The 57,671-nt window shown below is 75.6% G+C and carries 36 protein-coding genes and 1 pseudogene (1 of these 37 only partly in view); 14 read left to right on the top strand and 23 right to left on the bottom strand.

Features of this window, described 5'->3' with window-relative positions; genetic code table 11:
- Positions 1–420: 420 nt before the first annotated feature.
- Positions 421–858 (top strand): annotated as a pseudogene (locus tag ACFWP2_RS13985) (RrF2 family transcriptional regulator); the annotation flags it as partial.
- Between the two features lie 141 nt (positions 859–999).
- Entirely contained in the window at positions 1,000–2,181 is a 1,182-nt protein-coding gene (locus ACFWP2_RS13990) for a globin domain-containing protein (RefSeq protein WP_380450837.1), read from the top strand.
- A gap of 238 nt (positions 2,182–2,419) precedes the next feature.
- On the opposite strand, the gene ddaH is transcribed toward ACFWP2_RS13990, so the two are convergent.
- Positions 2,420–3,247, bottom strand: a complete 828-nt coding sequence (ddaH, locus tag ACFWP2_RS13995) for a dimethylargininase (RefSeq protein ID WP_380450635.1) — start codon at positions 3,245–3,247, stop codon at positions 2,420–2,422.
- Between the two features lie 232 nt (positions 3,248–3,479).
- Positions 3,480–4,373, bottom strand: coding sequence for an MBL fold metallo-hydrolase (locus ACFWP2_RS14000; RefSeq protein WP_380450637.1), 894 nt, complete (start codon positions 4,371–4,373; stop codon positions 3,480–3,482).
- Between the two features lie 239 nt (positions 4,374–4,612).
- Here ACFWP2_RS14000 and ACFWP2_RS14005 point away from each other — a divergent pair, with 239 nt between their 5' ends.
- Positions 4,613–5,395, top strand: a complete 783-nt coding sequence (locus ACFWP2_RS14005) for an SGNH/GDSL hydrolase family protein (protein WP_380450638.1) — start codon at positions 4,613–4,615, stop codon at positions 5,393–5,395.
- 40 nt (positions 5,396–5,435) lie between these two features.
- Here ACFWP2_RS14005 and ACFWP2_RS14010 read toward each other — a convergent pair whose 3' ends face one another.
- Both ACFWP2_RS14010 and ACFWP2_RS14015 read right to left on the bottom strand, forming a co-directional pair.
- The gene (locus ACFWP2_RS14010) at positions 5,436–5,849 is read right to left on the bottom strand and encodes a DUF2809 domain-containing protein (RefSeq protein ID WP_380450639.1); all 414 of its coding nucleotides are present in this window, start codon (positions 5,847–5,849) and stop codon (positions 5,436–5,438) included.
- A gap of 108 nt (positions 5,850–5,957) precedes the next feature.
- Entirely contained in the window at positions 5,958–8,771 is a 2,814-nt protein-coding gene (locus ACFWP2_RS14015; protein ID WP_380450641.1) for a hypothetical protein, read from the bottom strand.
- Positions 8,772–9,283: 512 nt separating this feature from the next.
- Here ACFWP2_RS14015 and ACFWP2_RS14020 point away from each other — a divergent pair.
- Positions 9,284–10,732, top strand: coding sequence for a DUF2252 domain-containing protein (locus tag ACFWP2_RS14020; protein ID WP_380450642.1), 1,449 nt, complete (start codon positions 9,284–9,286; stop codon positions 10,730–10,732).
- 138 nt (positions 10,733–10,870) lie between these two features.
- On the opposite strand, the gene ACFWP2_RS14025 is transcribed toward ACFWP2_RS14020, so the two are convergent.
- From ACFWP2_RS14025 to ACFWP2_RS14035, 3 genes are read right to left on the bottom strand one after another with little or no spacing between them, the layout of a single operon-like run.
- Positions 10,871–11,632: an alpha/beta fold hydrolase gene (locus ACFWP2_RS14025; protein ID WP_380450643.1), complete on the bottom strand. Its 762-nt coding sequence runs from the start codon at positions 11,630–11,632 to the stop codon at positions 10,871–10,873.
- Between the two features lie 28 nt (positions 11,633–11,660).
- Entirely contained in the window at positions 11,661–13,160 is a 1,500-nt protein-coding gene (locus tag ACFWP2_RS14030) for an MFS transporter (RefSeq protein WP_380450645.1), read from the bottom strand.
- The gene (locus ACFWP2_RS14035) at positions 13,157–13,720 is read right to left on the bottom strand and encodes a helix-turn-helix domain-containing protein (RefSeq protein WP_380450647.1); all 564 of its coding nucleotides are present in this window, start codon (positions 13,718–13,720) and stop codon (positions 13,157–13,159) included. The genes ACFWP2_RS14030 and ACFWP2_RS14035 overlap by 4 nt, the downstream gene beginning before the upstream one ends.
- Before the next feature lie 211 nt (positions 13,721–13,931).
- On the opposite strand from ACFWP2_RS14035, the gene ACFWP2_RS14040 reads away from it, so the two are divergent.
- On the top strand, positions 13,932–15,173 hold the full coding sequence (locus tag ACFWP2_RS14040; RefSeq protein ID WP_380450648.1) for a DUF5685 family protein: 1,242 nt from the start codon (positions 13,932–13,934) through the stop codon (positions 15,171–15,173).
- Between the two features lie 4 nt (positions 15,174–15,177).
- Here the strand turns inward: ACFWP2_RS14040 and ACFWP2_RS14045 are convergent, their stop codons facing one another.
- Positions 15,178–15,357 carry a hypothetical protein gene (locus ACFWP2_RS14045; protein WP_380450650.1) on the bottom strand — a complete coding sequence of 60 codons (180 nt, stop codon included), beginning with the start codon at positions 15,355–15,357 and terminating at the stop codon, positions 15,178–15,180.
- Entirely contained in the window at positions 15,350–15,493 is a 144-nt protein-coding gene (locus ACFWP2_RS14050; protein ID WP_380450651.1) for a hypothetical protein, read from the bottom strand. Before ACFWP2_RS14050 ends, ACFWP2_RS14045 begins: the two co-directional genes overlap by 8 nt.
- 98 nt (positions 15,494–15,591) lie before the next feature.
- On the opposite strand from ACFWP2_RS14050, the gene ACFWP2_RS14055 reads away from it, so the two are divergent.
- Positions 15,592–16,377: an SDR family oxidoreductase gene (locus tag ACFWP2_RS14055; RefSeq protein WP_380450653.1), complete on the top strand. Its 786-nt coding sequence runs from the start codon at positions 15,592–15,594 to the stop codon at positions 16,375–16,377.
- Positions 16,378–16,420: 43 nt separating this feature from the next.
- Here ACFWP2_RS14055 and ACFWP2_RS14060 read toward each other — a convergent pair whose 3' ends face one another.
- On the bottom strand, positions 16,421–16,984 hold the full coding sequence (locus ACFWP2_RS14060) for a TetR/AcrR family transcriptional regulator (RefSeq protein WP_380450654.1): 564 nt from the start codon (positions 16,982–16,984) through the stop codon (positions 16,421–16,423).
- 100 nt (positions 16,985–17,084) lie between these two features.
- On the opposite strand from ACFWP2_RS14060, the gene ACFWP2_RS14065 reads away from it, so the two are divergent.
- On the top strand, positions 17,085–17,567 hold the full coding sequence (locus ACFWP2_RS14065) for a DUF1348 family protein (protein ID WP_380450655.1): 483 nt from the start codon (positions 17,085–17,087) through the stop codon (positions 17,565–17,567).
- A 213-nt stretch (positions 17,568–17,780) separates the two neighbouring features.
- A complete protein-coding gene (locus ACFWP2_RS14070) occupies positions 17,781–18,848 on the top strand; it encodes a trypsin-like serine peptidase (protein ID WP_380450657.1) in 1,068 nt (355 codons plus the stop codon).
- A gap of 160 nt (positions 18,849–19,008) precedes the next feature.
- Here the strand turns inward: ACFWP2_RS14070 and ACFWP2_RS14075 are convergent, their stop codons facing one another.
- Complete coding sequence (locus tag ACFWP2_RS14075; protein WP_380450658.1) at positions 19,009–19,545, bottom strand: MarR family winged helix-turn-helix transcriptional regulator; 537 nt, start codon at positions 19,543–19,545, stop codon at positions 19,009–19,011.
- A gap of 81 nt (positions 19,546–19,626) precedes the next feature.
- Here ACFWP2_RS14075 and ACFWP2_RS14080 point away from each other — a divergent pair, with 81 nt between their 5' ends.
- On the top strand, positions 19,627–20,940 hold the full coding sequence (locus tag ACFWP2_RS14080; RefSeq protein WP_380450659.1) for an MFS transporter: 1,314 nt from the start codon (positions 19,627–19,629) through the stop codon (positions 20,938–20,940).
- Between the two features lie 10 nt (positions 20,941–20,950).
- Here the strand turns inward: ACFWP2_RS14080 and ACFWP2_RS14085 are convergent, their stop codons facing one another.
- Positions 20,951–21,847: an alkaline phosphatase family protein gene (locus ACFWP2_RS14085; protein WP_380450661.1), complete on the bottom strand. Its 897-nt coding sequence runs from the start codon at positions 21,845–21,847 to the stop codon at positions 20,951–20,953.
- Positions 21,848–22,196: 349 nt separating this feature from the next.
- On the opposite strand from ACFWP2_RS14085, the gene ACFWP2_RS14090 reads away from it, so the two are divergent.
- Positions 22,197–23,459, top strand: a complete 1,263-nt coding sequence (locus ACFWP2_RS14090) for a serine hydrolase domain-containing protein (protein ID WP_380450663.1) — start codon at positions 22,197–22,199, stop codon at positions 23,457–23,459.
- 118 nt (positions 23,460–23,577) lie between these two features.
- Here the strand turns inward: ACFWP2_RS14090 and ACFWP2_RS14095 are convergent, their stop codons facing one another.
- Positions 23,578–25,965 (bottom strand): ATP-binding protein, encoded by a 2,388-nt coding sequence (locus ACFWP2_RS14095; RefSeq protein ID WP_380450665.1) that lies wholly within the window; start codon positions 25,963–25,965, stop codon positions 23,578–23,580.
- Positions 25,966–26,302: 337 nt separating this feature from the next.
- Complete coding sequence (locus ACFWP2_RS14100) at positions 26,303–28,969, bottom strand: BTAD domain-containing putative transcriptional regulator (RefSeq protein ID WP_380450666.1); 2,667 nt, start codon at positions 28,967–28,969, stop codon at positions 26,303–26,305.
- A gap of 360 nt (positions 28,970–29,329) precedes the next feature.
- Here ACFWP2_RS14100 and ACFWP2_RS14105 point away from each other — a divergent pair, with 360 nt between their 5' ends.
- Positions 29,330–32,242 (top strand): BTAD domain-containing putative transcriptional regulator, encoded by a 2,913-nt coding sequence (locus tag ACFWP2_RS14105; protein WP_380450668.1) that lies wholly within the window; start codon positions 29,330–29,332, stop codon positions 32,240–32,242.
- An 87-nt stretch (positions 32,243–32,329) separates the two neighbouring features.
- Here the strand turns inward: ACFWP2_RS14105 and ACFWP2_RS14110 are convergent, their stop codons facing one another.
- Both ACFWP2_RS14110 and ACFWP2_RS14115 read right to left on the bottom strand, forming a co-directional pair.
- Positions 32,330–32,968, bottom strand: a complete 639-nt coding sequence (locus tag ACFWP2_RS14110) for a sigma-70 family RNA polymerase sigma factor (protein WP_380450670.1) — start codon at positions 32,966–32,968, stop codon at positions 32,330–32,332.
- A 314-nt stretch (positions 32,969–33,282) separates the two neighbouring features.
- Positions 33,283–33,660: a hypothetical protein gene (locus tag ACFWP2_RS14115; RefSeq protein WP_380450672.1), complete on the bottom strand. Its 378-nt coding sequence runs from the start codon at positions 33,658–33,660 to the stop codon at positions 33,283–33,285.
- 288 nt (positions 33,661–33,948) lie between these two features.
- Here ACFWP2_RS14115 and ACFWP2_RS14120 point away from each other — a divergent pair, with 288 nt between their 5' ends.
- Positions 33,949–34,929, top strand: a complete 981-nt coding sequence (locus tag ACFWP2_RS14120; protein WP_380450674.1) for a hypothetical protein — start codon at positions 33,949–33,951, stop codon at positions 34,927–34,929.
- A 437-nt stretch (positions 34,930–35,366) separates the two neighbouring features.
- Here ACFWP2_RS14120 and ACFWP2_RS14125 read toward each other — a convergent pair whose 3' ends face one another.
- The 4 genes from ACFWP2_RS14125 to ACFWP2_RS14140 form a co-directional block, all read right to left on the bottom strand.
- Positions 35,367–36,656 (bottom strand): S8 family serine peptidase, encoded by a 1,290-nt coding sequence (locus ACFWP2_RS14125; RefSeq protein WP_380450676.1) that lies wholly within the window; start codon positions 36,654–36,656, stop codon positions 35,367–35,369.
- Positions 36,653–40,012, bottom strand: a complete 3,360-nt coding sequence (locus ACFWP2_RS14130) for a right-handed parallel beta-helix repeat-containing protein (RefSeq protein WP_380450677.1) — start codon at positions 40,010–40,012, stop codon at positions 36,653–36,655. The genes ACFWP2_RS14125 and ACFWP2_RS14130 overlap by 4 nt, the downstream gene beginning before the upstream one ends.
- Positions 40,013–40,105: 93 nt before the next feature.
- Positions 40,106–41,587: a hypothetical protein gene (locus ACFWP2_RS14135; RefSeq protein ID WP_380450678.1), complete on the bottom strand. Its 1,482-nt coding sequence runs from the start codon at positions 41,585–41,587 to the stop codon at positions 40,106–40,108.
- Positions 41,588–41,666: 79 nt separating this feature from the next.
- A complete protein-coding gene (locus ACFWP2_RS14140; RefSeq protein WP_380450679.1) occupies positions 41,667–42,104 on the bottom strand; it encodes a hypothetical protein in 438 nt (145 codons plus the stop codon).
- Positions 42,105–42,246: 142 nt separating this feature from the next.
- Here ACFWP2_RS14140 and ACFWP2_RS14145 point away from each other — a divergent pair, with 142 nt between their 5' ends.
- Entirely contained in the window at positions 42,247–42,690 is a 444-nt protein-coding gene (locus ACFWP2_RS14145) for a DUF4259 domain-containing protein (RefSeq protein ID WP_380450681.1), read from the top strand.
- Positions 42,691–42,708: 18 nt separating this feature from the next.
- Here ACFWP2_RS14145 and ACFWP2_RS14150 read toward each other — a convergent pair whose 3' ends face one another.
- Both ACFWP2_RS14150 and eccCa read right to left on the bottom strand, forming a co-directional pair.
- Positions 42,709–45,153 carry a hypothetical protein gene (locus tag ACFWP2_RS14150; protein WP_380450682.1) on the bottom strand — a complete coding sequence of 815 codons (2,445 nt, stop codon included), beginning with the start codon at positions 45,151–45,153 and terminating at the stop codon, positions 42,709–42,711.
- Positions 45,153–49,064, bottom strand: a complete 3,912-nt coding sequence (gene eccCa, locus ACFWP2_RS14155; RefSeq protein ID WP_380450840.1) for a type VII secretion protein EccCa — start codon at positions 49,062–49,064, stop codon at positions 45,153–45,155. Before eccCa ends, ACFWP2_RS14150 begins: the two co-directional genes overlap by 1 nt.
- 247 nt (positions 49,065–49,311) lie before the next feature.
- Between eccCa and eccD the strand changes: the two genes are divergently transcribed.
- The gene (eccD, locus tag ACFWP2_RS14160) at positions 49,312–50,694 is read left to right on the top strand and encodes a type VII secretion integral membrane protein EccD (RefSeq protein ID WP_380450683.1); all 1,383 of its coding nucleotides are present in this window, start codon (positions 49,312–49,314) and stop codon (positions 50,692–50,694) included.
- 68 nt (positions 50,695–50,762) lie between these two features.
- Here eccD and ACFWP2_RS14165 read toward each other — a convergent pair whose 3' ends face one another.
- Positions 50,763–57,671 carry the final stretch of a hypothetical protein gene (locus ACFWP2_RS14165; RefSeq protein WP_380450685.1) on the bottom strand. The gene runs 11,937 nt beyond the window's last position, so only the last 6,909 of its 18,846 coding nucleotides appear in the window; the start codon falls outside the window, past its right edge — the gene reads right to left on this strand; its stop codon occupies positions 50,763–50,765.

Genomic DNA, 57,671 nt, shown 5'->3' on the forward strand with positions numbered 1-57,671 from the left:
GGGCGGCCGCGGCGTCGGCGCCGGGCGCTGCGCGGGGGGGGGGGTGGGGGGCGGCGCCGTGGGGCCTGGTCTAGGCTTCCGGGGGGGGCGGGGGGGGGGGGTCCCCCCCCCCCCCCCCGTCCGGGTACGGGGTATGCGGGGTGTACGGAGTGTTCTCACGGATCTCTCCAGCTGCTCGGCACGTACGGGTGGTGCGCGTGGTGGTGTTCGGAGCAGGGGGAAGCGTAAGAGCGCCTCTGACTTTCCGTCAGGGAGTGACTACTAATGTCGCCAACTGTTCAGATTCGATCGGTACGCGACCGCAACCCTCACCCCTGGTTCCCGGACCCCGGACCCTCGGCGGGGCGACGTGACCGGGGTCTCGATCGAGGTCGTGCAGAAAATTGGAGTTGGAGAGTCGCATTCGATAGCGTTCCCCACGTGAGGCTGACCAAGAGCACCGACATCGCCCTGCGGATCGCCATGCGACTGGCCGTCCTGGGCGAGGGCGACAACCCGACCACCCGCGAGGTGGCCGAGTCGGTCGGCGTGCCGTACACCCACGCGGCGAAGGTGGTCAGCCGACTGCAGCACCTGGGGGTGGTGGAGGCCCGGCGCGGTCGCGGCGGCGGGCTGATGCTCACCTTCGCCGGGCGCACCGGTTCGATCGGACTGCTGCTGCGGGAGCTGGAGGGAGTCGGCGACGTGGTCGGCTGCGAGGACGACCCGCCGTGCCCACTGCGGGCCGCGTGCCGGCTGCGCGGGGCGCTGCGGGGCGCCCAGGAGGCGTTCTTCGCGGCGCTCGACCACCTCTCCGTCGGCGACCTGGTGGCCTCCCCCACCGGGCCGGTCCTGCTCAGCCTGACCACCGGACCGGCCGACACCGCACCACCTGCAGAACCCACCGAACCCGCCGAACCCGCCGAACCCGCCGGATCCACCGGCCGATCAGCCCACCCGGGGCCGCACCCCACCTGCGGCCTTAAATGCGAATCTCAGATACCATTTAGGAGTCGTCTGATGCTGTCCGCGAAGTCCGCCGAGGTCATCGAAGCCACCCTGCCCGTCGTGGGCGCCGCCATCGGGGACATCACCCCGCGCTTCTACGACCGGATGTTCGCCGCGCACCCGGAGCTGCTGCGCGACCTCTTCAACCGGGGCAACCAGGCCAACGGCAGCCAGCGCGAGGCCCTGGCCGGCTCGATAGCCGCCTTCGCCACCGCCCTGATCGCCAACCCGGACCAGCGGCCGGACGCGATGCTCGCCCGCATCGCCCACAAGCACGTCTCCGTCGGCATCAGCAACGACCAGTACAAGATCGTCCACGAGCACCTGTTCGCCGCCATCGTCGAGGTGCTCGGCGAGGCCGTCACCCCCGAGGTCGCCGCCGCCTGGGACGAGGTCTACTGGCTGATGGCCAACGCGCTGATCGCCATCGAGGACCGGCTGCGCGCCGAGGTCGCCGCCGGCGGCGACCCGGCCGACCTGTGGCGCCCCTACACCGTGATCGCCCGGGTCCAGGAGACCGAGACCGTCACCACCTACCTCGTCCGCCCGACCGACGGCCGCCCGGTGCCCGCCTTCCGCCCCGGCCAGTACGTCTCGGTGCGCACCGAACTCGCCGACGGCGCCCACCAGATCCGCCAGTACAGCCTCTCCGGCGGCGCCGACGGCGCGCTGCGCTTCAGCGTCAAGCGCGAGGACGGCGGCGAGGTCTCCGGCCACCTGCACGACCACCTGAAGGCCGGCGACCCGGTCGAGCTGGCGCCCCCGCTGGGCGACATCGCCCTGGCCGACGGCGACGGCCCGGTGCTGCTCGCCTCCGCCGGCATCGGCAACACCCCGATGACCGCCATGCTCGACCACCTGGCCGCCACCGGCTCCACCCGGCGGATCGTCTCCGTCCACGGCGACCGCGACCAGCTGAGCCACGCCTTCCGGGCCGAGCTGGCGCAGCTCACCACCACGCTGCCGAACGCCACCTCGCACGTCTTCTACGAGCAGCCGCTCGGCGCGTGGCCGGCCGAGCGCACCGGCCTGGTGGACCTGTCCACCGTCGAGGTCCCGGCCGGCACCACCGCCTACCTCTGCGGCCCGCTCCCCTTCCTGCGCGCCGTCCGCGAGCAGCTGCTGACCGCGGGCGTCCCGGCGGCGGACATCCACTACGAGGTGTTCGGCCCGGACCTCTGGCTCGGCGCCTGACACCCTGAGGTCCTGACACCCTGAGGGCCCTGACGCCCTGAGCCCCGGCTCGGGGGCCGAGGTCCCGCCGCGGCACCGGTCCGCTCGGTACGATCACGAGCGGCCCGGTGCCGTTCGGCTTCCGGCACCGCCCGCGCGTCCGAACCGCCCGCACCTCCGGACCGCCCGTACGTCCGCAATGCCCTGACGCCCGGCGGGAGTTCGGACTCCGGTCCCGGGGGCGCCGCCGGGAGGCCCGTCACCGCGGCCTGAGCTCCAGGGTGCAGCACTTCGCCCCGCCGCCGCCCTTCAGCAGCTCCGAGACGTCCACCGGGACCGGCTGGTAGCCGTGCTCGGCCAGGCGGCCGGCCAGGTTCTTGGCGGCCTCCGGCAGCAGCACCCGGCGGCCGTCCGAGACCGCGTTGAGCCCGAACACCTCGGCGTCGGCCCGGTCGGCGAGGATCGCGTCCGGGTACAGGGCACGCAGCACCGAGCGGCTGTCGGCGTCGAACGCCTCCGGGTAGTACATGACGTGGTCGTCGGCGAGCACCGCCAGCGCGGTGTCCAGGTGGTAGAAGCGCGGGTCGACCAGGGTCAGGCTGACCACCGGGACGCCGAACAGCTCCCCCGCCTCGGCGTGCGCGGCGCGCGAGGAGCGGAAGCCCGTCCCGGCGAGCACCCGGCGGCCCACCACCAGGTGGTCGCCCTCGCCCTCGTTGACGTGCCCGGCCCGGCGCACCTCGCGGTAGCCGTGCTCGCGGAACCAGGCCAGGTAGGCGTCCGACTCGGCGGCCCGCTCGGGGTGGCGGAAGGTGGCGACCAGGGCCCGCCCGTCCAGCACGGTGGCCCCGTTGGCGGCGTACACCATGTCCGGCAGGCCGGGCACCGGGTCGATCAGCTCGACGGTGTGGCCGAGCCGGCGGTACGTCCAGTAGAGCCGCTCCCACTGGCGCAGGGCGAGCGCGGTGTCGGTGGGCTGGGAGGGGTCCATCCACGGGTTGATCGCGTAGTCCACGGTGAAGTGCGTCGGCCGGCACATCAGGTAGCGCCGCGGCCGGGCGTGGCGCTCCGGTGTCTGCGTGAGCATGACTCAACCATCCTTGGATCGCGGGGAGTTCGTCGCACGGAGTTCGGGGTTCGCGGGGCCGGAAACCTTCGTTCCCAAGGCGGCTGCCCCGGCCGAACCGTTCGCACACCCGGGCGGGCGCTCCCGGCGGTCGCACGCCCCCGCGCACCCGGCGCAGGCACCGGCGCACCGGCGGCCCACGGCGCTCGGTGCCCGGCGCCCGCGCGCGGACCGCCCTGTCCGCGACCCCCGGTCACCAGCGGTGCGCGCCGAAGTCCACCGGCCGGGGCCGCAGTTCCCGGCACCGCTCGGCCAGCGCCCGAAGCCGGCGGTCCGCCTCCTCGGCGGACATCCGGCGCCGGTCGCCGTGGCCGGGCAGCAGCCATTCGAAGCGCAGCACCCCGAGGCCACGCCGCAGCGAGGCGGCGAGCTCCTCGATCGAGTACCAGGTCACCGACTCCGCCACCTCGATGTCCCCCGTGGTGCGGGACCAGTACAGGCTGTCGCCGCTGAAGCAGTACCGCTCGTCCGCGAGGAAGAGCACGCTGCCCCGGGTGTGGCCGGGGAACGGGTGGGCGACCAGGCCGGGCGAGACCTCCGTCGGCCCGGTGCCGCGCAGCACCCGGTCGGCGTCGGGGGCGGCCGCCAGATCGCCCTCGTGGATCCAGAGCCGGGCGCCGAACCGGTCGGCGTACGCCCGGCCGTGCGCGGCGTGGTCGCGGTGGGTGAGCAGGACGTCGGTGACCGGGCCGAGCGCGGCGTACCGGGCGGCCAGGGCCTCGCTGTAGCGCGGCGTGTCGACCATCACCCAGCCGGTCGGGCGGCGGCAGAGGTAGGAGTTGGCGCCCGCGGTGCGGCGGGAGTTGTGGCCGAGCAGCAGCACGTCGTCGGCGAGGGCCAGCGGGAACGGGTCCTCGGCCGGGTCCAGCGGCCTGGCGCCGGAGCGGACGGAGCGGGTCGGGCAGGCGTGGGCGGCGGCGAGCAGCTGCCGGCGCTCGGCCGCGTCGCGCGGCTGGCGGAGCAGCTCGGAGCGGCCCCCGTGCTCGCGGACCAGGCCCGGCGCGAGCTGCCGGGCGACGTCGCAGTTGGTGCAGCGGTCGTCGATGAACCAGTTCTCGGAGGGGTCGTCGCGCAGGTCGGTGGTCATGGATGCCTTCCCCTGGCAGGGCGGCGGCCCGAGCCGGCCGCTCCCTTCGAGGATCCGCCGGACGGAGCGGAAAGCGGAAGGGGGCGCCGATCTTGTGCTTTCCGGGGCCCCGGTCTCTGCGAACCCGCCGGGAACCCGCTGCGAACGCGGCGGCCCGCGAGGGTACGTGGCCCATCTCACGTTCCACCAGGGTCACCTACGGTGGCGTAGGTCACTTGATTGGGTGAACTATCTCCTTCATGCCGAATCTCCAGGAGACCCTTGACCTCGATTCGTACGCCGCCCTCGGGGACAGCTTCACCGAGGGCCTGAACGACCCCGGCATCGACGGCAGGTTCGCCGGATGGGCCGACCGCCTCGCCGGAATCCTCGCCGACGGACGCCCCCCGGGCACCTTCCGCTACGCCAACCTCGCGGTGCGCGGCCGACTGCTCGACCAGATCGCCGCCGAGCAGGTGCCGGAGGTCCAGCGCCTCCAGCCCGACCTGGTCACCTTCTGCGCGGGCGGCAACGACATCCTCCGGCCGGGCGCCGACCCGGACGAGGTGGCCGAGCGCTTCGAGGCCGCCGTCGTCCGACTCGCCGAGAACGCCGGGACGGTGCTGATCTGCACCGGCTTCGACACCAAGGACGTGCCGCTGCTGAAGCACCTGCGCGGCAAGATCGCCACGTACAACGGCCACATGCGCGCCGTCGCCGACCGCAACGGCTGCAAGGTGGCCGACCTGTGGTCGCTGCGCGCCGTGCAGGACCGCCGCGCGTGGAGCGAGGACCGCCTGCACCTGTCGCCCGAGGGCCACCAGCGGGTCGCCCTGCTGGCCGCCCGCTCGCTGGGCCTGCGCACCGCGCAGGACCCGGAGGGCGCGTGGCCGGACGCCCGCGTGCTCACCCCCGCCGACCAGCGGCGGGAGAACATCCAGTGGGCCCGCGAGCACCTGCTGCCCTGGGTCGGCCGGCGCCTGCGCGGCGAGTCCTCGGGCGACCACGTGGAGCCCAAGCGGCCGGAGCTGCTTCCGCTCTGACGATCCGTCAGATTGGTTCGACCGGTACGGACGGCGCCGTTCAGGCTGCTCCACCGGCTGCTGCGACCCGGGAGGTCCGCAGCACCCGGTGGAGCGCTCCGGCACAGCCCGCGCCGACCAGGTACCAGAACAGGTCCGGCGGGTTGAAGGTCGAGCCCAGCACCAGGTGGACCAGTCCGCTGCGCCGCCCCCACTCCTCCGGCAGCCCGGTGGCCTGGAACAGCTCCACCAGCCAGCTCACCCCGGCCGCCACCACCGCGGCCCGCACCGGCCGCACGCGCGGCGCGACCAGCACCACCAGCGCGTACACCAGGACGGTGTAGAGCGCGTCCCCGGCGTACTTGGCGAGATCCCCGCCTGCCGCGGCCCTCACCGCCAGGCCCGCCACCACCGCCAGCACCCCGCCCGCGGCGGCTGGGAGCCGCACGACCGTTCCCCTCCGAAGCCCGTCCATCCGCCCCACGCTACGCCCCGGCCCCGGGGCGGTCCGGGCCCGGCCCCTCGGACTCGGCCCGGCCCCTCGGACTCGGCCCGGCCCCTCAGACTCGGGCCGGTCCCGGTGTCACGCCTGCTCCCCCGCCCGCAGCTCGGTCGCGATCTGGCGCCGGCCGGCGACCAGCGTCTCCAGCACCACCCCGAGGCCGACCAGCAGGGCCAGACCCGCGGTCGGCAGCAGCACCGGCAGCAGCACGGGGGTGATGGCGTCCCCGACCTCGGCGCCGACCAGCGTCGAGATGTCGAAGGCACCGCCCAGCAGGGCGACCGCCGTCAGCGCGACCAGGCCGCCGCCGACGGCCGCCGCCAGGGTCTGCGGCAGCGCCTCGGTCAGGATCAGGGTCAGCCCCTGCCGGGGCCGCAGGCCCATGGTGCGCAGCCGGGCGAGCACGGCCGTACGGTCGGGTGCGGCCCGGAGGAGCGTCAACAGGACGGCGAGCAGGGCGAATCCGGCTCCGGCGGCGGCCGCGTACCAGAACAGTCGCCCGGCGGCGTGCTGCAGGGGGTCGTCACCGAGCGCGGTGGCGCTCTCCCGGCTGCTGTGCACCGTGTATCCGGCGGGCAGGCCGTGGGTGTCCTTGCCGACGGCCGTGGCGCCGTCCGCGATCAGTTGGGCCAGACCGACCGGCCGGGCCCCGCCGTTGTCCCGCAGGGCCGTTCTGACCCGGTTGGGGTCGACGTCGCCGACGGCGAACCAGTGGTTCTCCCGCTTGGCGCCCGGCAGCCGTTCCCAGGTGGGGCCGGCGGGAACGACGACGAACGGCTTGCCCGGGTCGGGCAGCGCGGGGGTGGCGCCGACGATGCCGGCGACGGTGAGGTGCAGGTCGTTGCCGTTGGGCGTGCGCACCCGGGACGTTCCCGCGGCCAGGCGTTCGGCCAGGTCGCGGCTGACCAGGGCGGGCACCGGGGTGTCCCGGCCGCCGGACGTCCCGGCCAGCTTCGCCGGGTCGAACTCGCCGGCCCCGAGGACTCGGGCGATCTCGGCGTACGCCGTCGGATCGGTCACCGCCACCAGGTAGGCCTCGGTGTCGTGCCGGTCGGCGCCGAGGAGGCGGGCCCTGGGCTCGATCCAGGCCCCGGTCGAGGCCCGGACGCCGGGCAGGGCGGCGGCGGCCTCGGTGAACGGCTCGGTGAGGGTGGCGTAGTCCGGGAGGGAGACGCCGATGTCCCCGCCGGTGGCGATGCGCGCGGCGCGTGTCCGCACGTGGTCGACGGTGTCGAGCACGGTGGCGCCGAAGCCGGTCGTGGTGACGGCGATCAGCAGCGCGAGCAGCGGCAGCACGGAGGGCCGGCGACGGCCGGAGGCGTCGCGGGCGGCCTGGGCCAGGCCGAGGAAACCGACCAGGCCGCGGCCCCGGCCGACCAGGGCGGCCAGCCGGCCGACCACCACCGGCTCGATCCTCGCCAGCAGCAGCCCGCCGGTGACGGCGAGCAGCAGCGGGGCGGCGACCAGCAGCGGGTCCACCCCGGCGCCGGAGTGGCCGACACCCCGGCGCCGGACCTCCGCCACCGCGGCGACGGCGGCGGCCAGCAGGGCGAGTTCGCCGACCAGTCGGCGTCGACCGCCGGCCGGCCGGCGACGGGAGAACAGCAGGGCCGCGCGAACCGGAAAGGCCAGCAGGGCGAGCAGGGTCGTGACCAGGGCCGCCGACACGGCGCCGTCCCAGCGGGCCGTGGGCAGCAGCACCAGGGCGAGGGCCGTGGCGAGCGCGGCGGCGGGCAGGACGGTGACCGCCCCCTCGCCGAGCAGCCGCCGCAGCACCCCGCCGAGGGAACCGCCGCGGGCCCGGAGCAGCCGGATCTCGGTGGCCCGCCGGTCGGTGGTGAGCGCGGCGGCCAGGAACAGCACCACGGTGGCGACGCCCGCGACGCCGGCCGGGCCGATCGTGCTGAGCGGCAGCGAGGCCCGGTAGCGCTCGTCCGCCCGGGTCAGGACGTCGGGCAGGCCGGAGACGGTGTGCAGGTCGGCGCGCCCGGTGCCGTCGACCAGGGCGGTGGCGTCGCGCCCGGTCAGGAAGGAGCGGACGACGTCGCGGGTGCGGTCGATCCGGTCGGCGCGCAGCGAGGCGGGGTCGACGGGCAGCCGCCAGAAGTTCTCGGCCGTCGAACCCCAGCGGACCATCGCGGGGAGGCTGCCGCCGTCGACGAACCCGCTGGTCGTCCAGTGCTCGCGCTCGGGCTCGGTGTTCAGGCAGGCGCGGGCCGGGCAGCCGAGGTCGTCCCAGAACGGGTCCTGGGGATCGTTGACCCGGTAGAGGCCGACCACCACGGTGGTCCGCTTGGCGCCCGAGCTCTCGACGCCGTTGTCGATGACGTCACCGAGCTTGATGCGGATGGTCTCGGCGGCCTTCTCGCTGACCACGATCGGCAGCGGAGCGCCGACGGCGCCGGGGGTGGGCCAGGTGCCGTCGGTGAGGGTGGCCCGGGCGGCCAGGTCGTGCAGGTGGAGCAGACTGAGGACCGGGTAGGGCGACTTGTCCGAGAGGTGGGCGTACCCCGGATTGGCCATGGTGTGGTCGCCCAGGGCGCGGGCACCGTAGGCCTGACCGGCCTGGGCCAGCGTCAGCCGCCCGCCGACCTGCTCGGTGAGCTGCCGCTGCACCCGGTCGAGTCCGTCCGCGGTGTCGTCCTCCCGCGTCCTGGAAGTGGTCTGCAGGCTGGTCGGGTTGGGGCCCTTCTGACGGACGAACTCCTGGAGCGCCGTGTCCGCGCCCCGGTCCGTGACGCGCGGGAAGGCCGCCGCCAGGAAGACGGTGACGAACGCGAGGGCCGCCATGAGCAGCGCGGCCGGCGGATTCGCCCGCAGTCTGGTGCGGACCCAGGGCGCGGGCCGGTGGGCGGAGTCGGGGGCGGGCACGCGGGTGCCGGCCTGGGTGGTCACATCTCCTCCACGTGGCGTGGCCGGTCGGCCGCATCCCGACGGCGGCGGCCGAAGGTCGTCTCCCGACTCCACCCGGGGATCCGATCCGGGGGCCTCTCGGTCACGGACGGACACGTCACGGGTACACCGGCGCAGTGATCACCGGCGATCGGTCGCCGGATAGCGGACGATGCTGTCAGATTCGATCCGGGAACGGAAGGGACTTGAGCGAATCGAACAAGTAGTGGGCGAATTCCTTGCATTGCTGGGATTCCCGCCGAGAGAAAGGCCGTTGAGATGCCATGCGCACTTCACAACTCCCGCTTCACCGCAGGCCCTTGACCAGCGGACTTCCCTTTCCGGGAATTCTCCGCCCGGATCGGTGAACCCGCGAACCCACCTCGGCCGTTGACCCGGACGGAACCGGACCGCCTCCCCCCGGAACCACCGCGCCACGCCGTACGTCACTCCCCCCGACGAACGTCCGCGCAGGTCGCGCGCGGGATGAGGACCGGAAGGGACAGGCGGGAAAAGTGGCGCACGTGGGTGGGGCCGAGGTGGCCGAGGCTCAGTCGGGGCCGACGGCGGAAGCGGACGGGCGGACCCGGCGCGGGTTCGCGGTGGCCGGGTTCGCCTCGGCGCAGGACGGAAAGGCACGGGAGCGCGGCAAGGACCTGCGGACCCGGGTGCCCCGGGAGCGGCACGCGGAGTTCACGCCCGCACCCGACCGGCCGACCGCCGTGTCCGCCCTGGAGGCCTCCAACACCGGCCGAATAGCCCGTCTGGTGCCGATCCGCGTCGGCCGGATGGCCGCGAGCCCGTTCGCGTTCCTGCGCGGGTCGGCCGGGCTGATGGCCGCCGACCTCGCGGGCACCCCGGTGACCGGGGTCGGCGCCCAGCTGTGCGGGGACGCGCACGCCGCCAACTTCGGCCTGTACGGCGATGCCCGCGGCCAGATCGTGCTGGACATCAACGACTTCGACGAGACCGTCCGCGGCCCCTGGGAGTGGGACCTCAAGCGGCTCGCCGCCAGCCTGGTGCTGGCCGCCCGGGAGACCGGCGCGAGCGACACCACCGCGCGCGAGGCCGCCCAGCACGTGGCCGGCTCCTACCGCCGGACCGTCCGCACGCTCGCCAAGCTCCCCGGGCTGGACGCCTGGAACGCCATCGCGGACGAGCAACTGGTCTCCTTCGCCGAGGCGCACGACCTCGCCGAGGTGCTGCGCAAGGTCGGCGCGAAGGCGCTCGGCAACACCAGCGCGCGGTTCGCCGCCCGCAGCACCGCCCGCACCGCGGACGGCGGTTGGCGTTTCACGGCCGCTCCCCCGGTGCTCACCGAGGTGACCGACGAGACCGCCCGCTCCGTCGCGCACGCGCTCGGCCCGTACGTCGACACGGTGCCCGCCGAGGTGCGCACCCTGCTGTCCCGCTACCGGGTGCAGGACGTGGCCTTCCGGGTGGTGGGCACCGGCAGCGTGGGCACCCGCTCGTACGTGGTGCTGCTCACCGACCACCGGGACCAGCCGCTGGTGCTCCAGGTGAAGGAGGCGCGCCCGTCCGCGCTGCTGCCGTACCTGCCGGCCGGCGCCCAGTCCGTGCCGGACGGGCACGAGGGCCGCCGGGTGGTGCTCGGGCAGAAGCACATGCAGGTGGTCAGCGACACCCTGCTGGGCTGGACCACCGTCGACGGACTCCCCTACCAGGTACGGCAGTTCCGCAACCGCAAGGGCAGCGTCGACCCGGCCGCCCTGCAGCCGTCCCAGCTGGACGACTACGCCCGGATCACCGGCGCCCTGCTGGCCCGGGCGCACTCGCACACCGCCGACCCGGGCCTGCTGGCCGGGTACTGCGGCAAGGGCGAGGCGCTGGACGAGGCGGTCGCCGCCTTCGCGGTGGCCTACGCGGACCGCACCGAGGCCGACCACGCCGACCTGCTGACGGCGGTGCGCAACGGGCGGCTGCCCGTCGAACACGGCGTCTGAACAGCCTGCTGACAGGCCAGGCCCGCCGGAAGGCTTTCGGCGGGCCGGGCGGGTCAGCGGGCCGGGCGGGTCAGCGGGCCGGACGGGTCAGCGGCCCGGACGGGTCAGCGGCCCGGACGGGTCAGCGGCCCGGGCCGGTCAGCGGGCCAGGAACGGCGCCACCGCGGCGACGAACTCGGCGGGCCGGGCACCGTGCACCAGGTGCCCGGCCTCGACGGTGACCAGGCGGCAGTCCGGGATCAGCCGGGCGAGTTCGGCGATCCGCTCCTGCGGGATGTGGCTGGCCGGGCCGCCGGCCACCGCCAGGGTGCGGGCGGTGATCCTCGCCAGCCCCGCCCGCCAGGCCGGGTCGGGGTCGTCGAGCTGGGCCCGGACCGCCCGGACCATCGCCCAGTCGAAGTGCGCGTCCGGGTCCGGGTCCTCGGGCAGCGCGCTCGCCGGGCGCGGGTACAGCGCGGGAACGTCCTCCAGGACCAGCCGGTCGATCCGCTCCGGCGCGGCCTGGGCGAGCAGGCAGGCGACGGCGCCGCCCATCGAGTGGCCGGCCAGGTCGACGCGGGCGAGGCCGAGGGCGTCGAGGAAGGCCAGCACGTCGTCCCGCATCGCCTCCAGCGAGTAGCCGGCGGTGCGGCCGCTGCCGCCGTGGCCGCGCAGGTCGAGCGCGTACACGTGGTGACCGGGGGCGAGGTCGGGCAGCACGGTGTCCCAGTCGGCGGCGCGCTCGCCGAGGGCGTGCAGCAGGACCAGGGGCGGGCCGCCGGGCCGTCCGCTCTCGCGGTAGGCGAGCGTCACCTCGGGCAGGTCCGCGGTCCGGTGGTCCACGGTCCGGTGGTCCGCGGTCCGGTGGTCCGCGGTCTGGTGGTCCGCGGTCTGGTCAAGGGGCCGTACGGCGTCGGTCATGCCCGTCACGGTACGCACGGATCACCGCCTAACGGACCGGCGTTCGCCCTCGGCGCAGCGCGACCGGCTCGCCCTCCTGCTGCTCGCGGGCGGTGGCACGGCCGGCGAACACCGAGGCCAGGACGGCGAGTCCGGCCACCGCGGCGCACACCACGCTCGCCGTCAGGTACGCGGAACGGTGCCCGCCGCCGGCGGCCGTCTCCCGCAGGTAGACCCCGGACAGGGCCGAGATCGCGACGGCCGCCGCGATCCGCTGGGCCATCTGCAGGATCGCCCCGCTCACCCCGGCCGCCTCGGCGGGCGCGTGACGCAGCACGTACGCCTGGTTGGTGGAGCCCATCAACCCGACCGAGGCGCCGGCGAGCAGTTGCAGCAGCGCCAGCAGCCAGGGCAGGACGGCGTCGGGCGCCCAGGGCGCGAGCAGTCCGCTGAGCAGCATGCTGAGCGTGGAGCCGACCAGACCGGCGGTGACGGTGCGTCGGCCGAAGCGCTGGACGACCCGCCAGGCGAGCGCGGAGGCCACGCCCATCGCCACGGCCGAGGGCAGCGCGACCAGCGCGGCACCCATCGGGGAGAGGCCGAGGCCGTCCTGGAGGAACATGGTCAGGACCAGCGAGGCGGCGAGCGAGGAGCCGAACTGGGCCATCGCGGTGGCCGTCCCGAGCGCGTACGGCGCGGAGCGGGTGAGCGCCGGGTGGACCAGCGGCTGGCCGCCGGCCCGGGCGTAGCGGCGCTGCCACCAGACGAGCGCGCCGAGCAGCAGCAGGGCGGCGGCCGCGAAGGCGAACCAGCCGGTCCAGCCGGGCGGCCGGACGAAGGGCAGCATCAGGACGAGGGTGAGCGCCCCGACCAGCAGCAGGCCGAGGAGGTCGAGGTTGGCGTTCCGCGCGCTGGGGCGGGGCTTCGGCAGGTGACGGGCCGCCAGGACCACGGTGGCCAGGCCGAAGGGGACGTTGAGCAGGAAGGTCAGCCGCCAGCCGGTCTCGGGGCCGGCCAGGGCCAGCACGGCGCCGCCGATCGGCGGGCCGAGCGCGAAGGCGAGGCCGCCGGTGACGGCGTACATGCCGAGGGCGCGGGCCCGCAGCTGGCCGTCGAAGACGTCCTGGAGGGTGCCGATCATCTGGGAGTTGACCAGGCCGGCACCCACGCCCTGGAGCAGCCGGGCGGCGATCAGCACCCCGGGCTCGGTGGCGGTCGCGGAGACCAGGCTGAGCAGGGTGAACAGGGCGAGGCCGGTGACGAAGAACCACTTGCGGCCCTTGACGTCGCCCAGCCGCCCGCCGGGGATCAGCGCGAGACCGAAGGCGAGCGAGAAGCCGGCGACGATCCACTGGAGGTCGGCGGGCCCGGCGTGCAGGGTCTCGCGCATGGCGGGGATGGAGGTGTTGAGGACGGACTGGTCGAGCAGCGTGGTGAAGCCGCCCGCGACGCAGACCAGCAGGACCCGGCGGCCGGCGGCGTCGAAGCGCTCCTTCGGTTCCTTGGGCTCCTCGGGCTGCCCGGCTATCGGGCCGGTGGCGGCGCTCACGGCTCGATCACCACCAGCGCGTACCGGGCCTCGCCCGGACCGAGGCTGCGGAAGCGGCTGACGCCGCCGACGTGGCGCAGGCAGTCGCCGGGGCCGAGCGGCTGCGGCTCGCCGTCCACGGTCAGCTCCAGGTGCCCCTCGAACAGCCACAGGTGGTGCTCCCGGCCGGCCGTACAGGCGCGGCCGTAGGTGATGTCCGCGCCGGCCGGCAGCCGGCCCTCGATGATCTCCGCCCGCAACGAGCCGTGCGGCGGCGAGACCGAGCGGCGGACGAAGCCGGTCGTCACGTCCCGCCACACCTGCTGCTCCCCGGCCCGCACCAGCCGGGCCGGACCGGACTCCACCTCGGCGAGCAGCCGCGACATCGTCCGCCCGTACACGGCGCACAGCCGACCGAGCAGCGCGGCCGTCGGGCTGACCTCCGCCCGCTCCACCCGGGACAGCGTCGACCGGCTGACATCCGCCTGCCGCGCCAACTCCTCCAGCGTCCACCCGCGTTCCAGCCTCAGCTCGGCGAGCCGTTGCGCCAGCCGCTCGTCGGCGGCCATGTCGATTCCCATATTCGCGATGGTATCCCGAATATGAGATCCACTCACCGGGCTTCACGGCTCCGCGAGCACCGGGGCGCGGGCCGGTTCACCAGGAAGGGGAGGGGAGGGAAGAAGGGGAGGGGAGGGGACTTGACGGGGCCTCGGCCGGGAAGGGCCGCTGATCATATGATGTGCCGCGAATCGTGGCCGGTTGGCGGCCCGTGAGGCTAGGGGGACCAGCGTGTTCGGCATCATCAGACCGTGCAGGCATCGATTGTCCGAGCGCTTGCAGACCTCCTGGATGGCCCACCTGTGCGGGCTCTGCCTCGCGCTGCGGGACGACCACGGACAGCTCGCCCGGACGGCGACCAACTACGACGGTCTGATCATCTCCGTGCTGGTCGAGGCCCAGGCCGCCCGGGAGGACTCCTCCTGGCGCCGCACCGCCGGGCCCTGCCCGTTGCGCGGCATGCGGACCGCCTCCGTCGCCAAGGGCGAGGGCGCCCGGCTCGCCGCCGCCGTCTCGCTGGCGCTCGCCTCGGTCAAGATCCGCGACCACGTCGAGGACCGCGACGGCGTCTTCGCCCGCCGCCCGGTCGCCGCCGGGGCCCGGGCCGTCACCCGGCGCTGGGACCGGCAGAGCGCGGGCAGCGCCTCGACGGTCGGCTTCGACACCGCCGTACTGCTCGACGCGGCCTCCCGGCAGGGCGAGTTGGAGCGCTCACTGCGGCCCGGCGGGTCCGTCCTGCTGGTCACCGAGCCCACCGAGACCGCCACCTCGGCCGCCTTCGCCCACACCGCCGTGATCGCCGGGCGCCCCGGCAACGCCGCCCCGCTCGCCGAGGCCGGACGGCTGTTCGGCCGGCTCGCCCACCTCCTCGACGCCGCCGAGGACCAGGCCGCCGACGCGGCCTCGGGCGCCTGGAACCCGCTGACCGCCACCGGCACCGACCGTGCCGAGGCCGAACGGCTCTGCCGCGACGCCGTCCACGGCATCCGGCTCGCACTGCGCGAGGTCGAACTCGCCGACCGCACCCTGGTGCACGTACTGCTCGCGCACGAGACCGAGCGGGCGGTGGACCGGGTCTTCGGTCCGGCCCGGCACGGAGCGAGCTGCCGGCGGCCGGACGCGGCGGGCAGCACCACCGGCGAGCACCCGCACCAGGCGCCGCCGCAGGAGGCTCCGCCCGGCCAGGCGCCCGTCCCCCCGTGGGTGCCGCAGGGCCCGGGCTTCACGCCGCCCGGCGAGAAGCCGCCGAACCCGCGCAACCTGCTCGCCGGGTGCGCGGTGTGGGCGCTGATGGCCTGCACCTGCCAGCTGCTCTGCTGCGAACACAACGACCCGTTCAGCCGCGAGCGCCGCAAGGGCTTCTGCGAGCGGCACGACTGCGACTGCCCCGACTGCTGCGACGGCTGCGACTGCGGCTGCGACTGCTGTGACGGGTGCGACTGCTGCGACGGGTGCTGCTGCGACTGCGGCTGAACCGTCAGCCCTCCCGGTCGGCGCCGGCCTCCCGGTCCCGACCGCCCGCCACCGGCCCGGGGTGCCCCCGCAGCACCCCGGGCCGGTCCGCGTGCCGGCCCGGCCCGGCCTCGTCCCGCCGCCAGAGCGGCAGCACCGCCACCGGCATGACCGCCGGCGGGCACAGCTCGGCGCACTCAGACATCGCGCCCCGCCGCCTTCCGGTCCACCGCCAGCGAGTCCTCCAGCCGCGCCAGCAACTGCCGGAACCGCTCGGTGTCCTGCTCCGTCATCCGCCCCTCGGGCAACGCCCCCGGCCGCTCGGCCGCTCTCTCGTCCATGGGCCCGAGGCTAGGCGGTGGCGATCAATGGGCGATAAACGCCCGTTCGGGCGAAAACCGCTCGCCCGCCGCGGCCCGGCCCGGAACGATCGCGGCCCATGACATCCGGTCAGCACCACCCGACGCCCCGACTCCCCCGCCCGGTGGCCCTGCTGACGGGGGTGGGCCGGACGGTCGGCCTCGGCGCCGGCATCGCCGGGCGGCTCGCGGCCTCCGGATGGGACCTCGCCTTCACCTACTGGACGGACTACGACCGGCGGATGGCCTGGGGCGCCGAGGAGGACGCGGCGGCGGAGATCGCCCTGGATCTGCGCGAGCGCGGCGCCCGCGCGCTCCCGGTCGAGGCCGACCTGGCGGATCCGCGGGCGCCCGCACGGGTCTTCGCCGAGGCCGAGCAGCGGCTCGGCCCGGTCACCGCCCTGGTGCTGTGCCACTGCGAGTCGGTCGACTCCGGCCTGCTGGACACCACGGTCGAGAGCTTCGACCGGCACTTCGCGGTCAACGCGCGCGCCACCTGGCTGCTGGTCCGGGAGTTCGGCCGCCGTTTCGCCGGCGAGCCGGGCAGTGGCCGGATCGTCGCGCTGACCAGCGACCACACCGTGGGCAACCTCCCGTACGGCGCCAGCACGGGTGCCCTCGACCGGATCGTGCTCGCCGCCGCCCGGGAGTTCGCCCACCTCGGGGTCACCGCCAACGTCGTCAACCCGGGCCCGGTGGACACCGGTTGGATGGACGAGGCGACCAGGACGGAGCTGCGCGGCCGGACCCCGCTCGGCCGGCTCGGCACCCCGCGCGACACCGCGCACCTGGTCGACTTCCTCTGCTCGCCGCAGGGGCAGTGGGTCAACGGGCAGCTGCTGCTGAGCAACGGCGGCCTGGCGTAGGGCCCGTCCGGGCACCCCGGGCACCCCGGGCAGCGACCGGGGGCTACCGGCCCGGCGCCGCCTCCAGCAGCAGCCGGGCGGCCTCGCGGGCGTCGGCGGCGGCCGTCGGATCGCCGTGGACGGCCGCGCTGGTGATCGCCCCCTCGGCCAGCAGGGTCAGGTGGACGGCCGTGGCGGGCGGGGCTCCGGCGGCCTCGGCCAGACCCGCGAGGTAGCCGCCGAACTCCGCCTTGTGGTGCCGGGCGGCGGCCACCACCGCGGGGCTGACCGCACCCAGTTCGCCGAGCGAGTTGACGAAGGCGCAGCCCCGGAAGCCGGGTTCGGCGAACCACCGGCCGAGCCAGTCGAAGACCGCGAGCAGCTGCTCCCGCGGGGAGCCCCCGGTGCGCGAGACGTACACGGCGAGGCTCGCCCGCCAGCGGCCGTCGCGGCGCAGCAGATAGGCCTCGACCAGCTCGCCCTTGGACGGGAAGTGCTGGTAGACGCGGCGCATGGTCATGCCCGAGGCGGCCCGGACGGCGTCCATGCCGACCGCCTGGATGCCCTGCCCGTAGAACAGCTCCTCGGCCGCGTCGAGGATCCGGGTCCGCGGGTCCGTCTGCTCCATCTGCCGTGCCCTTTGCGTGAGAACGATGGTTCTCCTATCGTAGCCACAGCAGCGAGAACGATCGTTCTCACCAGCGGAACGCCCATTCCGAGGAGCATCCATGCCCGAGACCGGCACCGAGCAGCGCCCGCCCCTGCCCCCGTTCACCGAGGAGACCGCCCGCCGGAAGGTCCGGGCCGCCGAGGACGCCTGGAACACCCGCGACCCCCGGCGGGTCGCCCTCGCCTACACACCGGACAGCCGCTGGCGCAACCGCTCCGAGTTCCTCACCGGCCGCGAGCGGATCGCCGACTTCCTCACCCGCAAGTGGCGGCGCGAGCTCGACTACCGCCTGATCAAGGAACTCTGGGCGTACGGCGGCGACCGCATCGCGGTCCGCTTCGCCTACGAGTGGCACGACGACGCCGGCCGCTGGTACCACTCCTACGGCAACGAGAACTGGGAGTTCGACCACGACGGCCTGATGGCCGTGCGGCACGCCTCCATCAACGACGTGCCGATCACCGCCGAGGAGCGCCTGTTCCACTGGCCGCTCGGCCGCCGCCCCGACGACCACCCGGGCCTCTCCGAGCTCGGCCTCTGACCGGCTCCCCGGGAGCCGCGGCACGACCTGACGACCGCCGGCCCGGATCTCCACCGTCAAGACCCAGCCCCCTCGGTGCCCATGACGGCTGGTCACCTTCAGGCGGTGACCGATACACGGCCGTGACGCCGTTACCGGACGCTGATCCTTTCGACTGCGGGACGAGACCCGCTCCACACGTGATCCTGACGTCCCCCGCCTACCGTGCGGCACATGTCGAACACCTGTGGAACACCGACCACCCGCCGCGCACTGCCCCGCGGGCTCGCCGCCGTGGGCGCCCTCCTGCTGAGTGCGACCACGGCGGCGGTGCTGCCGCCGACCGCGGCCGCCGCCGCGGAGCGGGACACCGTCACGACCCACTCCGGGGCCACGACCGCGCAGGAGCGCGGCCGGATCGACGCCTACTGGACGCCCGACCGGATGCGGCTGGCGGGCGCCCTCATCCCCGAGATCACACCCGTCCCCGCGGACGACGACACCCCCGACGACCCTCGGCCGCTGCCCGCCGACACCCCGGACCCCGGAGCCGTCTGGACGCACGGCGGAGCGGTGGAGCGGAGCGTCGGCCGGCTCTTCTTCACCTTCTCCGACGGCTACGACGGCAGTTGCACCGCGACGGTCGTCAACAGCGCGAACCGCAGCACCGTCGTCACGGCGGCGCACTGCCTGCGGGGCGTCGGGGCGGCCGCGACCGACGACACCTGGAACCACAACCTCTACTTCGTACCCGGTTACCGCAACGGGACCAAGCCGCTCGGCGGCTTCAGCATCAGGGCCGCGGCCACCTCCTCCCGCTGGGACGCCGATCCGAGCGGGACCAGGTCGGAGGACGTCGCCGTGGCCGGCTACGACACCGGGGTCCTGGTGGCGAACCGTTCGGCCGACGGGCGGCGGATCGCGGACGTCACCGGGAGCCAGCGGATCGGCTTCGCCCCGCCCGCCGAGGCCGAGTTCGTGCACGCCTTCGGGTACCCGAAGGACCGGCTGAACGATCCCGACGGCAGGTACACCGGCTCACGCATGATCCACTGCGCCGGGCCGGCCGGCCCCGGCCCCAAGGCCCCGCTCCTGTGGGGCGGAGCCTGCGACATGTCGCACGGGGCCAGCGGCGGCCCCCACGTCGCCCGGTTCGACCCCGCCACCGGGACCGGCACCGTCGTCGGCGTCACCACCACCACCGACGACGTCGCCGGCGGCCCGGCCGGCACCCTGTACGCCACCCGCTTCGGCGACAGCGCCCACCGCCTCTACGACTGGGCGCAGGCCCGGACGAGCTGACCCCGGCCACACCGGTGGCCCGGTCGGCACGCCGACCGGGCCACCGACGCCACGAGGTCCGCGTCGGCCAAGGCGGCCACAAGGGCGACCGCTGCCCCGAACGCTTCGCCGACCCGGCGCGCAGCTCGGCCGGATGCCGGGGCCACCGGGACGGGACGTGCTACCCGTCGTGCTCCTGCGCCAGCATCACCTTCCGCAGCAGGTCCGCCAGCGTGCGCCGCTCCTCCTCGGAGAGCACCCCCAGCAGCCGCCGCTCCTCCCGGCCCACCACGTCCAGGGCCTCCCGCCAGGCGGCGCGCCCGGCCTCGGTCAACACGATGTCGACCTTGCGGCGGTCCTCCGTGGAGGGCGTGCGCAGGACGAAGCCACGCCGTTCCAGGGTCTCCAGCCGGCCGGTGACCGAGGCGGGGGCGAGGTTGAGGTCGGTCCGAAGGTCGGAGGGGGCGGCGTGGCCGCCGCGGCCGGCGAGCACGTGCAGAGTGTCGAACTCGTGCTTGTGCAGGCCGTAGTCGGCGACGCCCTGCTCGCGGACCCGACCGAGGTGGCGGGTGAGCCGCGACATCCGGGTGACGGAGGCCTCGATGTCCGGGTCGAGGCCGGGCAGCACCGGTTGCCAGCGGTCGACGTGGCCGTCCGTCCAGTCGCGGGGCTCCGGCCGCTCGCGGGGCGGCGGTTGCGGGGAAGGGTGCTCGGCCATGGGAAGGAGTCTACAAACCGTAAAACGACGGCACCGAAATATTCGTTGCCAAAATTTCGTCACCGAAATACAGTGCGCCGCGTGACTTCCCATCCCCTGCGCCTGCCAGGCTTCCGGCTGCTCTTCATCGGCCGCACGGCCTCCACCCTCGGCGACGCCGTCGTCCCGGCGGCCCTCGCCATCGCCATCACCCGCGCCACCGGCTCCTCCGGCGCGCTCGCCCTCGTCCTGGGCTGCGCGATGGTGCCGAGGCTGCTCCTGCTGCCGGTCGGCGGAGTGGTCGGTGACCGCTTCAACCCGCGGCTGGTCGCCCTCGCCACCGACCTGGTCCGGGCCCTCGCCCAGCTGATGGTCGGCCTGGAACTGCTCGGCGGGCACCCGAGCCTGCCGCACATCGCGGCCGCCTCCGCCGCCGGGGGCGTCGCCTCCGCCTTCGCCATGCCGACCGCCTCTCCGCTGGTCGCGGCCACCGTCCGGGGCGAGCTGCGACTGCGGGCCAACGCCCTGCTCGGCACCGCGACCGGCGCCGCCCGGCTCGGCGGTCCGGCGCTCGCCGGCCTGCTGGTGTACACCGCCGGGCCCGGCTGGGCGTTCGTGGTGGACGGCGCCTCCTTCCTGCTGAGCGCCGCGCTGCTCACCCGCCTCACCGTCGAACACGTCCCCCAGGACCGGCGCTCGCTGCGCCGGGACCTCGCCGAGGGCTGGAGCGAGGTGCGCTCCCGGGACTGGTACTGGACCAGTCTGATCGCCCACGGCGTGTGGAACGGCGCGAGCGCCGTCCTGCTCACCCTCGGCCCGCTGATCGCCGCCACCCGGCTCGGCGGGGACGGCGCCTGGGTGGCGCTGACCCAGGCGGGCGCCGTCGGCCTGCTGGTCGGCTCGCTGATCGCCGGACGGCTGCGGCCGCGCCGCCCGGTGCTGGCCGGCAACCTCGCCCTCGCCCTCTACGGACTGCCCCTGCTCGCCCTCGCCGTCCCGGCCCCGGCGCCGGTCGCGGTCGCGGCACAGGCGGTCGCACTGACGGGGCTGGGCTTCCTCAACCCGGTCTGGGCGACGGTGGTCCAGCAGGACTTCCCGGCCCGGACGCTGGCCCGGGTCACCTCGTACGACTGGCTGCTCTCGCTGGCGGCCGCCCCGCTCGGCTACGTCCTGGCGCCGCTGGCCGCCGAGGCCTGGGGCAGCCGGGTGCCGCTGCTGGTGGCGGCGGGGCTGGTGACACTGGTCTGCGCCGGTACGGCGGCGGTGCCCGGGGTCCGGCGGCACGGCATGCGGCCCGCGGCCGACACCGGGCCCGGCACCGCGGCCAGCCCCGCGCCCGAGCAGGTGACCGGGCGGCCACCGGCTCGGGCCCGGGGCCAGGAGCAGGAGGAGACGCGGGCTCGGGTCGAGGCCTGAGCCCCGCGGCTCAGTTCCAGATGCCCGTGATGTCGGCGGCGGAGGCCGCGTTGCCCGCGTGGCCGGAGGCACCGGCCAGGTCCTCGAGGGTGCGCAGCACGTTGTAGTGGTTGTAGGTGGTGGCGCTGCTGCTGCCGGGCGTCACGTGGGCGCCGTAGATCACGGTCGGGATCCGGTTGCCGGACAGCTTGTTGTCCTCGTCGAAGGTGACGACCAGCAGGCTGTTGTGGGTCTGCGCCCAGGTGGCGTACGCGCCCAGGTTGTTCTTGATCCAGGTGTCGCCGGTGCCGACCGAGCAGTCGTGCATGTCGCTGCAGAGGTTCGGCACCACGAAGGAGACGTTCGGCAGGGTGCTGTAGTCGGTCGGGAACTGGGCGAAGGTCTTCGCCGAGCTGAGCGGGACGTTGCCGAAGCCGAACCACGGGTTGTGCTTCTGGGCGTAGCTGCCGCTGCTGCACACGGTGCTGCCCTGGCTGGGCAGGGACTCGTTGTAGCTGGCCCAGGTCTTGCCCGCGGCGATGACCTCGGAGGCCAGGTTGGCGGCCTGGAAGCCCCCGACCTTCACACAGCTGTCGTCGACGGTGCCCTGGGTGGAGCCGGAGAACAGCGCGTAGTAGTTCGGCTCGCTCGGGTGGGTGATGCCGAAGGACTGGGTGAGGTTGGCGCCGCCCGCCTTCAGGGTGTTGTTGATGTACGGGGCGCTGCTGCTGCCGATGACCTGGGTGTAGGCGTGGTTCTCCATCACCACGACGACGATGTGGTCGGGCGTGGGCAGCGCGGCGGCCTGGGCGGTGCTCGCGGTGGCCGCCCAGAGGCCGGCCGAGGCGGCGAGCAGGGCGACGGCGGAGCCGATCGCGGTCGCGGTGCGGCGGGAGCGGGGGCTCAGGGCCTTCGTGGACGAAGTCATGACAATTCCTCGGGTGGGAGACGGCCCGGCGAGCCGGGCTCGGGACGGGAGGTGCCTGCCGCCGGGTTGCGGCTTCCGGAGTGCGCTCCCCTGGTGGGGCGGCCCCGCGGTGAGGCCGGGCGCAAAGCGCCCGAACAGCATGGGCCGCGCCGATGGACGCGGGTAGCCGACGACAGGTGAAACCTTGGCCCCGGAACGGAGAACGAACGGTGCGGGCGTGGAATTCGCCACCTTCAACGCGAAATGCGGGCGAACCGGTTCACATTGCCATCGACCGCCCGGGCCGGTGATAGTGATCTTCGAACGGCGCGGTCCGACACCGCGTCAGCTCACGAGAGAACCGAGGAACATGGCGAAGACCAGCCTTCTGCGTCCGCTCGCGGTGGCCGCCGCCGGCGCCGTCCTGGTGGCGACCGGTGCCCTGCCCGCCGCGGCCGCCGGCCGGGACATCACCGACCCGACCGCCCCCGACCTCGCCGGTGTGCGCGCCGCCCTCCAGGCCACCACCACGGCCGGCGCCCCGGGCGCCTTCGCGGTGATCCGCGACCACGGCGACGTCGACCGGACCCGCTCGGTCAACGTCGGCCTGGCCGACCTGGACGGGACCCCGATGAACTCCTCGTGGAGGTTCCGGGTCGGCAGCAACAGCAAGATGTTCACCGCCGTTCTCGTGATGCAGCTGGCGGAGGAGGGCCGGATCGACCTCGACCGGCCGCTGCGCGAGTACCTGCCCGAGGGCACCCTCCCGGAGGGCTGGACCATGACCGGCCGCCAGGTGATGGAGCACCGGGCCGGAATCTTCGACCACACCAACGACCTGCTGGAGCAGGCCGGCGAGGAGACCACCAGCGCCTTCGAGGCGCGCATCCGCAGCACGGTGTACGACCCGCGCGAGCTGGTGGCGATGTCGGTCAAGCACGGCCTCCAGTCCACCCCGGGCAGCCGCTACTCGTACTCCAACACCGACTTCGTGCTGATGGGCCTGGCCGTCGAGCACCTCACCGGCCAGCCGTTCCCGGAGGTGCTCAACGAGCGGATCATCCAGCCGCTCGGCCTGCGCAAGACCTCCTTCGTCGTGCCCGACCAGCAGATCCGCGGCGCCCACGTCACCGGCTACCTCACCAACGACGACCGCGCCAAGCCGCTGCTGGACTCCACCGAGCAGACCGGCTCCTGGGTGTGGGCCGCCGGAGCCGTCATCTCCACCGCCGAGGACCTCGACAGCTTCCTCTCCACGCTGATGGCCGGCGGCAGCGGCGGACTCGTCTCGGACGCCTCGCTCCGGCAGATGACCGCCGCCCTGCCCACGCCCACCGCGAAGATCTCCTACGGCCTGGGCCTGCGCCGCATCGCGCTCTCCTGCGGGGACGTGTACGGCCACGGCGGCATCGTGCAGGGCTTCAACAGCCAGTCCTTCACCACCCCGGACGGGCGGCGCAGCGTGGTGGTCTTCGCCAACGCCTCCAACAACGGCTCGGTGACCCAGGGGCTGATGAACACCCTGGAGCCGGCCTTCTGCGGCAAGCAGCCGACCGTCGCCCCGCGGACGGCCTTCGCGCCGGCCTCGGTCCCGGTCGACTCGCTGCCCGTGGTGGAGGACACCCGGATCTGACCGGTCCCCCGGCATGCGCCCCTGCCCGCTCCCGCTGCGACCGGAAGCGGGCGGGGGCGTTGCCGGGCACGGGCGTTGCCGGTACGGCGTTGCCCGCGGCACTCCACGGGAGAGCCGGTCAGTGCCGGGCGCCCACCGCGCGGGGGCCCTCCGTGCTCAGGTCGGTGAGCGCCTCGGTCAGCAGCTCGCGGGCCTCCTCGGCGCGGCCCTGCTCGATCAGCGCGGTGCCCAGCTCGGTCAGCGTCTTGGTCATGCTGTCCGGTCGGCCCACCGCCTCGAAGTGCACCAGGGCCTGCCGATAGGCCTTCTCGGCGGCCGGCCAGCGCTTCAACGCCGCGCGGTCCAGGCCGAGTTCGTGCGCGGTCATGCCCGCCAGCATGTGGATCAGCGGCGAGGACCAGCGCTCCACCAGCTCCAGCGCCCCGGCCAGGGCCCGCCGGCGCGACTCCACCGCCTCCTCGGCCCGGCCGGACTCCCGCAGGCAGTTGGCGGCGCCCCGCAGGGTGACCAGCCGGCCGATCATCGCCGAGCGGTTGGCGACCTCGGCGAAGGCGTCCGCCGCCCGGTGGAAGGTGTCGGTCGCCTCCCGGTGCCGCTGGAGGTAGCGCAGGCCCGAGGCCAGGTAGGTGAGCGCCCAGCCCTGCTGCTCCCGGTCGCCCACCGCGCGAGCCAACTCCAGCCCCTCGGTCGCCAGTTCGATGCCACGCTGGTAGCGGTGCAGGCAGGTGACGTACGTCCAGGCCAGGTAGTTGACGTGCGCCGCCTCGACCCGCCGGTCCCCGATCGCGCGGGCGGCGTCCGCCGACAACTGGAACACCTCGGCCCAGATGCCCCAGCTCAGCAGCCGGTCGGAGAACCAGTGCATCGCCTCGGCGGTGTCCACCACCTCCCGGTACCGGCCCGCCCGTTGCGCCCGGTACAGGGCGGCCAGCCACTCCGGGTGCTCGTACTCCAGCCAGGCCGCCGCCTCGGTGAGGTGCGCGGGCGCGGAGCCGCCGGTGTCGACCCCGTCCGTGGCGTGGTCGGGGTCGAACCGCAGTCCGTACTCGGCCGCCCGGCCGAGGATCCAGCGGCCGGCCCGGATCCGGGCTTCGGCCAACTCCTCGGCCGTCTCGTCGGCGGCCAGCCGCTCGCCCGCGTAGAGCCGCACCAGATCGTGCAGACGGTAGCGGTCCGGGGTGGCCGCCTGCATCAGTCCGGCGTCGACGAGCTGCTCCAGCACCAGCTCGGTACGGGCCGCCGACCGGTCCGCGTAGGCCGCGGCGATCTCCGCGGTGAAGTCCTGCCCGGCGGTCAACGCGCAGCGACGGAGCACGAGTTGGGACTCGGCGGACAGTCGGCGGTAGGACAGCTCGAAGGCCGGGCGGACGGCCAGGTCGCCGGTCTCCAGCAGGTCCAGCCGGTTCTCCTCGGCGGTGAGCTGGCGCACCAGGTGGGCGACCGGCTGCTGCGGGCGGGCGACCAGGCGCTGCCCGGCGATCCGCAGCGCGAGCGGCAGGTAGCCGCAGAGCCTGGCCAGCTCGGCGGTGGCGTCCGGCGCGGCCTCGATCCGCTCGTGCCCGGCGATCCGGGCCAGCAGGCCGGCCGACTCGGCCGGGGACAGCACGTCCAGGCTCAGCCGGTGCACCGACTCCAGGCCGGGCAGCACGTTTCGGCTGGTCACGATCGTCACGGCCGGACCGGAGCCGGGCAGCAGCGGGCGCACCTGGCTCTCGTCCGCGGCGTTGTCCAGCACCAGGACCAGCCGCCGCTCGCGGACCAGCGCCCGGTAGAGGCCGGCCCGCTCCTCCGTCCCGGCGGGCACCGCGGCGTCGGCGACGCCCAGGGCGCGCAGCACCTGGCCGAGCGCGTCCCGGGCCGGCAGCGGCTGCGGGGACATGCCGCCGAGGTCCAGCGAGAGCTGGCCGTCCGGAAAGCGCTCGGCCAGGGCATGGGCGGCGTGCAGGGCGAACGAGGTCTTTCCGAGGCCGGGCTGACCGCTGACCAGCACCACGCGCGGATGGGCCGGCCGCTCGTCCTCGGCCAGCCGGGCGAGCAGGGCGAGGGCCTCCTCGCGGGCGGTGAAGTCGGCGATGTCGCGGGGCAGCGCGAGGGCGCTCTGGCCGCTCTCGGCGGGCGGCTCCTCGAACGGGGAGACGGCGCGCGGCACGTCCCGACGGGCGGTGGCTTCGCGCGCGGTCGCTTCGCGCGCGGTGGACCGGCGGGGCCGGGCGTGGCTCCCGGCGGGCGCCGAGCCCGGCCGCACCCCGCGCGGGCGTCCGGACTGCGCGGCCCGGTCCAGCGCCTCCGCCTGCGCACCGTCCAGCCCGAGCGCCTCGGCCAGCGCCCGCACGGTGCGCCGCTGCGGGCCACGGGTGCGGCCGCGCTCCATGTCCCCGAGGGCGCGCAGACTGACCCCGGCCGCCGCGGAGAGCTCCTCCTGGGTCAGGCCCGCCGCCACCCGGTGCCCGGCCAGCAGACGGCTGAACTCGTTCGCGTCCGTGTCGGTGCCGCCCCCGGCCGCCATGCCCTGCCCCCACTCGCTCGGTCCTGCGCGGTTCCGCACTTCTGCCTGGAGTCGCCTCCGGCGGTTCGTTCCAGGCAGAAGTATGCCCGGGCGGACAAATTCCTCCCACTCGCCCCTCCCACAGGATATCCGCCCAGGTCAGGACGGATGCGTGCGGGCGGCACCGGGTGCGCGGGGGCGGTTCCCCGAGCGACGGAGCGCCGGCAGTTCCGCCTGTGGTTCCGCCGGCCGGCCAGCGGTTTTCCGCCACCGGCGGCCGGTCGCACCGGCGGAATTCCGCCGACGGCGGCGTGGGCGCGGCCCGGCCGGGGACGCCCGGAGCGACGCACGGCCGGCCCTACGCCAGTCGTCTCACCTCGGCGCCCTCGGCGGTGCGGCCGAGGGCGTCCAGCAGGTCGGCGAGCAGGCCGTGGGAGCGGGCTTCGAGGGCGGGGTCGCCGACGGTGCGGCCGAGGGCGACGGCGAGCCGGGCCGAGGAGAGGGCGGCGTCCCGGCGGCCGAGCGCGTGCAGGGCGCGGGCGCGGCTGTGGGTGGCGAGGACGGCTTCGGCGCCGCCGGAGCGGGCGGTGGCGGCGCGCACCGCCTCGTCGGCGTGGTCCAGGGCCGGCCCGGGGTCGCCGGCCAGGACGAGGGCGTCGGCGAGGTCGGTGAGCGCGCGGACCAGCAGGTGGTCGGTGGCCTGGGTGCGGGCGGCGGCCACCAGGTCGCCGAGCATGGGCACCGCCCGCTCGTACCGGCCGGTCCGCAGCAGGGCGGCGGCCACCCGGCTGCGGCAGTGGTGGCGCAGCGCCGCGTCGCCGGCCAGGTCGGCGGCCTCGACGGCCCGTTCCAGCTGGTCGGCGGCGGCGTGGTGGGCCGCGCGGTCGACGTGCAGGACGGCCAGGTCGGTGCCGAGCCGGGCGATCGCCGCCTCGTCCCGGTCCGCGTGCGCGGCGCGCAGCCCGGCTTCGACCACGGTCCGCCAGTGCGTCCGGTCGTGGCCGGTGGTCTCGTACAACTGCCCGACCCGGTGGGCGAGTCGCCAGGCCGCGGTGGGCCGCCCCTTCTGTTCGGCGCAGAGCACGACGGCGCGCAGGGCGCTCTCCTCGCGGCGGAACCAGGCCGCCGCTCCCCCCGTCGCCCTGTCCCCGGTCGCCGTGCCCCCGCCCGCGGCGCCCCCGGCGGTCCAGCCGGCAGTCCAGCCGGCGGTGACGTCGAGGTAGTGGGCGATCAGCCGGTCGAGGGCCAGGTACCGCTCGTCGCAGGCGAGTTCGGCGGCCTGCTCGGCGGCGTGGCGGCGGACCAGCTCACACCGGGCGTACCGGCCGGGGCTGGTCTCCTCCAGCAGGTGCACGGCGTCGAGCCGGGTCAGCAGGGTACGGGTGGCGGCGGGCGGGAGGGCGGCGAGGGCGGCGGCGGTGTCGGTGCCGATCTCCGCGCCGGGGTGCAGGCCGAGCAGGGTGAACAGCCGGGCGGCGTCCGGCGCCAGCGTGCGGTACGTCCGGTCCAGCGCGGCGGTGAGGCCGAGCGGGCCGCGGTCGGTGCCGGTTCCGGCGCCGGAGAGGGCGGCCAGGCCGGTCTGCTCGTCGGCGAGTTCGGCGGCGAGGTCGGCCGCGGACCAGTCGGGCCGGGCGGCCAGGCGGGCGGCGGCCAGCCGCAGTGCGAGCGGCAGGTGGTCGCAGCGTTCGGCGAGTTCGGCGACGGCCTCCGGCTCACCGGCCGTGCGATCGTCGCCGAGGATGCGGGCGAGCAGGGCGGCGGCCTCGTCGGGGCCGAGCGGGCCGAGCGGCAGTGGTACGCCGCCGGTACGGACCAGCAGGTGGCGCAGCCGGCTGCGGCTGGTGACGACCGCGACGGGGGCGGGCTCGCTGTCGGTGGCCGGCGGGTCGGGCAGCAGCGGGGCGAGCTGCTCGTAGGAGGCGGCGTCGTCCAGCACGACCAGCATCCGCCGGCCGCCGATCAGTTCGCGGTAGCGGCGGGCGCGGTCCTCGGGTTCGGCGGGCAGCGTGTCCGGCGCGACGCCGAGGGCGGTGAGGAACTCCCCGAGCACCTCCGCGGGTTCGCGGGGCCCGTCCGGGTCGAAGCCGCGCAGTTCGGCGTGGAGGATGCCGTCCGGGAAGTAGGCGTCGCCGCACCGGGCCGTCCACTGCCGGACCAGGCTGGTCTTGCCGACTCCGGCGGGGCCGGTGACCAGGATCGGGCGGCCGTCCCGTGCGGCGGGCAACACCTGGTCCAGCCGGGCGAGTTCGGCGCCGCGGCCGACGAACCGGCGGTCGGCGGCGGGCCGGGCACCGGACTGCTCGCCGGCCCGGCGCAGCTCCGGGCCGGGCGGCCGCCCGAGCCGGGCCACCGCGTGCTCGTAGCACTCCCGCGCCTCGGCGCTCCGCCCGTCCTGCTCCAGGCAGCGCACCAGCCGGGCGGCCAGCGCCTGCCGGGCGGGGTGGCCGTCGGCGGCCTCGGCGAGCTCGGCGGCCAGCTCGCCGCCACGGCCGAACCGGAGCAGGCCGTCGGCCAGCCGTTCCAGGGTGCGCAGCCGCAGGTCGGTCAGGTGCGGGAGGGTCCGCTCGCGCAGCAGGGCGGAGCCGCAGTCGGCGAGCGCCGGGCCGCGCCAGAGGTCCAGCGCGGCGCGCAGCAGGGGCAGTGCGCGGTCCGACGAGGCGTCCCCGGGCGGGCCGGCGGGCTCGGGGAGCAGCACGCCCGCCCGCTCGCAGAGCCGGCCGAAGCGCAGCACGTCGATCCGGTCGGGCTCTCCGGCCAGCAGGTACCCGGAGCCGCGGGTGTCGAGCTCCAGCCCGGGGCCGTCCAGCAGCTGGCGCAGCGCCGCGACGTGGCCCTGCAGGGCGGCCCGTGCGGTGGGCGGCGCGCAGCCCTCCCAGACCAGCTCGATCAGTTCCTCGGTGGCCACCGTCCGGTTCAGGCGTACGGCGAGCGCGCTCAGCAGCGCCCGGCGCTTGGGTGCCGAGGGCGTGACCTCCGTCCCGTCCTCGCGCCGCACCACCACCGGTCCGAGCAGATCGATGTGCACGCGCCCGTTCCCCTCCCCCAGCATCGACTCCCCGGCCCGATCGAGGATAGGGCCGACCAGGCCTTTCCCGCCGGGCCGGGGTCCTTCGCGCCGGCCCCGGCCCTTCGCACCTCGCCGGCCCCGGCCCTTCGCACCTCGCCGGGCCGGGCCCTTCCTCGGGCACCGTACCGAGCGGGTGCGACACACACGTGCCGGTCCACCCGCCCGCCGACGCAACCTTCGGCCGCCCCCGAGGCGTCCATCGGGGCGGGAGCAGCCGACCGAGATGGCCGGACATGTTCTCGCACTACACTGCTCCACCCCGAGGGCCGATGAGCGCTTCGGGTGTGATGCGCGGCTTGCGGCGAGGCGGGGGTACTGGTGCGGATTCGGCTGCTCGGGCCGGTGGAGCTGCGGGTCGGGGCGGGCGGCTTCGCGAGCGTGGCGGGCGCGCAGCGGCGGGCCGTGCTGGCGCTGCTGGCACTGCGGCTGGGGCACCTGGTCACCGTCGACCAGCTGTGCGAGCTGCTCTGGGACGAGCAGCCGCCGCCGAGCGCGCGGGCGGCCGTGCAGGGGCACGTCGCCGCGCTGCGCAAGGTGCTCGCCCGCACGCCGTTCGAGCTGCACACCCGGGACTCCGGCTACCTGCTGGCCGGGCCGGCCGACGAGGTGGACGCGCTGCGCTTCGAGGAGCTCACCGGCGCGGCCGAGCGGCTCGCCGGCGGCGACGGCGACAACGACAACGACAACGGCGGCGACGACAGCAAGGCGGTCGCGCTGCTGGCGGAGGCGCTGCGACTGTGGCGCGGCGAGGCGCTGGCCGACCTGCCCGACACCCCGCTGCGCTCCGCCGCCGTGGACCGGCTGCGGCAGTCCCGCACCGCCGCCCTGCTCCGCTGGGCCGGGCTGCGGCTGGGCCAGGGCGCCGGGGCCTCGGCCGTGCCGCTGCTGGAGCAGGGCGTCCGGACGGACGGGCTGCGCGAGGAGTCGGTGGCGCTGCTGATGCGCTGTCTGCACCAGGCGGGCCGGCCCGCCGAGGCGCTGACCGCCTACCACCAGGCCCGGGTGCGGCTGGCCGAGGAGCTGGGCATCAACCCCGGCCCGGCACTGCGGGCGGCGCTCGCCGAGGTGCTGGCCGACGACCGTACGGTGGAGCCGGCGCTGCTCGCTCCCCCGGTCGCCGGGCCGGCGCCGCGGGCCGTGCCGGTCCCGAAAGCCCCGCCGGCCTCGCTGGTGCCGCGCCAACTGCCGCGCCGTCAGCCGGACTTCGTCGGCCGCACCGGCGAGCTGGCCCGTCTCGACCGGGCCTGCGGGCCGGGCCCCGGCGAGGACGGCCGAGTCGCGGACGGCCGGGCCTCGGACGGCCCGGTGCTGGTGGTCGGCCCGGCCGGGGTGGGCAAGAGCGCACTGGTCACCGCCTGGGCGCACCGGGCCGCCGACCGCTTCCCGGACGGCGTGCTCCACGCCGAGCTGCACGGCCTCGCCCCGGACGGCCCGGCCCGGCCCGAGGCCGTCCTGGCCGGCTTCCTGCGCGCGCTCGGCGTGCCCGAGGACGGCATCCCCGCCGAGCGCGCCGCCCGGGCCGCGCTCTACCGCGAGCGCACCGGGGGCCGGCGGCTGCTGGTGCTGCTGGACGACGCCGCCGACCCCGACCAGGTCGCCGACCTGCTGCCCGCGGGCCCGGCCGGCACCGCCGTGGTCACCGGCCGGGGTTCGCTGGAGGGCCTGGTCGCCCTGGAGGGAGCGACCCTGCTGCGCCTGGCCGCGCTGCCCGAGGACGACGCCCTGGACCTGCTGGAACGCGCGCTGACGCCCGAGCGGCTGCGCGCCGAGCCGGAGGCCGCCGCCCGGCTCGCCGGCCTCTGCGACCACCTGCCGCTCGCCCTGCGGATCGCCGCCGCCCGGCTGGCCGCCCGGCCGGACTGGACGGTCGCCGAGCTGGTCGCCGAACTCGCCGACGAGCGGACCAGGTTGGCCGTCCTGGACGCCGACGGCACGCTCTCCGTCGCGGGCCGGCTGCGGCTGACCCACCACCGGCTCTCCGAACCCGCGGCCGAACTGCTGACCGTCCTGGCCGCCCACCCCGGCCGCGAGGTGGACACCGCGGCGAGCGCCGCGCTGCTCGGCAGCGACACCGCCGCCGCCCACCGGGCACTCGGCGAACTGACCTCCCACCACCTGCTCACCGGCACCGCACCCGGGCGCCACGTCCGCACCGACCTGGTCCGGCTGTACGGCGCCGGACTGCTCGCCGATCGGCCCGAGCGGCACCGGCGGCTGCTGCGCGAACGCCTGGCCGACCACTACCTCACGGCTCTCCGGCACTGCGGCTCCTTCCTCGACCCCGGCCAGGAGGACACCGCCCCGCCCGGCGGCCCGGCGCAGGCCCTGCCGGCCGTCGCCGACATCCGCACCGCACTCGACTGGTTCGACGCCGAGGAGCCGGCCATCTCCGCGCTGATCGCCTCCCCCGACACCGACCCGGCCCGCGCCTGGCGGCTCGCGCTGACCTGCGGCTCGCTCTACTACGGCGCCAGCCGCTTCACCGACTGGCTCGCCTGCGCCCGGCTGGGACAGGAGGCGGCCGAACGGTGCGGCGACCCGGTCGCGGTCGCCCTGCTGCTCAACTGCCGGGCGCAGGCCCTGGTCGCGCTGGAACGCCGGCAGGAGTCCGCGGAGGCGGCCCGCAGGGCGGTGGCCGCCGTCGGGTCCGCGACCGGGCCCTCGGCCGCCTCCGCGCACGTCCGGGCGCTCGCCACACTGGCCCTGGTCACCGCGATGCTCGGCCAACCCGCCGAGGCCGAACGGCTGGCGGCCTCCGCCACCGCGCTCGCGCTGGAGTCCGGCGACCGCCGGCGGCTGGTCGACGCCAAGGTGCACCAGGGCTCGGTGAACCTGTCCGCCGGGGACCGGGAGAGCGCCCGGCGCCGGTCCCGGGAGGCCCGGGAGCTGCTGCCCGCCACGCCCGTCACCCAGGTCCATCTCTGGTCGCTGCTGACCGAGGCGCAGGCCCTCCCGCCGACCGTCCGCGACGACGCCGCCGACCTCGCCTGGCACCGGCTGCTCGCCGCCTGCGAGGAGGCCGGCCTGCTCTACCTGCACGCCGTGGCCGAACAGTCCTACGCCGCCCACCTGTTGGCCCGGGGCCGGGAGCCGGAGGTGCGCGCCCGGCTGCGCTCGGCGCTGGACCGCTTCCGCTCGCACGAGCGGCGCGCGGGCTACCGGAGCGGTTTCACGGCCGGCCTGGAGGACTCGCTCGACCTCCGCTCCGGCCGACGGCCGAAGGACGACTGAACCGGCCGGTGCCCGTAGGACGACTGACCCGGCCGGCGTCGCGGGCCGGCGGACGCCCCGCACGGACCTGACGGGCCGGCCGCCCGGTCAGCCGGCGGCCGAGGCCGCCCCGCGCTCCGCCGGGGCGTACCCGTGCTCCGCCGCCAGCACCGGGCGCAGCGCCCGGATCGCGTAGAAGTTGCGGGACTTGACCGTCCCCGGCGGCACCCCCAGCCGGGCCGAGGCCTCCAGCACCGAGCGGTCCTTCAGGTGCAGCTCGACCAGCACCTCGCGGTGGTGCTTCTGCACCCGGCGCAGCGCCAGCGCGATGTCCCGGGCCACCACCACCCGCTCGTACGGGTCGTCGGCGACCGGCCGGTCCTCCACCGGCTCGCCCATGACCTCCTTGGCGCGGGCGGCGGCCATCCGGTAGTGGTCGATCGCGATCCGCCGGGCGACCGTGAACAGCCAGGGCCGGCTCGCCTCCGGCCCGGCGGACAGCGCCTCCGGGTGCTGCCAGGCGCGCAGCAGGGTCTCCTGGAGGATGTCCTCCGCCTTGCCGCGGTCCCCGCCGGTGGCCCGCAGCAGCGCGCGCAGCAGGTAGCCGCCGTGCAGCCGGTGGATCTCGGCGAGCGTGTCCGGGTCGAGGGTCGGTCGGGCCGGGGCGGTGACGGCCACCGGCGCGTCCGCCGGACCCTCGGACGACGGGCTGACGGACGTGGGCTGGGCGACGGACGGCTTCGACACGCGCTACCTCTCAGGTCGGGCAGGGGGCGCAGCACGGGCAGGGGCGTGCTGGGCAGCGACCGGACGATCCCCGGCGGCGGCTGCACCAGCACCCTGCCGCAGGCCGCCAAGTCCGCACCAAGGAAGCGCCAACGCCCCGGTCCGGAGCACTCCGCCCGGTCCCGGGTGCCACCGTTGGCGGGCGCCGACGGCTGTTGGCCGATCGTTAGCGGCCGTGAGCCGCGGCGGTCCGCGACGCCGTCCGGGCGGCGTCGCGGACCGTCACGGACCGGCCCGGGCGACCGGCCCGGGCGATCGTCGCGGGCGCCTCGGTGTCAGCGCTCGGCGAGCAACCGGAGCAGCTCCTGCACCCCGTCCTCGCCCCGGTGCTCGATCACCACCGCGACCCAGGTCGCCAGCCGCTGCCGCTCCGCCGCCGACCACCGCGGGGCCGACGGGTGCCCGTCCACCACCAGCGCCGTCGCCATGTCCAGCAGCGCCGGCGCGGGCCGCGGCCACCACCGGCCCTCCGGCACCACGCGCAGCGCCAGCCGTCGGGCGACCGCGATCACCTCCTCCGCCGCCGCTTCCGGCACCGCCAGCCCGGGCGGCCCGTCCGCGCCCGGCGCCCCGCCCCGCACCAGGGCCGCGATGAAGTCCCGCACCTCCTGCCCGTCCGCGGCCATGCCGCCTCCCTCCCCCGTCCCGTTCACGGGACTCACGCTCCTTCCGACTCGGTGGCACTCGGCGGGCGCCGGGTGCCACCGGATGACGGTACCGATCGGTAGCCGGTGAGGCGGAGGGTTTTCGGCGGGTTCCTCGATACCGCCGCTCCCGATGTGGCGGAGGGCGCTCCGGCGCGCCCTGTCCCGCTCAACGGGGCCTGCGCGCCGAGCGGTTCAGGTGAACCGGAAGGGCCCGTTCAGCCGTACTCCCGGCTGTACGGGCCGACCGAACCGGAGGCACCGGTCCGGCGCACCCATGGACCGGGAGGTCATCCGATGGCTTTCTCAGACGGCACCGCGGGCGCGGGCACCACCACCCCTGCCGCCCCCGACTACTCGCCGGCCGCCTGGCCCGAGCCCGTCGCCCTGCTGCCCAGGCGCCCGCTCGACCCGCTCGGCACGGTGCTCATCCCGCCCGCCGAACGGCAGCTGTTCACCCGGGCCCCCGAGATCCAAGCTCCTCCGGCGGCGCCCCGGCCGCTCCTCCCGCCGGCGCCGCCCGGGGACAGCGGCGCCTGGGCGGCCCCCGGCCCGCCGCCCACGCGGCCCCGTCCGGAGACGGACCGCCCGCGCACCCGGCGGCTCGCCCTCCCCGGCGGCGGGGAGGCACGGCGGCGGCACCTGGTCGAACGCGTCCGGGTGCCGCTGCGGGCCTGCCACCGGATCGCCGTCCTGGGCGGCCCCGCCGAGGGCGCCGCCGCCGTCCTCGGCGCCCTGCTCGCGGAGCACCGGGCCGACCCGGTGCTCGTCCTCTCCACCGCCGGGCCCGCCGGAAGCGAGTGCCGGACCGGCGGCCGGCTCGTCCTGCGGTCCGTACGGCCGGACCCGGCCGCCCTCCGGGAGGCCCTCGACGAGGCCGGCGGCCACTACCCGGTGGTCCTCGCCGACACCACCGGCGCCCCGGCCGAGGTCCAGCTCGCCGCCGTCGACCAGGCCGACCACCTGCTCCTCTGCGCCCAGGCCTCCGCCGGCGGCGCCCGCACCGCCGACGCCCTCCTCGACCACCTCACCGCCCTCGGCCACGACGGCCTCGTCCGCGGGGCTACCGCCGTCTTCACCCCCGCCCCCGCCACCGACCGCCCGATCGCCGACCGCGACCTCCTGCCCCACTTCCGCACCCGCTGCCGCGGCGCCCTCACCCTCCCGCTCCCCACCCACCCCCAGGCGGCCCCCGCCGCCCTGCGCCCCCGGGCCCGCCTCGACTACCTCGAACTCGCCGCCCTCGTCGGCGACGCCATGGCCGACCGCCACGGCTGACACCACGGCAGGTCGGCACCGCCCTCTCCCGGGGGACACCCCCGGGAGTCGCCCGCAGGAGCACGGTGGGTCCGACCCCGTCGGGTGGCACACCGAGGACCCCCACGGCGCCTACCGGGAGACGAGTACACCCTCCACGAAGCGATGCCCGCCGTGCCCTGACACGCCCGGACCCACCGGCTGTCGGCCGCGAGCCCCGGCCCGCCGCTGGGCACGCTCCGGCCCGTACCGCTCAGCCCGCTCCCCACCGGCCTTCGAGGCCGAACGGTTCTTCATCGCGCCCGGCCTGCTCGCGGCAGTCAGCATCGACGGGGGACGACGCGGGCACCGGCTCCGCCGCGCTCCACCGCGGCACCCGGACGGCGCTCCTCGAACACGGCTTCCCCCGGTACCGCTTCGACCGCTGAGCCTCGCGCCCCGGCTGGGGCGACGCCCCGTCAGCCCTCCTCCGCACGACCCGCGCGCCAGCCTCGGGCATGGGCACGAGGGGCCACCGCGCCGGCGGCCGCGACGAGGGCGATGACGGCGAGGGAGGCCAGGGCGACCAGGCTCGCGAGGCTGCCGGCGTCGGAGGGCGGTGGGGCGGGGGGCATGGTGGGGGCGGCGGCCGTGGCCAGGGGGGCCGCCGGGGCGGGGGCGGGGAGGCGGGTGACGGCGGCGACGGGGTCGACGGTGCCGTGGCCGTACCGCGGGTCGGGGCTGCGGTAGGCGGTGGTCTCCAGGCGGTCGGTCAGCTGGTCGGCGGTCAGGTCCGGGCGGTAGCCGAGGACGAGGGCGGCGCTGCCGGCCACGAAGGCGGTGGCGAAGCTGGGGCCGGCGCCGGTGTAGTAGCCGCCGGGGGCCGGGCCGGGGCCGGTGACGGCGTCGCCCGGGGCGGCGAGGTCGACGCGGCCGCCGACCGGGACGGCCCCGGGGCCGTCCGGGAGCGCGCCGCCGGGGGCGAGGTCGCGCACGGCCAGCACCTCGGGGTAGGCCGCCGGGTAGGCCGGGCCGGGTTTGGCGGTTCCGGAGGCGTCGGTCGGGGCGGTGTCGGGTGCGGCCGGGGCGACGATCAGCGCGCCCTTGCCGCGCGCCGCGCGGACCGCGGCGGCCAGCGCGTCGGTGCCGTTCGGCAGCGCCACCCCGATCGAGATGATCCGCGCGCCGCGGTCGGCGGCCGTGGTGATGCCCTGGGCCAGCAGCTCCGCCGAGGGGGTTCCGGCCTCGTTGGTGACCGAGACGGCGAGGATCCGGGCGCGCGGCGCGAGGCCGGCGAAGCCCGCGCCTTCGCGCTGGTCGGCGGCGATCAGCCCGGCCAGGAAGGTGCCGTGGCCGACGCAGTCCTGGGCGGGGTCGGGGCCGCCGGGCAGCGGGGCCGGGTCGAGCCGGCCGGCCAGCAGGCCGCCGCCGTCCTTGACGCCGGAGCCGAGGACGGCGACGGTGACGCCCTCGCCGCGGCTGAGCGGCCAGACCCGGTCGGGCCGCAGGAAGGTCTGCGGCCAGGGGGTGAGCTGGGTGCCCTTGCCGGACGGCGGCAGGCAGCCGGCCGGCCGCCCGCTCGCGTCGCGCCGCTGCTGGCTGACGCCGGGCAGGGCGTCGGGGCCGGCGGGCGCGGCGGTGGTGCCGGGCGCGACGGGCACGGCGGGCACCGCGGGCCCGTCGGCGGCCGCCGTGCCCGCCACCGGCAGCAGCAGCCCGGCCACGAGCGCCCCGGCCACCACCGCCCGGACGCGGGGCGCCCCGCTCATGCGAGGCTGCCGATCCGGTCGGCCGGGATGTCCTGCGGCAGCAGCAGGCTGAGCTCGTCGAGGTCCGCGACGTCCAGCCGGGACAGCCGGCCCGCCTGCCGGGTGATCATCGCCTCCAGCACCTGCCGGGCGAAGCGCCCGTTGCCGAAGGAGCGGTCGCGCGGGACGGCCTCGAACAGGGTGCCGAGCGCGGCCAGGGTCTCCGGGGCGCAGGTGTAGCCGGCGGTCTCGGCCTGCACCCGGACGATGGTGACGAGTTCCTCGTCCGCGTAGTGGTCGAAGGTGATCTCCCGGGAGAACCGGGAGGCCAGGCCGGGGTTGGAGGCGAGGAAGCCGCGCATCTCCTCCTGGTACCCGGCCACGATCACCACGACCTCGTCGCGGTGGTCCTCCATCAGCTTCATCAGGGTGTCCACGGCCTCCTGCCCGAAGTCCCCGCCGGAGCCGTTGCGGGGCGTCAGGGTGTACGCCTCGTCGATGAACAGCACACCGCCGCGGGCGCGTTCGAAGGCGTCCCGGGTGAGCTGGGCGGTGTGGCCGATGTAGCGGCCGACCAGGTCGGCGCGGGCGGTCTCGATCAGCTGGCCGGAGGGCAGCACGTCGAGTTCGGCGAGGAGTTGGCCGTAGAGCCGGGCGACGGTGGTCTTGCCGGTGCCGGGCGGGCCCGAGAAGACCAGGTGGTGGCTGATGGTGGCGGCGGGCAGCCCGGCCTCGATCCGGCGCCGGGTCTGCCGGGTCAGGTTGACCAGGTCCTCGACCTGTTCCTTGGCGGCGGCGAGGCCGACCATGGCGCGCAGCCGGTCGAGCAGGCCGGGTTCCTCGGACGTCGCCTCCCCGGCGGCGGCCGCGGCGGCCTGCTCGCCGACGTCGGTGGGCAGCAGCCGGGTGAGCGCCTCGTTGTCGAAGTGCTCCAGTTCGGCGAGCCGCGAGGCCTGCCGGTCGACCATCTCCTCGAACACCTTGCGGGCGGCCCGGCCGTTGCCGAAGTCGGCGCCCTTGGGCATCCGGTCGAAGTGCGCGGCGAGCGCCTCCCTGGTGCCCTCGGCGAGTTCGTAGCCGTGTCCGGCGGCGGCGTGCTCGACGATCGTGGTGAGCTCCTCGTCGCTGTAGTTCCGGAACTCGACGGTGCGGCTGAACCGGGAGGCCAGGCCCGGGTTGGAGGCCAGGAACTCGCGGATCTCGGCCTCGTACCCGGCGACGATCACCACCAGGTCGTCGCGGTGGTCCTCCATCAGCTTGACCAGGGTGTCGATGGCCTCGCGGCCGAAGTCGGGGCCGGTGCCGCCGGAGCCGGCCGAGAGGGTGTACGCCTCGTCGATGAACAGCACCCCGCCGAGCGCCTCCTTGACCACCTCGGTGGTCTTCAGGGCCGTCCCGCCGATGATCGAGGCGACCAGGTCGGCCCGTGCGACCTCGACCAGGTGGCCGCTGCGCAGCACGCCGAGCTCGGCGAGGATCGCGCCGTAGAGCCGGGCGACGGTGGTCTTTCCGGTGCCGGGCGGGCCGGCGAAGACGAGGTGCCGGCTCATCGGCAGGGCGGGCAGTCCGGCCTGCTCGCGGCGGCGGGCCAGCTTGTTGAGGTTGACCAGGGTGGCGACCTGCTCCTTGACGCCCTGCAGCCCGACCAGGGTCTGGAGGACGGCCTGCGGGCCCTGCGGGGCGGCCGGGGCGGGGGCCGCGGCCCCTTCGGCCGGGGCGTCCGTGCCGTCGGCGGAGGAGTCGGCACCGGGCTCGGCGGCGGCGACGGCCGCCGTGCCGTGGGCGTCCGGGGCCCGGTTGTCCCGGCTGTCGAGGTTCTCCACGGCGAGGCGGTCGGTCGGCTCGGTCTGCCGCAGCCCGGCGCCCTGGTTCTCGGCCGCCGTGCAGTCGGTGAGCCGCACGGGCTCCACGGACTCGGAGCGCAGCCCGTCCACGGTGTTGTCGCTGAGCTGGCAGCCGGTCAGGGTGGCGCGGGCGCCGGAGCACAGGTGCAGGCCGTGCCGCCGGTTGGTCCGCAGCCGGGTGCGGGTGGCGGTCAGTTCGCCGCCGTGCTCGACCTCCGCGCCGTCCAGGGCGTTGTCGGCGGACTCGACGTCGCGCAGGGTGGCGACACCCTCGGCGCCGACCGAGATCCCGCAGGATCCGCTGCCGCGCACCAGGCTGGCGCCGAGGTAGGTGTTGGCTCCGTCGGCGATCCGCACCCCGTGCCCGCCGGCGTCGACGACGGTGACGTCCTCCAGCCGGCCGCGCCCGTCGCGCAGCGCCTCGATCCCGTGGCCGCCGGCGGCGGTGACGGTGCTGCGGCGCAGCAGCGGGTTGGCGCCGTCGCGCACCACGACGCCGACGCCGGCCGCGTCGCGGACCTCCAGGCGGTCGAACTCGGCGGCGCTCTCCCCGGTGAGTTCGACGCCGTCCGTCCCGGCGTCGCGCACCACGGCCCGCACCAGGCTCGGCCCGGCCGACTCGCCGACGTGGATGCCGGCCAGGGCGGGGGCGGTGACCTCGCAGTCCTCCAGGGTGCCCCGGGCCCGGCCGGCGATGTGCAGGCCGTGGCCCTGGGGGCGGACGGCGCGGCAGCGGCGCAGCAGCGGGTCGGTGCCGTTGGTGAGGACGTAGCCGTGGGAGCGCACGGCGGTGACGGTGCAGTCCTCCAGCACGACCCGGGCGGTGGAGCCGACGAAGACGCCGAGCGCGGCGTCGCGGATCTCGGTGCGCAGCAGCCGGGTGGTGCTCTGCTCCTCCAGGGCGACGGCGGGCTTGTCGGTGGTGGAGATCTCGCAGTCCTCGACGACGCCGCGCGCCTCGCCGTTGGCGCACAGGCCGTTGCCGCGCGCGTCGCGCAGCACGCAGCGCCGCACGGTCGGGTTGGCCCGCTCGCCGATGACCACGGCCGAGGTGCCCAGGTGTTCGATGACGCTGTCCTCGATCACGCTGGTGCCGGTGGAGGTCTCCACCAGACCGGCGCCGGCCGGGTTGGTGACCCGGCTGCCGCGCATGGCGAGTTCGCCCTGCTGGCGGGTGAGCACGGCGGTCCACGCGTTGCCGATCACCTCGCAGTCCTGCATGGCGAGTTGGCCGCGCGGGACGTCAACGGCGGGCAGGTCGTCGTCCTGCCCCTGGAGCACCAGGCCGGTGAGCTGGACGGCCTCGGTCAGCACCTGGACCACCGAACCGCGCCGGGGGCTGATCCGCACGCTGCCCCGGACGTCCTCGGCGGTGATGCTCACCACCTTGGTGAGCACCAGGTTCTCGTCGTACCGGCCGGGGCGGACCGAGATCACCGCGCCGCTGCGGGCAGCCTGGAGGGCTTCGCCGATCGTGCGGTAGGAGCCGGGCTCCCGCTGCTCCGCGCAGACCGTCAGCACCGGGCGCGACATGCCTGGGGTTCCCTTCGTCGTGGGGCGTTGCGGCCCGGTGGTTCGGTGGTTCGGGGTTTCGGTGGTTCGGTGCTTCAGAGGGATCGGGGCGGGTCAGACCGTGCAGGTGGCACGGACGGCGCCGGCGGCGTGGTGGGCGAACGTCTCGGTACTGCCCGACCAGTCCAGGCCGCGGCTGTGCAGCGTGACCGAGATCGGGCCACGGTAGGAGAACGGACCCTGGTTCACCCAACTGCCCCGGCTGGCCGTCTGGTTGATGGAGAACGAGCCGATCTGGCCGCCCCCGCTCTGCACCGTGTAGTAGCTGGGGTTGCCGCCGACCTGCTTCACGTCGCTGCTGCCCGGGATGTAGACGGACAGGGTGCAGCTGCTGGCCTTGTCCACGGTGAAGGTCCAGACCACCGAGTTGCTGTTGTCGTCCTTGTTCGCGTCGCCGGACATCGGCATCGAGGCGTACGTGCCGTTGCAGCCGTCACCGCTGTAGCCGCCCGAGTTGTTGCGCCAGCCCTTGTTGCCCTGGTCGAACCAGCCGTTGGTCTTGTACTGGCCGCCGCTCGAGCAGTACGGGCCGGCGATCACGGTGACCGGTGCAGGCGGCTTGGCGGCGGCCGGGGGCGGCGCGGGCTGGTTCGGCGCCGGCTGGTTCGGGGCCGGCTTGTTGGGCGCGGGCTGGTTCGGCGCGGGCTGGTTGGGGGCCGGGTTGGCGCCGCCGGAGCCGCCCGACCCGCCCGAGGCGGAGCCCGATCCGCCCTGGGAGTGGTCCGCCCCTCCGGCCGAACCACCGCCGCCCCCACCGGGGTTGGCCACACCACCGGGCCGTGCGGCGGCACCCGCACCGGCGCCGCCGGTGCCGCCGGCGCCGTTCGGGGCCGCGGCCGCCTGGTCGCCCGGAGCCGGTGAGGCCGAACCGTCGAGCGGCGGGACCACCGCTCCCGGCTGCCCGTCGGGCGTGGGGTTCGCCGGATCGATGCTGCCGCCGTGCTGGTCGAAGCCGGGGACGTAGCCGTTGCCGCCGTCCCCGCCGCCCTGCCCGTAGCCGGGCGGGGCGTCGGCCTGGGCGGGCCCGTGCTTGGGGTCGTTGCCGCCGAGCTGGGTCACCACCACGGAGGTGCCGACCAGCACCAGGCCGACGGCGACGGCCGCGGCGATCATCGGACGGGAGACCCGGCCGGGGCGCGGCCCGGGGTCCGCGGCACTCTCGCCGGCCGGGTCGGAGGCCGCGCCGGCGGCGAGCGCCACCGCCTCGGGCGCCGCGGGGGCCGCCGCCGCGGTGACGGGGGACGGCAGCACCGCCGGCCCGTAGCCGGTCCCGCCCTCGGGCTCAGGCTCGGACTCGGGATCGGGCTCGGACTCGGCCTTCGGTTCGGTCCGCGCCCCGCCCGTCACGCCGCCGGTGGCCCCGGCAGCCGATGGCGCCGGCGCCGGGAGCACCGCCGTCGCGGCGCTCGCGGGCTCCTCCGCCGGCGCCGCCTGCACACCCGGGTCCGCCTCGGCCGCCAACGCCCAGTTCACCGCCGGGAGACGGAAGCCGCCCACCCTCCGCTCCGGCTCGCCGCGCTGCTCCTCGCCCACCATGCATCCCCTGCGCTCGACGACACTCCTGTGGGGAGCTACGGCCCGCGTGGCCGAACCGGTTCAGCCGGATCGGCGCGCTTCAGTCCCCGACCGTCCAGACCGGCTCGGCGGCCGCCTCCGGCGGGGTCAGCACGAAGGCCACGGCCTGCTCCAGCACCGCCGCCGAGGGCTCCGCCCACGGCTCGTCGAGCTGCTCGCGCACGTGCGCGAGCAGCTCGGGGTCGGGCGCCAGCCCGTACTCCTCCAGGTAGTACGTGACGGTGTCGGTCCAGATCCACCGGCCGTCGGTGCGAAAGCCCATCGGCACGACGCCGCGCCGCGCCGGGTCGACCACGTCGTCCATCAGCATCGGCGTCAGCAGCACCGTCGCCCCGGCCCGCAGGTAGCGGGCGACGGCCTCGCGCCCCGCCCCCGCCGCCAGCCGCGGCCGGTCCGGCGCGAACCCGGGCCCGGTCACCGGATCCACCGCGTCGAACACCGCCGCCAGCCGGAACCCGCCCCGCACCGTCTCGCCCATCCCCGTACTCCTCCCGCCGACCACCACATCCCTACGTCCCGTCCGACGGCCCACCGGTGGAGCGGGGTTCACCGGGGCACCCGCGCCGCGCCTGTCGGTGGTCACTGGGAGGATCACCGCACAGTGACGCGAGGAGACCGCCATGGGAGCTTGGGGCACCGGCCCGTTCGACAACGACACGGCGATGGACTTCGCCGACGCCCTGGACGAGGCGGCCGAGGGCGAGCGGGAAACCCTGGTCCGAACGGCGCTGATCCGCACCGTCCCGGCCCGGGGCCCGCTCGAGTACCTCGAGTACCTCGACGGAACGGAGGCCGTCGCCGCCGCGGCCCTCGTCGCCGCCCAGTGCCCGGGCGACGCGCCGATCGACCCCGGCTACCGGCCCGGCCAGGCCCTTCCGGCCTTCACCACCGACCTGCGGTCACTCGCCGTCGAGGCACTCGACCGTGTGGTCGCCGAGTCGTCCGAACTCGCCGAGCTCTGGGACGAGGCGCCCGGCGGCACGAAGTGGCGGCAGGACGTCAGGCGCCTTCGCACCGTGCTCGCGCCCGACCCCGAGCCGCAGGACGCGCTGTTCGACCTCTAGGCTCCGTCGTCCCGACGGTCACAGGGTGCCGGTGCCGAGGGCCAGCACGTAGCGGGAGGGGTCGGCGGGGCGGACGCGGGCGGCGGGGGCGACGGCGTCACGGCGGGCGAGCCAGGTGCGCAGCCGGTCGGGGCCCGGGCGGACGCCGCCGAGCTCGTGGAGCAGCACCCGGGCCGGACGGCCCTCCTCCGGGGCGGCCGGCTCGACGTCGACCACCTCGAACTCCGCGCCGGGGGCGAAGATCACCGTCGGCTGGTCGCCCGGATCGCCGAAGGCCGAACTGCGGCGGCCACCGACGGACCAGATGGCGAACTCGATCCCGACGTCCTCCCCCAGATCCGCTCCGGGCGCCGCCAGACCGGTCACCGGGGCGCGCTCGGTCAGCACCGTGCCCGGGGTGTACGCGGCGAGGTCGCAGTCCTGCGCCGGGCCCGCGACCAGCACGCCGCCGTAGTGGCTGGGCAGCCGCCGCAGGCCGGCGGCCAGGCAGCGCAGGTACGGGCCGTAGGCGCCGGGCGCGCCGGACCGGGCCGCCGCGAGGAGTTCGGCGCGCGGGGCCAGCGGGCCGCAGTCGCCGTGCTGCAGCAGGACGGCGACCAGCTCGGGCGCCGGGTCGCCGTCCTCGGCCCGGGCGCGCAGGGCGGGCAGTCGGGTGGCGACGTCCTCGGCCCGCCGGGCCAGGCGCTGGTAGGCGGGGCCGAGCCGGGCGACCAGGGCCGCGCCGTCCTCGGCGGGGGTGGCGGGTCCCGCCGGTGCGAGCTCCGACGCCGGGGGCGGGGGCATGGGCAGGGACAGGGGCGGAGGCGTCACGACGGGCACCACGGGCTCGGGCTCCGGCTCAAACTCGGGCTCGGGCTCCGGCTCGGGCTCGGGATCGGGCTCCGGCTCGGGCTCCGGATCGGGCTCCGGAACCGGTTCGGGCTCGACGGGTGGTGTCCCGGTGACCGGTTCCTCCGCCTCGGTCTCCTCCACCACGACCTCAGGGGCAAAACTTGGCCCCTTGACGACCTCCTCAGGAGACTCCGCCACGAGCGATCCGCCCGAGGTCGACACCGTGGCCGCGGGCTCCGGAGCCGTCGCCGGCTCAGGATCGGGCGCAACCACCGGCTCCGGCTCCGCCTCGACCGTGACCTCGCCCACTGCCGCGCCCGCCGCCGCGGCCTCGGCCCGCGCTGACGGCTCGGGAGCGACCGTCTCCGGAACGACCATCTCCGCCCCGATCCAGTCCAGCCCGTACAGCCGCGCGCAGAACCGCCCCACCGCCGCCGACCCCACGTCCAGCGCCCCGGCCACCGCCAGCGCGAGCCGCACCGGCCCGGTCGGGAGCGAGCCCAGGACCGCGCCGAGGTGGTCCCAGACCGTCTCCGGCACCGGCCGGCCCGGTGTGCCGACGACCAGCACCGGCCGCGCCGGATCCGGCCGGCGCAGCCGGGGGCCGCGGTCCGCGGTGACGGCCGGACGCAGCCACAGGCCGGCCGCCACCGCCTCCAACTCCCAGCCGGGGAAGGCCGGGTAGCGGGCCGTCCCGGGCGCCGGGGGCAGGTCGGGGCGGGTGCGCCAGCCGACGGCGGTGACGGTGCGCTCGCTCGGGCGGGCGACCAGCTCGGTGAGGTACGGCTCCCAGCCCTCGCCGCCGTCCGCCGCCACGTGGACGGTCCGCGGGCCGGCCCCGGCCGCCCCGGCCGTGCCCACCGGCACGCCGATCGCCGCCCGCACCTCCTGCCCGAGCGAGGCCGCCAGCACGGCCGCCAGTTCGATGAGTTCGACCGGGGCGGCCCACGGCGCGCTCAGCACGAGGCACTCCACCCGCCCGGTCGTCTCCTGCAACAGCACCGCCGCGTTGGCCAGTTGGACACCGCTGGGCAGCGGTGCGGCCGGATCGCCGAGGATCAGCAGCAGCCCGTCCGGCGGTGCCGCGGCCCGGTCCAGCACGGCGGGGCCGACCTGCCCCACCGCCGCCTCGGTGACCCGGAACACCCCGCCGGCCAGCGGGGTGAGGGTCGCGGCGGCGGGCCAGCGCCCGCCGAGCGGCTCCGCTCCCCCGCCGGGCCGGCAGCGCCACCACGTGCCGTCGACCGCCGGCAGGGTGCCGTCCGGCTCGACGCTGACCACCGCGTCCGGCGCGACGACCGTCAACCCGCAGCGCCGGGCCAGCAGTTCGGCGGGCCGACGGCCGTCCGGGCCGAGCGCCGCCAGCCCGGAGGCGGCCAGCACCAGCACGTCGGCGCCGCGCTCGCGCGCGGCCCGGGCGAGCTCGTCCAGCGAGGCGAGCAGCACGGGCGCCGCGTCCGCGGCGGCGGCGAGCAGCAGCAGTGCCCGCGGCTCGGTCGGCACCGGCGCCAGCGCCTCGGCCAGCCCGTCCGCCTCCGCGCCGGGCGGGGCGATCACGTAGTGCGGGCCGAGCGCCCGCAGGGTCGAAGCCGCCGTCACGCCCGGGGCGCCCGGGGCGCTCGCCACACCCATCACTCCTCCTCCGCCAGGAAGCCGGTCTGCACCTGTACCGTCCGCCGCCGGGTGATGTACAGGCCGCGGCCCGCCGGGAACTGGCGGGGCTTGAGGTTGCCGAACAGGTAGCCCTCGGAGGGCGGGCAGGACATCAGCAGGGTGGGCGAGTTGACCTCCTGGAGCTTGCGGATCAGCGGGTCGCCGAGCGATCGGCCGATGCCGTTGGCGCCCCGGGCGACGACCAGGTGGAGGCCGATCTCGGCGCCCTGGGAGAGGTCCTCCAGCACGGCGGCGAAGGGGTGCGCCCCGCTGCCGGAGCCGACCAGGTCGTAGTCGTCGACGAGGACGAAGAGCTCGGGGCCGGTCCACCAGTCGCGCAGCTTCAGCCGGGCGGGGGTGATGTCGGCGGGCGGGATACGGTTCTTCATCGCCCGGGACGCGCCGTCCACGATCTGGCGGAGCTTGTCGACGGCCACCGCGTAGCCGAGCCGGTACTCCTCCGGCACCGCGTCGTACAGGCCGCGCCGGTAGTCGACGAGCATGATCCGCGCCTCGGCCGGGGTGTAGGCGGTGGTGATGGCCTTGATCATCAGGCGCAGCAGGTTGGTCTTGCCGGCTTCGCTGTCGCCGACGACGAGCAGGTGCGGGTTCTCCTCGAAGTCGTGCCAGAGCGGCGAGACCTCGGTCTCCTCCAGGCCGATCGGCACCCGCAGCCGGCCTTCCGGGGCGGGCAGCCGGGCCGCGTCCAGGGTGAGCGGGAGCATCCGGACCTCGGGGGCGCGCGGCCCGGTCCAGTGCGCGGCGACCGCGTCGACCAGGTCGGCGACGCCCTCGCCGAGGTCGTCGGTGTCCCCGGAGCCGTCGATCCGGGGCAGCGCGGTGAGGAAGTGCAGCTGCTCGTCGGTGAGGCCGCGGCCGGGCAGCTTGGGCACCTTGGCGGCGGCCCGCATGTTGATCACGGAGTCGACGGAGTCGCCGAGGCGCAGCTCGAAGCGGGTCTGCAGCTGGTCGCGCAGGCCACTGCTGACCTCGCCCCAGCGGGTGGTGGCGATGACCAGGTGGACGCCGTAGTTGAGGCCGCGCTGGGACATCAGGGTCAGCAGCTGGACGAGGTCGTTGAACTCCTGGCGCAGGGTGTTCCAGCCGTCGATCACCAGGAAGACGTCGCCGTGCGCCTCGTCGGGCAGCCCGCCCGCGGCCCGGCGGCGGCGGAAGGCCGCGACGGAGTCGATGCCGAGCTCGGCGAAGTACTGCTCCCGGCGGGCGATGATCCCGTTGACCTCGGCCACCGTGCGCAGCACCCGCTCGCCGTCGTGCCGGCCGGTGACCCCGCCGACGTGCGGCAGGCCGCGCAGCGAGGACAGCGTGCCGCCGCCGAAGTCCAGGCAGTAGAACTGGACTTCGCGCGGGGTGTGGGTGAGCGCCAGGCCGGTGATCAGGGTGCGCAGCAGGGTGCTCTTGCCGCTCTGCGGGGCGCCGGCGATGCCGACGTGGCCGCCGGCGCCGGAGAGGTCGGCGGTGAGCAGGTCGCGCAGCTGGTGGAAGGGGCGGTCGACCACGCCGACCGGCAGGCCCAGGGCGCCGTGGCGGGCGTCGTCCTCGGTGGTGAGGCCGCGCTCGGGGTGCGGGACGAGCGGCGGCAGCAACTCGTCGAGGGTGGGCGGGACGTCCAGCGGCGGCAGCCAGACCCGGTGCGCGGGCGGGCCGGCGTCGCGCAGCCGGCCGGCCGCGACCTCCAGCAGCGAACCGGTCGCGGCCTGCTCCTCCTCCGGCTCGGCCTCCGCCGCCGGCCGCTGCCGGGGCATCACGTAGTCGGTGCCGTACGCGACGACCTGCCCGGCGATGGCGGCCTGCTGGGCGGCGCGGCGCTTGGGGCGGTACGGGCCGGAGACGTAGGCGGCCTTGAACCGGGTGAGGGTGGAGATGTCGCTGCGCAGGAAGCCGTTGCCGGGCTGGGAGGGCAGCTGGTAGGCGTCCGGGACGCCGAGCACGCCGCGGCTCTCCATGGCGGAGAAGGTGCGCAGGCCGATCCGGTAGGACAGGTGGGACTCCAGCGCGCTCATCCGGCCCTCGTCGAGCCGCTGCGAGGCCAGCAGCAGGTGCACGCCGAGCGAGCGGCCGAGCCGGCCGATCATCACGAACAGCTCCATGAAGTCCCGGTGCGCGGACAGCAGTTCGCTGAACTCGTCGACCACCACGAACAGCGTGGGCAGCGGGCGCAGCGCGGTGCCGGCGGCGCGCGCGGTCTCGTAGTCCAGCAGCGAGGCGTAGCCGGCCTCGCGCAGCACCTCCTGGCGGCGGACGAGTTCGCCGTGCAGGGCGTCGCGCATCCGGTCGACCAGGGAGGCCTCGTCGGCCAGGTTGGTGATCACGGCGGAGGTGTGCGGCAGGGCGTCCAGGCCGAGGAAGGTCGCGCCGCCCTTGAAGTCGACCAGGACGAAGTTGAGCACCTCGGAGGAGTGGGTGACGGCGAGCGCCAGCACCAGGGTGCGCAGCAGCTCGGACTTGCCGGAGCCGGTGGCGCCGATCAGCATGCCGTGCGGGCCCATGCCGCCCTGGGCGGACTCCTTGAGGTCCAGGTCGACGGGCCGGCCGTCCGGGCCGAGGCCGAGCGGCACGCGCAGCCGCTGCGGGATGCCGCGCTGGGCCCAGAGCGCCTCGACGTCGTGGGCGTGCAGGTCGGGGATGCCGAGCAGGGCGGTGAGGTCGAAGTCGGTGGCGAGCGGCTCGGCGGCGTCGACGCCGTCGGCGATCCGGTAGCGGGCGAGCCGAGCGGCCAGGCGGGTCGTCGCGGACAGGCCGAGCGCGTCGGGCCGGCCGAGCTCGGTGACGACGTCCTTGCGGTTGCGGTCGGCGCCGACCATGGCGAGCCGGCCGTCCTCGATCCGCAGCCGCAGGGTGGTGCGGGCCGGGCGCCACTCCAGGGAGTCGGCGAGGTCGATCAGGACGGCGTTGCGGTAGCCGGTCAGCGCGGCGCGGCTGCCGGTGTGCGCGCCGGGGCCGTCCAGGACCAGGACGGTGAACGGCTCGTCCCGGTCCGGTACGGCGTCCGGCTCGTAGCCGGGGCGGCCGGTGAACTCCTCGCCGAGCAGCTGCTCGACCTCGCCGAGGCTCCCGGCGACCAGCCGGACCGGGCCGGCGCCGTCGGTGTCGGTCGGGTGCAGGGCGTGCGGCAGCCACTTGGCCCACTCCCACGCGGCCCGCCGCTCGGTGTCGGTGACCACGGCGACGCGCAGCTCGTCCGGGCCGTGCACCACGGCGAGCTGGGCCAGGACCGCCCGTACCAGCGCGCGGGCCGCCTCGGGGTCGTCGGAGCGCAGCAGCAGGTGGGCGAAGCCGCGCAGGTGGATCGCCATCGGCTGGTCGGCGAGCGTGCCGTAGGCGTGGATGAAGCGGCGCAGCGCGTGGGCGCAGAGCGGCTCCAGGTCCTCGACCGGCTTGGTGGCCAGCGGCGCGAGCGGGGTGGCCAGGCGCTGGGCACCGAGCGCGATCCGGACGTCGCTGAAGTCGGGGTGGGCGGCCCGCCGCTCCCACAGCCGGGTGGTGCCGACCAGCGCGCCCAGCTCGGTCGGCTCCGGGTGCCGCCAGGCCAGGGCCCGGCGCTGGGCGTCGATCGAGCGGCGCACCTGACGGCGCATCTGGGAGAGGTAGCGCAGGTAGTCGCGGCGCTCGGCGCGCAGCTGCTGCTTGCGGTCGCTGGAGCCGCGGATCAGCTGGGTGACCAGCATCCCGGCGGCGGACAGCGCCATCATGCCCATCGCGACGTAGCTGAGCATGCCGCCGCCCTCGCCCCCGCCCGGGTGCAGGAACATGAACACCATCGACAGCGAGCCGAGCGCCATCGGCGCCATGCTGATCACGCCGGCCATGCCGCTCTGCTTCTCCGGCAGGCCCGGTGGTTCCTGGAGCTGGATCTCACCGTCCGGCATCTCGGGCCCCGGACGCCGGGGCGTCCGTTTGATCAGCTCCACGCTCACTCAGGGCTCCTTCTCGCCGCGGCCGTTCCCTCTGGCTGACGGACGGCGCGGCACCGGAGGTTCAGCGGCACGGGTTCGACCGGCACGGGTTCGACCGGCGCACCGGCCGGCCCCCCGCACGCCGGTTGAACGCGGCGCGCCGGGCAGGCCGTTCATCCGGGCGGAGAAACGCACCACCCCACCGAACCGGAGGACCGGCGTGAGCAGCAGTGTCGTGGCAGGACTGTGCCGATTGAGGTTCCACGCGCCGGGGACGGCCTTCGAACTGGCCGTCCCCGCCGACGTGCCCCTGGCCGACCTGCTGCCCGCCGTCCTCGGGCACGCCGGCCCCGAGCTCGCCGAGGAGGGCCTGGAGCACGGCGGCTGGGTGCTCCAGCGGCTCGGCGAGGAACCCCTGGACGAGGAGCGCACCGCCGAGGCGCTCGGCCTGCACGACGGCGACGCGCTGTACCTGCGGGCCCGTCACGAGGCCCTGCCGACCGTGCACTTCGACGATCTGGTGGACGGCGTCGCCACCGGCATGCACGAGCGCGGCGACACCTGGCGCCCGGCCCTCACCCGCGTCCTCGCCGTGGCCCTCGCCGTGACCGCGCTGGCGGCCGGCTGGCTGCTGCTGGCCCTGCCCGGACCGGCCGCCCCGCGCCAGGCCGCCGCCGCGGCGGTCGCCGTCCTGCTGCTGCTCGGCGCGGGCAGCGCCTCCCGGGCGATGGCCGACGCGGGCGCGGGCGCCGCGCTCGGCGCCGCCGCCGTCCCGTACCTGGGACTCGCCGCCCTGCTGCTGCCGGACGGGCCGGACGGCGGCGAGCTGCTCGGCGCGCGGATCCTCGCGGCCTCCTCGGCCGGGGCCGGGGCGGCGGTGCTGGCCCTGGCGGCGGTCGGCGCGGCGGCGCCGCTCTTCCTCGGGGTGGCGCTGGTCGCGCTGCTCGGGGTGCTGTCCGGGGCGCTGGTGCTCGCCGGGCTGACGCTCGCCCAGCTGGTCGCGGTCGTCGCGGTCGCCGCCGTGCTGGTCGGCGCGTTCGTTCCCTCGCTGGCCTTCCGGCTGTCCGGGCTGCGGCTGCCCATGCTGCCGCGCAACGCGGAGGAGCTCCAGGAGAACATCGACCCGGTCCCCGCCGGCGCCGTCCTGCCCCGCGCCCTGGTCGCCGACGACTACCTGATGGCCCTGCACACCGCGATCGGCGCCGTCTGCGCCGCCTGCCTGGCCGTGCTGCCCTTCGCCGACGGCTGGGCCGGCCCGGCCGAGGCCGGCGCCCTCAGCCTGCTGCTCCTGCTGCACGGCCGGGCCGTCGGCAGCATCCGCCAGCGCCTGGCGATCCTGCTGCCCGGCGTCCTCGGCGGCCTCGTCCTGCTCGCCCGCGCCACCACCGGCGCCACCACCACCGACCGGCTGCTCCTGCTCGCCGCCCTGCTGACGCTCACCGCCGCCCTCCTGGTCGCCGCCTGGACCGTCCCCGGCCGCCGTCTGCTCCCGTACTGGGGCCGCATCGCCGACATCCTGCACACCCTCTGCGCCCTCTCCCTGCTGCCCCTGGCCCTCCAGGCCTGCGGCGTCTACCACACCCTGCGCGGCCTCGGCGGCTGAGCCGCCCCGCACCGCGCGCGCCGCCACCACAGGCCCCGGCCGGAACATCCGGCCGGGGCCCGTCCGCGTCACTCCGCTACGGGCGGTTGCTCGTTGTACACCGCCCAGCAACGGCCGTAGTAGCGGCGGAGCCGCTCGAGTACCGCGTGCCGGCGCACCGGGTCCGTCGGCAACACCAGCTCGGGCCGCTTCAGGCTCCTGGCCTGCTTGTTGAGCTCCTCGAGGAACTTGAGGACCGTGTTCTCCGGGATACGGGTGAGGTCGTCAGGATGCTCCATGAAGTCCACCACCCGGTTGTCGTCCATCCAGGCGATCCCGGGGACGGCCGACAGCGGTGCCGGCTCTCCGAGCTCCGGATGCTCCATGAAGTCCACCACCCGGTTGTCGCCCGTCCTGGCGATCCCGGGGACGGCCGACAGGGGGGCCGGCTCTCCGAGCTCCCGGCACTGCCGCAGCGCGGCCGCTTCGAGCTCCCTCTGCCGCCCCCGCGCGGCGTCCCACATCTCGTTCACCAGCACCTTCGAGGCATCGTCGAGCCTCTTGGCGAAACTGTGGAGCTCGTTCAGGTACGGCAGTGTCCGGTCGGCCAGCTCCAGTCCGGTCATGGATCCGATCGGCTTCATCCGCCCGAGGGCCTCGGCCACACTGGCTCCGTCGAGCGGGTGGGACGGGTGCGCGATGTCCATGGGTTCGTGGTGGTCGCCGAGGTAGAAGTCGATCGCGTGGCGGATCACCGCCCGGTCCGTGGGGGCGAACTCGCCGGGGAAGGCCCCGCCCCCGAGCTCCGTGTCCCGGTCCCTCGGGTGGGTGAGGAACGCCCGGCCGTAGAGGCGCCCGCAGGCGTCCTCGAACCTCAGCCCGCGGGTCCACCCCTTGGACTGCGCGACCTTCGGCAGCGCGTCCCCCTCGTTGCGGTGCGGGCTGACGTCGATGGACACCACCTTGATGCCGGCGAACGCCAGCTGGTCGATGATCCCGCTGCGCATCCCCACCGCGCCGACGACGTCGAACTCCCGCTGGAGGTACCGCAGGAGGCCGAGTTCCTTGCGCCGGTTCCCGACCGACGGCCACTCCCAGTAGTTCCGCAGGTTGGGGCCCTCCCAGTTCGCCGGCTCCTCGCCCATCAGAATGACCGAGACACCGTCCCCGAGCGCCTTGCCCACCTCGTGGATGATCTGCGACACACCCGTCTCCCCGGTGTCGAGCGCGGGCGCGTTGGCACCGGCCCGCGTGCTGTGGCCGCTGCCCCGGTAGGTGACGATGACGTACTGCTGGTCACCGTGCTCGAGACCACCGAGGCCCTGGGCGGTCAGGTCCGCCTCGAAGGCCGCTCCCTCCTCCTCGGTGTAGTGCCCGAACTCGTCGAAGAACCGTCCGTCCCACTCCTCGAACCAGTCCCGCAGGTGCTCGTCACGGAGCCGCTGCAGCCCGTCCCGCCCGCCGTCGAAGTGACCGTCGAGGGCTTCGAGGAATTCCTCGGCCACGGCTGGTTCGTCGATGTTCCGAACCGCCTCGACCAGCTTCTCGTGACGCAACAGCACCCGCAGCCGCTCCTCCGGGGGCTTCGCCCCAGCGGCAGTCCACTCCTCCACGACCCGGCGCATGCCGGACCGGCCGTCGATGAGCTCGCGGGCGGACCTGGGGGTGAAGCGGTCCGCGATGTCCTCCGACGCCTTGGTCTCGCTGCGGCCGAGGACCTCCTTCCGTGTCCTCCCGTTCGCCTGCTGGACATCGGCCTTGGGCAGTTCCTTCGCCGTCGTGTAGACGACCCGGCGGCCCTGCTTGATCAGGTCGTCGTGGAGGTTGAGCATCTTCTCGGCCTGGCCCGCCGTGCTCTCGCTGACGTTCCAGATCAGCAGGCTGTGGCCCGGGTTGGCCACCATCGCCGCACGGACGTGGTACATGTCACCGGAGTTCTCCGCCCGGATCACATAGGTCGTCCGGTGGTCGAGCCGGCTCGTCAGCTGATCCGCCGGCACGTGGTCGCCCACGGTGACCGCCCACACGTGGGCGCGCGTCAGGTCCTGGCCGGCCGGGTCCCACACCTGGCCGTCGTCGACGCGCTGCCACGTGAGCCCGTTCGCCGGGGCGCCCTCGGTCCTCTCGACGGTCAGCACGACGTCCGTACGGTCCGGGCGGGTGATCACGACCGTGGCCACCCGACCCGTCGTCGACGGAGGCATCGTTTCGAGAGTCCGCTGGAGGTTCCGCCGCACCTCCTCCAGCGCCGTGTGGCCGGTGCCGTAGTCGTACAGCAGCGGGTCGATCCGCCGGGCCGTGGCCGGGCCGCCGCCCTCCGCGGCCAGCCGCTGTTGCTCCCGGTAGCCGATCGGGATGTCGACTCTCGTCACATGGCCCGCGATCAACTGCCGGGCCGTGTTGCGCTGTTCGCTCCAACCGGCCTCCTGCTGGACCGGGGCCTGGTGCGCGGTGTTCGGCTCCGGCTGGTCCAGTACCAGCCGCACCGGGGCGGGCTGGTCCGGGTCGATCGGGTCGTCCTCGGTGGCGTGGGGCACGCGTTCCTGGCCCTCGTGGAGGAGTTCCTGGCCGAGCGGGGTGGTGTGGACCTCGTCGTTCTCGACGTGCAGGCGCAGCCAGTCGCCGGGGCCGTCGACCAGGGGGCGACCGTCGGCGGTGAAGCCGACGTTGCGGGCCACGACGGCGCGCGGGTCGTCGCCGCCGGTGAGGTAGACGGATCCGTTGCCGGCGTAGGCCGTCACCTCGGTGAGGCGGGCCAGGTTCTCGCTGAGCGGCTGCCCGCCGAGGGCGGCCTCGGCCTGGCGGGCGGCGAGCTGCTCGTGCAGGGCCTTCACGGTCCGGCCCGCGAAGGAGCCGGCGCCGCCGACCGCGCTGTTGCAGGACAGGAACCGCAGCGGCTCGCCCTGCCACTGGCCGCCCTCGGCGAGCCGCAGCAGCGCCCCCGCGAACTGCTCCGGGGTCACCTCCTCGCCCTGCAGGAGCGGGGCGCCGTCCTCCGGCCGACCGTGGAAGACCATGGTGAAGTACGGGTCGTCGTGCGGGAGCGCGCGCAGTGCCTCCACCAGGTCGTGGTAGGCGGGTGTGGCGCGTTCATCCGGGTCGGCCAGCAGGTGCACCCGGTCTCCGGCACCCGCCAGCGGGGTGGCGAGCAGGTCGGCGACGGCGTCGGAGACGGAGTTGCGATGGGTCGTCTCGCCTTCGGGGTGCAGGGCGGTGAAGAGCACCCGCTGGTGGCCGGCCGAGGTCAGTTCGGTGGTCTCGCCGATCGGCACCTCCATCTCGATCGGGACGAGGCCCTTCTCGGTGAGGGTGCGGTCGCCGTCGCGGAAGGTGACCTCGACCTCGGCGTAGCCGGTGTAGCGGGCGGTCGGTTCGGGGAACTTGGCCCCGGCGACGATCTTGCCGGAGGCCCCGGTGGACGGCCCCTCGCGCCACCGCTTGCCGCCTCCGACGGTGAGCAGGCCGGTGAGGTCGACGCCGCCGTCCAGTCCGGCCTTGGCCCCGCCCTGGACCTGGAGGTTCCACTGGCCCCAGTCCAGTCGGGTGTGCCGTCCGCCGCCGGCGCTGTCGTTGGCGGGGCTGATCGCGGCGGCCGTGTTGTCGCGCTGGTACTCCAGTTGGACGATCGAGACGGTGGCCGTCACGTCGGCGTCGTCGACGAGGAAGCGCTTGCCGACCGACGGGGTGGTGATGCCCCGGCCGCCCGGTGCCATGACGTCGCGGTCCGGCCCGTCCTCGAAGTGCCGGATGTCCCGTCCCCGGGAGACCGAGCCGAACAGCGCGGACAGCTGGGCGTGGCTGTGGGTGTTGCGGGCGACGGACTCCAGCCAGGACCAGGTGCCCTTCTTGAAGAAGCGCGGCCCGAACACGGTGAGCAGGTCCCGCACGCCGGAGGTGTCGTCGATCCAGCGCAGGATCCCGACGTCCCGCACGCCCTCCCGGAACAGGGACTCGGGCGGCCTGCGCAGCACCTGCGTGCCGACCTCCTCGGGCGGGCGCAGTGACGGGAACCCGGTCTTCGGGGCACCGTAGCGCGACGGCACGACGGCCTCGTCGCGGCCGGTCTCCATCAGCACGTCGGCGTGGACGGTGGCCTCGACGAGCGTGCGCCGGTAGCGGCCGAGGCCGGTCAGCCGGTCGCCGATCCGGGTGAGGCTCCGGTTGACCTTGCCGAGCACCGACCGGTCGTCGTCCGAGGGCCGGGGCACGCGGTCGGGGCGGATGGCGTCGGCCGGGTGCAGCAGGACGACCGGCTCGTGCTCGAAGCGGATCTTCAGCACCACCGCGGCCTGGTGGGCCACCGCGGCCACCTTGCTCTTGATCGCGGTGCCGCTGCTGCTGGAGTCGTTGCCGTGCTCCAGCCGGTCCACGCCCTTGGCGTAGGTGAAGGTGGGGCCGCCCACCGGTCCGACCCCGGTGCCCGCCGGGTCGCCGGTGACGTAGAGGCCGCCGGTGAACGCGTGGCCGCTGCCGCCGCCGGTGTTGGTCCCGCCGTCGGAGCTGGTGAGCGAGGTCTGGTGGCTGTTCCCGATGTTGAACTCGACCTGCGGCGGCCGCCCGGTCGGCGTCAGCCGGACCACCTCGGCGGTGATCACCGCCGTGCTCCGGCCGTGCTCCACGACCAGCGGGTGGCCGGCCATCACCGACTTGAGGTGGATCTGCAGCCGGTCGAAGTCCAGTTTCGCGGACAGCTTCCGCGCCATGCCCGTCCAGTCCTTGCCCAGGAAGTCGGCGACGCTGTGGCCTCCGTTCCCGAACAGGGTGGCGCCCAGGCCGAGGACCAGGTCGTGCACCGTTCCGCTGCCGTCCTGGTTCAGGTGGACGGCGGTGATCACGTCGGAGGAGCCGAGCCGGTGGGTCGGCAGCATCCGCGGGACCGCCTCCCGGACCCGCAGGGGCGCGGCCACCACGGCGGAGGCCGTGACGGGAGCGGGCGGCGCGATCGCGTGGGACCGCTTGCCCGTCTCGAAGGTGACCGTGAACACGGCGTCCACGTCGGTGAGCCGGGCCGGCTCGACGCTCTTGCCCCGGCTGTTGGTGCCGCCCACCCGGTCGATCGAGATGCCCTTGACGAAGTCCCGGGTGTGCGTGTACTCGCCGGTGAGGTTGACATAGGGCAGGGTGATCCCCGCCCGGGCGCGGATCCGGAGCCGGGTGCGCAGGTCCGCGGTGGTGCCGGTGGTGGTGCGCTGCTGGCTGCCGGACTCGAACTCGAACGAGGCGAGCAGCTCCTCCCGGGGCTGCGGGCGCAGCAGGTCGCCCCCGACCACGACCGTGCCCTTCCAGCCGTCGAACTCCAGGGGCACCCGGATCCGTCCGCCCCGGCTGAGCCGGGACAGCGCGGACTTGAGGCCGTCCGCGTCGATCGACCGGGCGAGCAGTGCCTCGGTGTTCGCGGGCACCGGCCGCCCGGTGTGCGCCTGGAGCGCGTCCAGGACGGTCCGCAGCACCGCGGTGTCGCCGCGGCCGAGGCTGAGCACCACGTCGGACTGGCCGAGGCGCAGCGGCGGCGCGGCCTGCTCGTCGGCCCGCGGGGGGACGTGCGGCGGCGTGAGGGCCTGCTCGTGCAGCCCCGGCGGCACCACGAAGCCGTGCCGCTCGTTCGGGGCGATCGTGTGCGGCGCCGTGTGCACCTGCTCCAGGCTCAGCTCCGTGGTGAGCAGGACCGGCCCGAAGTCCCGGCCGTTGACCTTCAGCAGCACCTCGAACTCGGCCCGGTACAGCTCCTGCGGGCTGGGGTACTTGCCGTTGGCGTAGCCCTTGTCGGACTCGCCGCTGCGCCAGCCGTCGCGGATCCGCGACTCCAGGGAGGGGACGACGGTGCCCTGGAGGACGTCCTCGAAGGGCTTGCCCGAGGCCTTCAGCACGTTCTCGTGGGTGAACACCGTGCCCTTGCCGGCCAGTTGGAACTGGCCGCTGACGGTGTCGGAGCGCAGGTGGCGGGCCGAGTCGAAGGTGCTGGTCTCGCGGACGGGGTTCAGCTCGGCGGTCGCCTGGCCGCGCAGGTGGGTCATCCGGTGCAGCCGGACGGTCGTGGCGAGGTGCAGGTCCTTCAGCGGGCCCATGGTGACCTCGGGGCCGCGCAGCGCGGAGCCGCGCGACATGCCGACGAGGTGGGCGCTGACCGCGCTGTGCGAGTAGGCCTGGAGGACGTCCTCGCGCACCTCCTTCCAGGTCTTCTCGCCGAGCAGCAGCGCGCCGACGCGGTCGAGTTCGGTGTGCAGCGGGGTGATGTCGCGCAGGTCCCGCACGACGGTGGTGTCGGGCAGGCCGGTCCACACCGCGTCCAGCGGGGCCCGTACCAGCGCGCCCGTCTCGTGGGCGGGGGCGAGGGGCGGGGCGGGCGGGGCGGGCCGCTGGGCGACGAACTCGGGCGGGTTCGTGCCCTCCACGACGTGGTCGGCGCCCGTGACCAGGACGGCCTCGTCCTGGTCGATCACGGTCCGGAAGCCGAGCTCCACGCGGGTGGTCGCCTCGGCGGGACGGGGCAGCGACCCGCCGCTCCAGCCGAAGGTGACGGTCAGGTCGGCCGCCCCCTCGAACAGCACCGCCGGCCGCTTGATCTTGGTGCCGTTCCCCAGGTCGGAGCCGGAGCCGTGCAGCCCGACCCCGTCCCGCCCGGCCCTGGCACCCAGACCGCCGCCGCCGACGAAGTTCCCGTCCGTCTTGTTCGTGACCGAGGACGGCAGCACCTGCCATTCCTTGCTCGTGGTCGTCTGCTCGACGTGCGCGCGGGTGGTGGCGGTGGAGATGTTGATCTCGGTGGTCGGCAGGGTGTGGACCTGCCGCATCCGGGCGACCGAGCCGCTGCCGATGGTGATCACCGCGGCCGCCCCGACCAGGCTGTCGTCCACGATGGTCAGCTTCTGCCCGGCCATCGTCCCCTTGAGCTCCTGCTGGAGGGTGCCGAGATCGAGCTCCGTCAGCAGCCGGCGCCGCAGCTCCGGCCAGCGGCTGCCGAAGTAGCGCTCGGCCGCCTCCTCGAAGCCCGCCACGAA

This window comes from Kitasatospora sp. NPDC058444 (assembly GCF_042721415.1).
Taxonomy (GTDB): domain Bacteria; phylum Actinomycetota; class Actinomycetes; order Streptomycetales; family Streptomycetaceae; genus Kitasatospora.

Bases quoted from the DNA above. Each gene is read 5' to 3' on its own strand.
- ACFWP2_RS14025 (WP_380450643.1), bottom strand. From the start codon at position 11,632: ATGACCGACGCCGTACGGCCCCTTGACCAGACCGCGGACCACCAGACC.
- eccCa (WP_380450840.1), bottom strand. From the start codon at position 49,064: ATGCCGGACGGTGAGATCCAGCTCCAGGAACCACCGGGCCTGCCGGAG.
- ACFWP2_RS14000 (WP_380450637.1), bottom strand. From the start codon at position 4,373: ATGACCACCGACCTGCGCGACGACCCCTCCGAGAACTGGTTCATCGAC.
- ACFWP2_RS14130 (WP_380450677.1), bottom strand. From the start codon at position 40,012: ATGTCGCGCCCGGTGCTGACGGTCTGCGCGGAGCAGCGGGAGCCCGGC.
- ACFWP2_RS14035 (WP_380450647.1), bottom strand. From the start codon at position 13,720: ATGGGAATCGACATGGCCGCCGACGAGCGGCTGGCGCAACGGCTCGCC.
- ACFWP2_RS14145 (WP_380450681.1), top strand. From the start codon at position 42,247: ATGGGAGCTTGGGGCACCGGCCCGTTCGACAACGACACGGCGATGGAC.
- ACFWP2_RS14060 (WP_380450654.1), bottom strand. From the start codon at position 16,984: ATGGAGCAGACGGACCCGCGGACCCGGATCCTCGACGCGGCCGAGGAG.
- ACFWP2_RS14055 (WP_380450653.1), top strand. From the start codon at position 15,592: ATGACATCCGGTCAGCACCACCCGACGCCCCGACTCCCCCGCCCGGTG.
- ACFWP2_RS14005 (WP_380450638.1), top strand. From the start codon at position 4,613: ATGCCGAATCTCCAGGAGACCCTTGACCTCGATTCGTACGCCGCCCTC.
- ddaH (WP_380450635.1), bottom strand. From the start codon at position 3,247: ATGCTCACGCAGACACCGGAGCGCCACGCCCGGCCGCGGCGCTACCTG.
- ACFWP2_RS14125 (WP_380450676.1), bottom strand. From the start codon at position 36,656: ATGAGCGGGGCGCCCCGCGTCCGGGCGGTGGTGGCCGGGGCGCTCGTG.
- ACFWP2_RS14045 (WP_380450650.1), bottom strand. From the start codon at position 15,357: ATGTCTGAGTGCGCCGAGCTGTGCCCGCCGGCGGTCATGCCGGTGGCG.
- ACFWP2_RS14010 (WP_380450639.1), bottom strand. From the start codon at position 5,849: ATGGACGGGCTTCGGAGGGGAACGGTCGTGCGGCTCCCAGCCGCCGCG.
- ACFWP2_RS14120 (WP_380450674.1), top strand. From the start codon at position 33,949: ATGGCTTTCTCAGACGGCACCGCGGGCGCGGGCACCACCACCCCTGCC.
- ACFWP2_RS13990 (WP_380450837.1), top strand. From the start codon at position 1,000: ATGCTGTCCGCGAAGTCCGCCGAGGTCATCGAAGCCACCCTGCCCGTC.
- ACFWP2_RS14050 (WP_380450651.1), bottom strand. From the start codon at position 15,493: ATGGACGAGAGAGCGGCCGAGCGGCCGGGGGCGTTGCCCGAGGGGCGG.
- ACFWP2_RS14075 (WP_380450658.1), bottom strand. From the start codon at position 19,545: ATGGCCGAGCACCCTTCCCCGCAACCGCCGCCCCGCGAGCGGCCGGAG.
- ACFWP2_RS14095 (WP_380450665.1), bottom strand. From the start codon at position 25,965: ATGGCGGCCGGGGGCGGCACCGACACGGACGCGAACGAGTTCAGCCGT.
- ACFWP2_RS14150 (WP_380450682.1), bottom strand. From the start codon at position 45,153: ATGGGTGTGGCGAGCGCCCCGGGCGCCCCGGGCGTGACGGCGGCTTCG.
- ACFWP2_RS14135 (WP_380450678.1), bottom strand. From the start codon at position 41,587: ATGGTGGGCGAGGAGCAGCGCGGCGAGCCGGAGCGGAGGGTGGGCGGC.
- ACFWP2_RS14065 (WP_380450655.1), top strand. From the start codon at position 17,085: ATGCCCGAGACCGGCACCGAGCAGCGCCCGCCCCTGCCCCCGTTCACC.
- ACFWP2_RS14090 (WP_380450663.1), top strand. From the start codon at position 22,197: ATGGCGAAGACCAGCCTTCTGCGTCCGCTCGCGGTGGCCGCCGCCGGC.
- ACFWP2_RS14140 (WP_380450679.1), bottom strand. From the start codon at position 42,104: ATGGGCGAGACGGTGCGGGGCGGGTTCCGGCTGGCGGCGGTGTTCGAC.
- ACFWP2_RS14070 (WP_380450657.1), top strand. From the start codon at position 17,781: ATGTCGAACACCTGTGGAACACCGACCACCCGCCGCGCACTGCCCCGC.
- ACFWP2_RS14085 (WP_380450661.1), bottom strand. From the start codon at position 21,847: ATGACTTCGTCCACGAAGGCCCTGAGCCCCCGCTCCCGCCGCACCGCG.